Consider the following 53,499-nt stretch of genomic DNA (forward strand, 5'->3'; position numbering starts at 1 on the left):
AAAGAATTGGCCGGTGTATTAGTCGAAGTGACTAATACACCGGCAATCGGAACTTAGTTCTGACCGTAGAGCGTCTTGAATTGCGACTCCATTTGTTTGACAGCTGACGGTACATCACCTTGGAGAGAGATGATGGAATCAGCAGTCGAAACCATGGTGTCCCACATGCCGTTCGGCAGATAAACACGATCGAAATACGGTTCGAGAGGGATCTTGTTCGGCTCTACGAAGGTCTCGTAGCTTTCCTGTAGCGGGCCGAGATCTGACTTGGCGTTCGTCAGACCAGGAATGCCGCCAATCGCCGATGCGAGCTTTGCAGCATTCTCCGGTTCTGCGATGAAAGCGAGGTAGTCAAGTGCCTGATCCTTGTGCGGCGATGTCTTGGAAACGCCATATGCGTAGGCTTCACCACCGAGGAGGTACTTTGAACCGTTGTCATTTGGCACCGGCATATATCCGAGATGGGCCTCAGGATTGTATGTAAGTGCAGTTCCAACAACGTTGTTCTGAACGAACACGAACGCTGTCTCACCTTGTCCGAGAGCTCGAGCAATGTCGTCCATCGGTGCTGATGAATAGTCTGGATTGAAATAGCCAGCGTCAGCCCACTTCTTTATGTGCTCGAGCAGCACTGTATAGGGCTCTGAGGGGAATTCCCCGCTCTTGAGTGCTTCGCGGTTTTCTTCACTGTAAAATCCAGACGCCATGAAGTCTGCAATATTGCCTGCGAAGTAGTCATCTTTTCCGGATGCTGAAATCGGGATTACACCCAGATCCTTAATTGCAGCGAGAGCCGCGTCGAACTGCTCCCATGTTTCGATTGACTTAGGATCAATTCCTGCCTTATCCAGGACATCCTTATTGTAGACAATGCCCGCAACGTCGGTATTTGCCGGCAGCGCATAGAAATGTCCCTCTGAATCGCGCATGGCGTCATCAAGTGCTGGATTGAAATTGGCTGCCCAAGGCTGATCGTCAAGTGGTACGAGGAAATCGCTATATCTCTGCAGAGACCAGCCGTGGGTCGACCAGATGTCTGGTGGATCATTGCTCGCTAGCCGTACCTTAAGGTCAGCCTCATAGCTACTCGTCGTTGGCACGAGCTCAATTGATACGCCTTCGTGAGAAGCCTCGTACTCGTCGGTGATCTCCTGTAAGACTTCGAGAATGGGAACGTTCAGGCCGAGATTCGTTTGGAATTCAATTGTCCCCTCAGGCGTTGCGCCTGTCGAACCACTTTCGGAGCTTTGCCCTCCACCGCCATTTCCTCCACCGGTACACGCTGTAAGCGCAAGGCAAGTGCCTAATGTAGAAGCTAATAGTAGACTTCGATGTCTCATTGTATTTCCTTTGTTAAGCATTCTCGAATTATCAATCCAAGAACATGATGATTTTTTCGGTAGATCGACCGTGCCCTGAGAACGTTAGGTGCAGAGATTCCCACTCTTTGAGTTAGACGCCTTTAATTCTTCAGGGAAGAATATTGATCCAAGGTTTAAGAAGTTTCGATTCTTTTATGTTCATCCTTTCTTGGTTAGGAAACGCCTCGAGAGATTAGTTGGCAGAACGTACGAGAATGGTATTTTGATCTGCTGCATCGTAGAGAATTTCCAGGCAGGTCTAAGATGCTTGCTTCTTCATTCCAATCACGAATCGAAAGCCGCAAGGAATCGTAATCGAGACATTCGGTTTTGGTACGCATTTAAAGTGGCTTCTACTGAGCGCTCTGAACTCTGAGTAGAACCGTCTGCATAGGGTTCAAATCGGGGAAGCGAATGCCAGCGTGAGTAAGAACTGCGCCGGGTAACATTAATCCTCGTTCCCACCACGGCACTGACCCGTGGCCATCTCCAATAGCTGAGCCGATGCCTTCAGGCAGGAGTTCTCGCAATGCGTAGGTCACGTCTTCGACAAGGCCAGGCAAGCGCAGCGGAGGTGTGGGCCGCTGCGCTGAAGTCCGTACTCGGGTTAAAGCAAAGACTGCGTCAGCGCCGTCCTGAGCAACTACGCCGTGAACCCAGTAGCCTGAGTCAGGATGATCGGCATGGACAACCCGACCCGAATGCAGTAATGGTCGAAGCTGCTTGTGCAACGTCACCCACTTTGCTAGCTCCTCAAGTTCGGTCGGGTCGGCGTTCGGTAGATCCCATTCAATTCCCATGTGAGAGAACATGGCGTTCGATGCGCGCAGAGGCAGATTGAGCGTTCGACCGGTTTGGTGCGAAACGGTCGATGCAACATGTGAGCCAACCAATTCTGGCGGCAATAGTAAGGAAGTGCCGGCCTCGATTTGCAAGCGTTCGATTGGATCCGTGCAGTCTGATCCCCAAATCCGAACGGTGTGTTCCAATACACCTAGATCTATACGTCCGCCGCCTCCTGCACAGGATTCAATTTCGAGCGTGGGATGGATCTTGGTCAACTCGTCCATCAAGCGGTAGGTAGCCAGTGTCCGTTCATGGTAAGCGGGTTTGCCGGTGCGAGGTGAAACAGCCTCGTAGACGTCACGGTTAAAGTCCCACTTAATGTAGTCGATCGTTGTTGAATCGAGTACGGCAAGTATCTGTGACTTTACATATTCGTAAGCTTCCGGATTTGTCAGATCGATGACCTGCTGCTGGCGGGCTTCTCTTGGCTGGTGAGTGCGCGGCGAAAGGATCCAGTCCGGATGAGCACGTGCTACGTCGGAGTCAGGGCTGATCATTTCAGGCTCGAACCACAGTCCGAATTGCATGCCAGCATCGTGGACCGCGTCTGCCAGCGGTGCCAAACCGTCAGGCCACACCTCCTCGGAAACGGTCCAGTCACCGAGGCTGGTCGTGTCATCGCGCCTGCCGGAAAACCACCCGTCGTCGAGGACGAAACGTTCAGCTCCAACTTTTGCTGCTTCTGCGACCAATTCAAGTAGGTGTGGCAAGTTTTGATTGAAGTACACGGCTTCCCACGCGTTGAGCGTAACAGGGCGCGGCGTAGTCGGGTGTGCGGAGCGGTCTCGGACAAATTTATGGAAACGAGATGCTGCTTGATCGAGGCCTTCACCCCAGGTGCCGAAGAGCCAAGGAGTAGTGTAACTTTCCCCATGTGCCAAGCTAACTTCGCCTGGGTAAAGTAACTCGCCCCCCATGAGTCCTTGATAACCTTGCGTATCGCGCTCAGCGATCGTCCGTGTGTTTCCGGACCATGCGACGTGGATATAGTGGACGAGTCCGCGTTGCCAAGAAGTGGCTTTCTGGCACGTCCCGTGAATGCTGGAAACTGTGTGCGCTCGTGCCACACGAATCTCGCGCTGATGTGAACCGATAGTGAATTCGTGTATGTCGGTATCACGCTCGCGCAAGTGATGGCCACTTTGATCGATAACATACGTTTCCGTAGCCGGAGTGGGGAGTGCAAGAAGTAGAGAGTCTAGGTTATAACCGTCCTCGCCAGCATTCGTTAGAATCGCACGCGTTCGGAGTAGGCCTTCATCGGTAATTTCGAGTTCGATACTCAAATCGATGTTTGCCTCGTCATCGTGTGCATAGGCGATCATTGACGAAGGTGTTTGGTCAATCGTGTGGGTCACAAAAGAAGAAAATTGGGATAGCCCGTTTCGTGATCCAACCAAGCCGGGTGTTCCGAGCCAGCCGTCACTTTGTTGCGGAATTAAAGAAAAGAGTGGTGGAGTGTCGGCCATTCCTGACACGACAGCAGAGTACTGAGAGTCAGAGAAGTCGGCAGCGCTCTCGCTGGAGAGAGCGGGTAGGGTAGCTCCCCAGTAAAGGACTTGAGGAAGTGCCTTGTCTGATGTGCGAATAAAGACTGATGTTCCCCCGTTGATGAGGTGAAGTGTTGACGGTAGGTGCGTCACGTGAATCCCTCCATCGAGTTAGTGTGAAGTTGGGCGGCATCGCCCACTAACTTTCGATGTGAAAAATAGTAGCGTGAATGTACAGTGAATACAAGACAATGACGCATATATTTCGAGGAGACTGTCACAGTGGCTCGTTTATTCGACGACTCATCACTGGCAACCGCTGCGCATATCCTGACGAAAGGCCCTGTTGCGCGAGCCGACATTGCACGCAGCCTTGAGCTGTCGCCGGCAACGCTGACGCGGCTGGTGCGCCCCCTCGTCTCGCGTTCACTGGTGCACGAAACCTCGTCGGGTATGTCACCTACCGGTATGGGTCGGCCCACCCAACTCCTTGAAGTTCCTGCCGATAAGCAGACCTTTGTCGGAATCAACCTGACTGGTTCCGACATTCACGTTGTGCACACCAATACCCATGCCGAGATCCTGGATGCTCTGACTCAGCCGATTCCCTCGACCGATGTGTCCGAGTGTGCTGCTGAAATTCGCCACCTGATCAACACTGTGGCCCCCGGCGCAACTGCAGCAGCGATTTCGCTGGGCGGGCAGGTGGACGGAACGGTTGTGCGGTCCAGCCGTTTCCTCGGATGGGACAATATTGACCTGGCCCGTGAGCTCGACCTGGCAATTCCACTGACAGTCATCAACGACGTGTCAGGCCTGACGATGCTGGAACTGTGGTTCGGTCTGGGTCGGGAATGCGAGGACTTCCTCATCGTCACGGTTGGCGCCGGAATCGGACACGGTATGGTGCACGGCCTGCGAGCTGTGCGTTCGCCGCTGCGGGGCCTGGGTATGACGGCTCATATCCCCTTGGCCGGAGCGCATGGAGTATGTCAGTACGGTCATATCGGGTGCGCCAACGGCGCCTTGACGGTTCCCGCAGTGATATCTCGGGCGCGCTCGGGTCGCGCCATTGTCGACGATGACGGCCGCCCCGCCTCGGCTGACGAACTCATCGCTTTGGCTCAAGACGGTGACCAGGCCAGCCAGCGTGCCATCAGGGAATTTGCCACGAACCTTGCGGTCTATGTGCAGACAGTGGCATCAGCCGCCCTCGTGCGTGATGTTGTTCTGGACGGGGAAGGTGTGTGCCTGCTGGAGACACCGTGGGCGGACAATTTCCAGCGTGAACTGACGTCATTTTCCCGGCCCGATGACCCGCACATCCGCGTCCATCAGCGCTCCGGCAGTTTTGACCGTTGGGCGCAGGGCGCTGCCACCGCAGCGATCGTGCAGTGGCTGGTTGACTCTACGCTCGCACAGTAAAATCTGCGCGGCCCGCAGCCGCACACACCAGGTCAATATTGTCGCTGTCCACCGTTCGCACCCAGTGCGCCGCCTCGTCGGTACGCCGTCCGTGCTGCTTATGCCGCTCCACCAGGCGTCGCACCAGCTCGGTGCGATCAGTGTCGATGAAAACAAGCTCATCGAGCAGGCCGCGAACGTCACGCCATCTCGGCAGATCCACGCCCAGATAGTTCCCCTCCGTCAACGCGATCCCCCGAGGGGCAATTGCGACGCTCGCAGCAATCGGCTCATGCATGTCGCGGCGATATTCGGGGGCGAAAACGGTTCCTTCGGCACGCCGAACACGGCGCAGGATTTCACAATACCCATCAACATCAAAGGTGTCGGGAGCGCCCTTGCGGTCAGCCCGACCCAACGCGTGCAGCACTGCATTCGACAGGTGGAAACCATCCATCGGAACAATTCCCGCGACCTCGATGCCGCGCTCATCCAACCCTCGTGCCACCAGGGCACACACCGTGGACTTACCAGTGCCGGGCGGGCCGGTTATTCCCAGCAGGCGCAGGCGGGGGTGAGCGGCGATGCGGTCAACGATCTGGCGAGCAACTGATTCAGACGCGCTTGGTGTCATTGTCCTGACTGCGCTGGATCACCGGCAATGTTGACCAGGGGAAATTGATCCACTTATCAGTCTCACGCCACATGTAGTCCGGTTCGATCACGGAGCGAGGCTTCTTATAGATCACCGCGCTGCGGGCCTCTGCCTTGACAGTGGTATGACCATCCAGTGACAGACCGTGAGCGTTGATCATGTCCATCACCATCTTCAGGGTGCTGCCGGAATCGGCAACATCGTCGACCACCAGGACGCGTTTGCCGTCCATCGCCGAAACATCCATCAAGGGGGGCAACAATTGCGGTTCAGTCAGAGTCTGACCCACCCCGGTGTAGAACTCGACATTCATCGTGCCCATCGCCTTGACGCCGATGGCGTAGGAAATCGCACCGGCGGGCAGCAGTCCTCCGCGTGCAATCGCGACAATCAGCTCCGGCATCCAGCCTGAATCCACAATGCTCTGGGTGAGTGCGCGCGAGGCGTCACCGAACCCCTGCCACGTGAGGGTTTCGCGATCTGGCTGCAGGTCAGCTGGTCGTCCGTCGGTAGTGGTGGCTCCGTCATCGAAAGGAAGTGTCACGAATAATCCTTCTAGTCGCCCATTCCGGTTCCGACGTGGCGTGCAGCAGTGATCCACGGGTGATCCAGAGGAACAGTCTTGAGCGTGCCGGCCACGTCCTTCAACGGCACCGGCACAGCCGCCTGTCCCTGTGCTGCCACGGTGATGCCGTATTTTTTCTTGGCCACGAGATCTGCGCCAGCCCCGCCGAGCAACGTGCCAAGCATGCGGTCTTCAGCATTCGGCGTGCCGCCGCGCTGCACGTAACCCAGCACCGTCACGCGGGACTCCAGGCCGGTGGCCGCTTCAAGTTCTTCGGCCAGTTTGAATGCGTTGCCGCGATGCGCCAGTTCCAGGGACTGCTTATGCATCTTGGCTGCCGACTTTGCTTCCGGGCTGTCTGCAGCAGACAGCAGTGCTTCAGCAGCTTCGAGGTCAGCGGTGTCCTGAGTGTCACGGGCGCCCTCGGCAATTGCGACGACCGAGAACGAATGCCCGGCCTCGGCACGTTTGCGAATCGATGCGGCGATGGAGTCAATGGAATAGGCGATTTCGGGGATCAGGATGATGTCGGCGCCGCCGGCGATGCCGGCTCCCAGTGCCAGCCACCCTGCTTTGTGACCCATAATTTCCACCACGATGATGCGGTGGTGGGAGTGAGCCGTTGAATGCAGACGATCAATCGCGTCGGTCGCGATACCCAGTGCAGTGGAGAATCCGAAACTTGTGTCGGTGTGCGCGATGTCGTTGTCAATGGTCTTGGGCAGGTGAATGACATTCAGACCTGCTTTGGCCAGCCGGTTCGCATTCTTCGCAGTTCCGCCACCGCCGATGAACACGACACAGTCCAGTTTGTTCTTCTCGCAGTTCGCCAGGATCGTGTCCGTCATGTCAACGGTTTTGCCATTGACGTTCATCTTGTGCGGCTTGTCGCGCGAAGTTCCAAGGATCGTGCCGCCGACGGTCAGGATCCCGGAGAGGAAGCGTGAATCGATGGGAATGGTGCGGTTTTCCGCCATGCCGCGGATGCCGTCGCGGAAGCCGATCAGTTCCATTCCGTAATGCCCGATGGCCGCTTTGCCGAACCCGCGGATTGCTGCGTTAAGCCCAGGGCTGTCGCCCCCTGCGGTAAGGATTCCCACGCGCTGTAATTTCTTCGCCATGATCCGCTTCCTTCCTGTGCGCCGATCGGCAGTGATTCCCATGGTAGTGGACGATGTTGCGCCAGGAGTAATGACGAGGATGATTTAACGTCGTGAAGATCGGCGTGTCAGTGAGCGCAGTTCGCGCAGGTAGCGCCCCGGTGGGGTACGAGGGTGGCCGAGGTGTTCCCACTGCCAGATCAAGGCGACATCAAAGTGTGGTGAACATGACGCGCATGATGACACGCGCCTGGGTACGGAATATAAATACCTGCGTGCTCCGCAGCGCGGACAGGTTCCGATCCACGGCGCCTCAGGAGCAGGTAAGGCCGCAGACAAGCGCGCCTCGGGTCGCGCCCCCAGGTTGCGAGCCGCCTTCTTCCACACATCGTCGTGATGGTGGCTGGCGCCTGCCAGAGCGTGAGCCACTTCGTGAGCGATGACGTCTCGAATTTCATCTGGGGGATACAGTGTCATCAACGGCCGAGAAAACGACAGGGTATGCGCCGTGTGGTTGCACTGTCCAGCACGACGGCGTGCATGGTCGAACTGAACGGTCCAACCATGCACGCCGTGCGAAGTGAGCAGGGTTTGTGCTTCTTTAAGCACCCAGCTCAGATCATCAGTCACCTGGACAGGTTACTTCTGATCTTTGGGCATCGCCTCATTCAGAGCGTTCGAATCGTCGTTGAGCTTTTTCTGCCACTCGTCAACGGTCTTCTTGCCCGAGGCAATTGAGTCGATCGTTGAGTACAGGTCATCCTTGATACTGACACCTTCAACGCTTGCATTCTGGCTGAAGGAGGTGCCGGGAATAATCTTGACGCCTTCCTGGTCGAAAGCACCATACAACTCAGCGAGTTCTGGTTCGAGCTTGTCGGTAATGCCCTTGATGGGCTGAGCTTGACCAATCTTGGCGAAGATTTCGGCAGCCTTGTCGGAGTACATGAATGCCATGAAACGCTTAGCTTCTTCAGGGTTCTTTGCCTGAGTTGGCGTCCACAGTGCGTCCATCAGTACCGTCAGGTAGCGCTCGTCGGGAGTAAAACCGGGAGCGGGTGAGAGCGCCCACTTGAAGTTTTCAGTCTTCGGGGCGTCCTTCATTTCGTTGCGGATCCAAGTTCCGTTGGGCATGAACACTGCATCACCATTGAGAACCGTCTGCTGATTCTTCTTTGAGTCCTGCACGTTTGCGTATCCCAGTGTGTCCGGGTGCAGGTAATCGGGGCTGACGATCTTGCCGATCGTGTCGAGGACTTTGCGGGCCTCGTCCGACTTCCACACGTCCTTCTTATAGAACATCACGTCCTGGAAGAGCTGTTCGCCGCCAGCGTCTGCGAGCAAGGCACCCACGAGCGAATCGAAGTAGCCTGAGGTTGCGTAGGTGAAGACCGAGATACCTTTTTCCTTGGACTTCTTGCCTAGTTCGAACATTTCATCCCATGTTTGCGGAACTTCCCAGCCGTTCTCTTCCAGCAGGGTCTTGTTGTAGACCAATCCGGCAGGTGAGTAGAACGTCGGCAGCAGGAAGGTACGATCGTCGCCATTTGGGTTCGTGTAGGGTCCGATGATGCCGTCGATCAGCTTTTCGCCAACGGTGACTTCCTCGCCGGGAATTTGCATCGACAGGACATCGGTGACATCGGCAATTGCGTTGTCACCGAGCATGGTTTCAACGAGCCCGGCCTTTGCATTCAGGCCACGCTGGACCAAGTCCGGGTACCTGCCCGCTTTCATGCCAGGCATGATTTCGTCTTCGATTTCCGTTGACGTCACAAGGTTGACTTCCACGTCAGGGAACAGTTCCTTGTAGGCTGCCACGACCTCCTGGTAGGGTTCAGGGCCGTTTCCGCCATCGAAGAACGCCAGGTTCAACGTCGATTTGCCGTCTGATGCGCTTTGAGATCCGCCGGCGCCGCATGCGCCTAGCGTTGCCGTCAACGCAAGGCAGGTTCCCGCGCACAACAAAGTGCGTTTGGTGTGATGTTTCACGATTACCTCTTTCTAGTTAGCGGTATTGATGGTTGTAGAAAGCGAGCATGCCGAGGACGCCAGCCAGTCCGATTAGCTGGATGCCGAGGCTACCCCAGCTGGTTGTACGTTGACCGATGACGACCAGTGCAACGAAGAATATGAAGATCAAAGCGGCACCGATCATGCCGATAATTCGTAGTGCGCGGTCGCTCATCCCTTGATACCTCCAGCATTGGTGACGTTGAGTAGACGCTTTTGAACCAGTGAATAGAAAATGATCACTGGAACGATCACGATGACCATGCCTGCGTACAGGCGGCCGTAATTGGTGGCTGCCCGTTGCGTTGCCATCAGGTTGAGCAGACCGACCTGGACGGTGCGGCTGGATGAATCGGTCATCAGCGTCATTGAAATGATGTAGTCATTCCAGAAGCTCAGGAAGTTGAAGAGCATTGCCATGGATATGGCTGGTGTCGCCATGGGGAAGAAAATGCGAACCATGACGGTGAACTGGTTGGCGCCATCAAGCAAGGCAGCTTCTTCGTAATCTTCAGGGATGCGCGCGAAGAAGTCCTGGAGCAGGAACACTGTGAAGGGCAGTGAAGTTGAGGCGTACACAATGGCAAGTACCACGAGGTTGTTAATGAACAGGCCGTTGGGGAACCACTGGTATACCGATGAGTCGAATCCGACCAGCATCAGGAAGATTGGGACGATAATATAGTTCACGTTAATGAACAGTCCGCCTTGGATGGCCATCTGCAAGATCCTGCGGCCAGGGAAGTCGAATCGTGCCAGTACGTAAGCGCAAGGCAGCGCGATAGCGACAACTAGCACCATTGCCAGAGCAGTGACGAACAGAGAATTCAAGAAAAAGTCGCCGATTCTGGCGTCGGTGAAGGCGTCGACGTAGTTCTGTAGGTAAAGGCTGCGAGGTAGGGACCACGGGTTTCCGTAAAACTCGTCTCTCTGCTTGAAGGAGGCAAGGAAAACCCAGATCGTCGGGATGATGATCGTCAGGGAAACCAAGACGAGAATGACTTGGTTGAAGATGCGATGCGGAGTCCACCTGTCGGCAACACTTCCTGAGGCTTTGCGCATCTTCTTGACAGAAGGCTTCTTTGGAGAAACTGAAACTGTTGGTGTCATTTTTCTTCCCTCACAGCTCAATTGGTTCGCGTTTGGTCGCGCGGCTGACGATCAATGACAAGATGAAGCTAAACAGGAAGATCACTACTCCGATCGCCATGCCGTAACCGTATGAGGAGTTTGTATAGGCCTGGTCGTACATGTATCCCAGAATGACTTGGGATGCGTTATCTGGACCGCCGTCAGTCATTGCCTTAACAAGGACGAAACTCAGATTGACCGACCCTAGGATGAAGAAAATCAATGTCGTTCGGATGTTGCTCCAGATCAGTGGCACCGTCACGCTCACCAGGGTGCGGATCTGGCCGGCTCCGTCCAATGATGCTGCCTCGTACAGGCTCTTATCGATGCCAGTCATGGACGCCATATACATCACCATGTAGTAGCCAAAGGACTGCCATACCATTGCGAATGCGATTGAGAAAATGACGATCTTGTGGTCGCCGAGCCAGACTTGCTTAAGCCAGTCAAGACGCAGGATGTGCAAGGTACCGTTTACTAGGCCAGTATCAGCCTGGTCGTAAATGACGGAGAACATTGCTGCGATGACAACTGCCGATAGAATCGACGGAATATACATCACGAAGCGGAGCAGATTTGCTCCGAGAATCTTCGTTTGAATCAGCATTGCAGCAAAGATCACGGCAACGGGCATCGTGATACATGTCACGACAACAAGTAGTAGAAGGGTGTTTTGTAGCGAGTGGACGAAATTCATGTCACCCAACAAAATCTTGAAGTTGTTCAGCCCAACGAATTCGGGAACACCAGAAAAACCGCTCCATTTGTAGAGTGACATTCTGAAAATGTTGATCGTCGGAACGACGATGAAGACAGTGAACAGGATGGCCGTCGGGAGTGCGCACGCAATACCGAAGATGCTTCGATTGCGCTGAAGCTCGGCTGACCTGCGCTTTCGCCTATTTGTCGTTGACATAGTTGATCCTCTTTGAGTTGAAAGAAAGGATGTGAGGGTGCTCCGCCAAATAGCGTGACAACATCGGCATCCTCAATTCGTCAGAATCCAAGTCTCCGGGTCATTGACATTTACTGTCAGCTGGCCGGAAAAGAACCTCATAACAATCTACATCAGAAAGGGTGCCAAACTATCACAAGTTAGTGAGTGTTATGTAACATTTAATCGCTGCTGTCAGATACAAAGAAAAGGACTTTCCATCATGCATGCGGGTGACGCACTGAATTATCTGTCCAATGTTCGACCATCATTCCGTCAGCTCCGCTGGCAGGAGATGGAAATGTACGCCTTCATCCACTTCGGCATGAACACGATGACAGACCGCGAATGGGGCGAGGGGCACGAAGATCCTGCACTCTTCACCCCCGGCAACGTTGACACCGATCAGTGGATGCGCGCCCTCAAGGACGCCGGAATGACAGGCGTGATCCTCACCTGCAAACACCACGACGGTTTCTGCCTATGGCCCAGCGCCTACACTGACCACAGCGTCGCCTCCAGCCCCTACCAGGGTGACATCGTCGCACAAGCCAGCGAATCAGCCCGCCGCTTCGGCCTCAAATTCGGCGTCTACCTGTCCCCGTGGGATCGCACCGAAGCCACCTACGGGCAAGGCGTCGCCTACGACGACTTCTTCATCAACCAGCTCACCGAGCTGCTCACCAACTACGGCCCGATCTTCTCCGTCTGGTTCGACGGCGCCAACGGTGAAGGAGAGAACGGCAAGGTCCAGTACTACGACTGGGAACGATATTTCACCCTGATCCGCGCCCTGCAGCCCGAAGCAGTCATCAACATCTGCGGACCCGATGTGCGCTGGTGCGGGAACGAGGCCGGCGTTGCCAGGCCGGCAGAATGGAGCGTCCTTCCAGCAGAACTCCAGTCCGCCGAACGCACACAGGAACACTCTCAAAAAGCAGATGACGGCACATTCTCACGCGAAGTGAAATCCACCGACGAGGACCTCGGATCGCGAGCCGCCCTCGCCAATTACGACGGGCCGCTCGTGTGGTACCCGGCCGAAGTGGACACGTCGATCCGAACCGGATGGTTCCACCACGCCGCCGAAGATGAGCACGTGCGCACCCCTGATGAACTGTTCGCCATCTGGCGCGGCAGCGTCGGCGGGAACTGCTCGCTGCTGCTCAACGTGCCACCCACCCGCAAGGGCGTCCTGGCCCAACCCGACATCGATTCGTTGAAGGGGCTGGGAGATTTGGTGCGCGACTTCTACGCGCGCCGCATCAGCACCGTCACCGTGGACGCGTCCACGTCAACCGTGCCTGACACGCTCACCGCCCAGGCGGGCACCCCGTTCGATGACTCGTACGACCCCCTCATTCCCGCCCTGCTGACCGCCCCGTACTGGCAGCCGGACGAGGGAGACTCAGCGCCCACGCTGACCATCAGCTTCGACCGGTCCACGACTGTTAGCGCCGTCATTATCCGTGAAGCCATCGCTGAAGGCCAGCGCATCGATCGAGTCTCGGTGCGTGGAACCCGGCCAGATGGCTCCATCGTCGATCTAGGCGGCGCGAACTCAGTGGGCTACCAGCGCATCATTTCGTTCGATCCGGTCGAACTGGCCAGCATCACAGTGTCGGTCGAGCAGTCACGCGGATCAGTGCGCCTGGCGCACGTATGGCCAGTCAGTGCCTGAGCAGGGAGTAGATCCTCTTGGCTGAAACTTTCCGCGGAGTGCCCAGCTGCTGAGCGAACAGTGAGACGCGCAGCTCTTCGAGCAACCAGCGCGCCTCGCTGATCGTGCGCGCCCGCTTCGCATTGAACGGATGCTCATCCAATGCGTGTTGCGCCTGCTCAATGGCGTCTTCAACATCACCGATCACGTGCGCATTCTGCGCGTCCTGATCGAGCATGGGTCGCCCTCGCGCCGCACGGTCAAGGCGCACGGCACCGGCACGCACATACCTGGCCAGGTGAGGCAGAACCTCAAACGGTGTGGCTGAAATGAAACCGGGGAAGACCAGCGCCTCAGTCGTATCACGCACCTCCTGGCGAACTTCATTCAGTGACGCGTGCTGATGAGTACGCACACTGTCCGCCACCTCGCTGGAAGCCTCAAGCGTGCGGATCACATGCTGAAGGATCTCGTAAACACGGTCTTCATGCCGGTCGCGGGCCTGCGCAACCAGGCTGTCGAAACGGGTGCGGCTGCGGATCGCTGCCGGCCCGTCATCACCGGAAAGCTGGTCCACCAGGCTCAACGCGGAGGCCCACTGCGCGTCAGAAACCAGCGCCTGCGTCGACTCATACGGGGAGGCAGCCAGCATCATTGCCTGCCGGCCACTCCACCGGGTCGTTACCCGCGCAGTCGCCAGCTGAACTTCGCGCACCAATAGCCTCGCCACCCCCACGCGGTGCAGACGGTTCGCCTCATCGGGATTCGCCACGATCTGCAGACGCACCTCATCTTTGTCAGAAACAAGCGCCGGGAAACCGCGCAATGCCACCTGCGTCGCATCTGGCTCCACCGACCAGGGCACATCGTCGGGAAACTCCGTGACAGGTTCCGGTGTCAGCGCAGGCGAGGGTGCAGCCGCCCGTGCAAACGCTTCGGCCACAGCCCCGCGAACAGCGGTGCGCACGGCATCGTCGGCTGTGCGTGCCAACGTGCGCTGCAGGTACGTCAATGACGGACCCGAACCCAGCTCACGACCATCCTGATCCACTACTCGCAGCGTCATCACAACATGGGAGGGAACATTCTCACGCGCATGAGCCAGATCCTTTGCACCCAGGTCAACGCCACGAATCTGACGCACCGCATCAGCGAACACCTCCTCAAAAGGCGGACGCCTGGCGGGATCGGGATCAATGCCGGCCGAGCGCTTCACGACCGGGGCATGGTCTGGCTCTGGCTGCAACTGCGCAGATGCCGTCCTGTTGCGCCTGACTGATCCGCTGGTCGCCCCCCACTCGGCCAGGCGATCCATCGCGGCGTTCAGGGAACGAGGATCCTCAGGCTCGTCCACTTCAACGCTCACGACTTCATCGTCCCCGCCGATGCGTGAACGAATCCATTGAGCCACATCCACTCCCACTTCCGGAGCCGGAGCCAGCAGACGCCGTTTCGCTTTAGGCAGTGCACGGATCGTCTCAATCACCAGTTCGTCCAGCAACCCAGGCACCAGCCAGTCCATGCCGCGTCCCGTCACGCGCGGAAGCTCTTCTACACGAATCGTCGCCGTCACGCCGTCACGGGCGGCACCGGGGTGAAACTCGTAGGACAGGGGAAACTCCAGGTCGCCCTCGTTCCACGTGTCAGGAAATGCGTCGGCATCCGTTCCCGAGCCGCGCGGCAACAGCAGCTGTGGCGGGTACGTCAGCAGGTCAGGCTTCGAGCGGCGCTTTTTGGCCCACCACCGGTCAAAGTGGCGGGCAGAGATGATGCCCTCAGGCAGCAGGTCGTCAAAGAAATTGACGAGGGAGTCTTCGCCTGCAACGAGTCCGCTCGTGCGTGAACGCTGCTCCACCTCATGAGCCTGCTCCAGCAGGTCACGATTCTGTGCCATGAAACGGTGGTGCTCACGCCATTCGCCACGCACCAGCGCATGGCGGATAAACATTTCGCGCGCCAACTGGCGTGCAGTCAGCGGCTCAACCTCTTCCACGCTGACGGGGGAGTCCTCCTCAACGGTCGTTTCTCCCAGGGCGTCCGACAGTGCGTCAGCGAACACGCTTGGCCCCTCATGGCCGCGCAGACCCTGCGCAATACCAGCCAGTGTTCCCGGACGCGCTACTCGGGAACGGCGTGGGCCACCCTCGTCCATCGTGATGTCGAGCCTGCCGAGCAGGACCGTACGGTCAGCTTCCAGCGTCAACCCGTACAGCATGGTTTTCTGGTGGATCATCGCAGCGCCCTTGCCTGATGACCAGTATGGTTCGGAATAGACGCGGGTGAGCAGAGGGCCGGCCAGAGGCTCGATCCACTCGGGTTTGATGCGCGCCACCGTGCGGGCGAACAGGCGCGAAGTTTCGACCAGCTCCGCCGTCATCACCCATTCGGGGTGGCTGCGGGTCAGGCCGGAGCCGGGCCAGATGGTGAATCGTGTGCCGCGAGTGCCCGCATACTCCTTCTTCGCCGGATCCCAGTTGCCCAGGTTTGACAGTAAGCCAACCAGAAGCGAGCGGTGGATTTCGTCAGCATCAGGTGAGGACGTTGAACGCGTGTAGGCAACGGCTGCGCGCGCAGCGGCGTTTGCGATTCCGCCACTGTTGGCAGCAAACGCCACTTCTTTCGGGCTGGGAATGCCGATGCGGTGAGTATCCAGGCCGAGGGGGCGCGCCATGTCCCGCAACTGCCCGACCACGTCACGCCATTCACGAAAACGCAGATAGTGCAGAAACTCTGCGCGGCACATGCGGCGGAAAGCGGAGCCGGACAGGTCACGTGACTGCACGTTGAGGTAGCGCCAGATGTTCAGGTAGGTGATGAAATCTGAATGCGGATCCACGAAGCGCGCATGCGCCTGGTCGGCAGCCTGCTGAAAGTCCAGAGGGCGCTCGCGGACATCCTGGATCGACAGGGCCGCCACGATGACAAGGACATCGGAGCCGCATCCGTTACGGTCACCTTCAATGAGAATGCGGCCCAGCCGCGGATCGATCGGCAAATGCGCCAGGGAGCGGCCGATCGCCGTCAGCCCGTGGTCAGCGGTCAGTGCCCCGATTTCCACCAGAAGCTGCAGGCCATCCCGAACGGCACGCTGCGCGGGAGGGTCGATGAACGGGAAGCGCTGCACGTCACCCAACCCCAGTGACACCATCTGCAAGATGACGCTGGCAAGTGAGGTACGCAGAATCTCCGGCTCGGTGTACTCGGGGCGCGCGTCGAAGTCATCCTCGGAATACAGCCTGATCGCCACGCCGTTGGCGACGCGACCACAGCGTCCTGCCCGCTGGTTCGCTGAAGCCTGCGAGATCGGTTCGATGGGCAGGCGCTGCACCTTCGTGCGGTTCGAGTAGCGGGAAATGCGCGCCAGACCCGGGTCGATGACGTATCGGATCCCCGGCACAGTCAGTGACGTTTCGGCAACGTTCGTGGCCAGGACAATTCTGCGACGCGAATGACGTTCAAAGATTCGGTGCTGTTCGGCCGATGTGAGCCGCGCATACAGCGGCAGGATGTCAATGTCAGAAATGCTTCCTAGATGGTCAGCCAGCGCCTGCTGCGTGTCACGAATGTCGCGCTCACCGGGCAGGAACACCAAAATGTCGCCGGGGCCTTCCGTACGCAGCTCGTCGACAGCGCGGCAGATACCTTCATCCTGGTCGATGTGGTCACCCTCGTCGTCAAAAAGCGGTTCGTAGCGTATGTCGACCGGGTAGGTACGTCCGGTCACCTCGATGACAGGTGCGGGGTCCTCCGGTGTACCGAAGTGACGGGCAAAGCGCTGCGAATCGATCGTGGCGGAGGTGATGATGACCTTCAGATCAGGGCGCGCAGGAAGCAGGCGGGAGAGGTACCCCAGGATGAAATCGATGTTGAGGGAACGCTCATGAGCTTCGTCGATAATCAGAGTGTCGTAACGGCGCAGCAGTGGATCCGACTGGATCTCAGCCAGCAAAATGCCGTCCGTCATGAGTTTCACCAGCGTCGTCGGGCCGACCTCGTCAGTGAAACGAACCTGGTAGCCCACAACCTGGCCGGCTTCGCGCCCCACTTTCTGCCCCAGTTCGTGGGCGATACGTTCAGCAACAGTGTGTGCGGCGAGGCGTCGGGGCTGAGTGTGTCCGATCATGCCGGTCACACCGCGCCCCAGCTGCAGACAGATCTTCGGGAGCTGGGTCGTCTTGCCTGAGCCGGTTTCCCCGGCCACCACGACAACCTGGTGATCCCGAATCGCAGCGGCGATCTCGTCGCGCCTGTCGCTTACCGGCAAATCCGGGTATGTGATCACCGGAATGGCGGCGACGCGCTGCGCAAGCTGTTCAGGTGTGAACGGCTTGAACGCTGAATGTTTACGTGGTCGTCGGGGCACCGGCCCAGTCTATGTCGATTAGCCTTTGACTGCTCCAGCCATTGCGAATGAGCCGCCCGAGACTTTCTGGGAGATGGCATACAGTGCCAGCACGGGGGCTGCATACATCAGTGAGAATGCTGCAAGTTTCCCGTAGGCAACGGTGCCGTATGCTCCGAAAAAGTTGAAGATTGCGACGGCTGCGGGCTGCTTGGCTGAATCGAATATCAGCACGAAGGGAACGAAGAAGTTCCCCCATGTCATGGTGAACACGAAGATGAACACAACGACCAGTCCGGGACGCATGAGCGGCAGAACGATTCGCCACAACGTGCCCATCGCAGATGATCCGTCAACCCAGGCTGCCTCCTCCAGTGACACAGGCACAGCGTCCATGAAGTTCTTTAGCATCCACACGGCCATCGGCAGTGACGTTGCCGCCATGAACAAGATGATGGCACCGTGAGAATCCAGCAGATCCATCCGGACGAACAGTGAATACACCGGCACCATCATTGCGGTGATCGGCAGGCAGGTGCCGAACAGGATGGTGTACATGAGGGAGCGCTTGAATCGCGACTTGTAGCGTGACAGCGGGTATGCGGCAAGCGCTCCGGCGGCCACGGTCAGCAGTGCCGTGCCCAGTGACAGGATCATGGAATTGAGCAGCGGACGGAACGTGAGATCCCAGTCGGCTACTTCAGAAAAATGCTCCATTGTCACTGACGACGGGATGGAGAGTGACACTCCTGGAGATGGATGCACTGCGGACACCAGCAGCCAGGCCAGAGGCACCAGGAACGCGATGCTGACGACCAGCAGGGCGACCGACGCCCACAGTTTTGTTGAGGATTGTTTCGGTTGTGCAACAGAGGGCGCCATGTCAGTCCACCTCCGGTTTGAGGACCTTGATGTAGACCAGCGCAAACAGGGCACCGAGGATCAGGGTCACGGTGGCGATTGCGGTGCCGTATCCGACCTGGGAGAACTTGAATGCGCGCTGGAACGCCAGAACAGGAAGAGTTGATGACTGGGTCCCGGGCCCGCCACCTGTCATGACCCAGATCAGTGTGAAGACACCTAGAGTCTGCAACGTGGTGAGCAGAAGGTTGGTTGAAATCGATCCCTTGATAATCGGTATTGTCACGTGGATCAGTCTCTGCCATCCGCCTGCCCCGTCGATCATGGCGGCTTCCTGCACATCAGCTGGCACGTTCGAAAGAGCTGCCGCATACACCATCATGGAAAAAGCTGTTCCGCGCCAGATGTTGGCGATGATGACCGACAGCATCGGGAAGCCAATGAGCCACGAGGGGCCATGGAGGCCGATCATCTCCAGGAAGGAGTTGAGCATTCCGTCTTTCTGGAAGAATGCGTACAAGGCAAACGCGGCGACAATTTCAGGCAGAACCCACGCGATAATGACAATGGTGCCCACACATGTCGCCACCCATCTGGGGACGCGTCGCATCAGCAGTGCAAGCGACATGCCCAGGACGTTCTGGCCGATAACTGCGGAGGCAAGGACGAATACGACTGTCAGCAGCACTGACTTCCAGAATTCAGGCGCGCCCAGAAGAGCCTTGTAGTTATCCAGTCCCACGAACTGTGGCTCAGCCGCGCGAATTCCCGTCATGGCTTGGTTTGTCAGGGATCCGTACAGTGAATAGGCGATTGGTCCGGCCAGAAAAACTGCCATCAGCAGCAGTGCCGGTGCCAGCGCGCCGAACTCGGCGAGACGCCGGGCAGTCGATCGGGTTTGTCCCAACGATGCGCCTGCCCGGACAGTCTCACGTTCTAAATGACCAGTACTCATTGAGCTGCCTGTGTGTTTTCTTCTCCGACGATGCCGATCAATGTTTGGTCGTACTGCTCAGCAGCTTGCTCCGGAGTGGCTTCGCCGGTGACCATCGACTCGGTTGCCACTTGGATATTCGAAGAAATCTGGGAGTAGTCCGGTGTTGCCGGCCTGAAATGCGTGTACTGCACCAGACCGGAGAAGAACTCGAAAGACTCGTTGTAGTTCAAATACTCTGGGTCTTCCTGAACATCCCGGCGCACGGCAATTTGAGACTCGGTGGTGTCATAGAGCTTGGAGTTTTCCATATTTGTGGCGATGGAAATGAAGTCGAACGCTGCCTGCGGGTTGGCGGTCGACGCGCCGATGGACAAGAGCCATCCACCCGACATGGACGTGAATCCTGGTTTCTGACCATTCTGAGTCGGCATCTTCGCAAAGCCGATCTTATCGGCCCACTCGTCCCACTCTTGTTCGCCTTCGATCCAGCTTCCCGGTACCCACGAACCGTCCATGACGATACCAACCTTGCCTGCGGGTAGGAGCTCATGCGATGTCTTGTCTCCAACGGAAGATTCTAACGCAATATCGAGTGGCAATCCGAGTTCTTCGTCAGTCACTGTCTTATAGAATCCCAGAGCATCGCGGAATCCTTTCGACCCGGTGATCCATTTTTGGGACTCTTCGTCATACAGCGTGTCATCTGTGCCGTACAGCAGCATTTCAAAGCCCTGCATGGTTGATGCTTCACCAGCAGCTTTGCCGCCGTAAATCGCCAGCGGAATGGCGTCAGTTTTTTGTTTAATCGTCCTAGCCGCGTCAAGAATCTCATTCCAGTTCTTCGGCTGCCAGTCCTCGGGTAATCCGGCTTCTTTGAAGACGTCCTTGTGGAAGTAGAGTGCGCGTGTATCTGTTCCCAAGGAGACTCCATACGTCTTTCCGTCGGTTGCGACACCGGCCTGTTGCGCGGATTTGTCGAACTGATCCCAGTCCTCCCACTGATCGAGGAACTCATCCATCGGGTACAGGTACCCCGCTTCAGCGTCCGGCATGACCTGGAATGTGTCCTCATAGATGACATCAGGTGCGGTCGAAGGCGAGCCGTTCATCAACGCGAGCTTGGTGAAGTACTGATCTTGATCAGCCTCAATAGGCTGCATGTTGACAGTAATGCCCTCATGGGACGCTTCAAATTCGGTCTTCGCTTTTTCCAGCATGTTTTCAAGCTGGTGGAAGGCAGCAGTCTTCTGATACGCGATGGTCAGTGTGTTGGGATCGCCATTTCCAGCTGAACCACTTTGTCCAGATTGACTTCCACCGGAACATGCAGCCATCCCCAACAGCGCTGCACTGCACAGGATTGCGGTTGCCGCATACTTCTTTCTCATTTTCTACTCCTAGTTAGTTGCGATGCATACGAACTGTCACCAGTTCGAATGGCTTGAGATCAACGTCGAAGCCGCTTTCATCGGCGCGAAGGTCAGCCTCGTCCTCGCACTCGCGCTCCAGTCCATCCACCAGGTGAATTGACGCGAGGTGGGGAATATCGACACTGAATCGCGCCGTGGTGCGCCCGCCTCTTGTTTCATGGAAGCGAACGATCACGTCACCGGATTCGTCATCAGCCAGCTTGACTGCCTCAATCAGGGCATGCCCGCTGTCCAGTGTCACCAGTGCCGGCACGTCATGGTCGCCTCGCACTTCGCGCACCGGCAGGTTCATGCGCTGTCCTTGCGCGATCGCATCGTCAATCTCAGCTCCGACGGTCAGGGAGGTGCGCAGGACGTGGTGGCCCTGATCGGCATCCGGATCCGGAGCCATCGGCGCGCGCAGCAGTGACTCACCGATCTGTACGAACGGCCTGCCCTCGTCGCTGCGCATGCGTACGAACGAGTGCCCATAGGTGCGGTCGTTGGCCACGGCCACGCCGAAATCATCTTCTGCCACGCGCACCCACCGCAGTCCCACAGTTTCAAAGCGCGCGTGCTCCCACGACGTGTTCTCGTGAATGGGGCGCGTGATATGTCCGCACTGAATTTCGGATTGGGCGGTTGTGGTCAACACGTCCACCGGCAACTCCAGTTTGAGCATCCGCCGGCGCTCATGCCACTCGACTTCAGTCGTGAAATCAACCGTCGCAGAATCGGGCGCGATGCGCATCGTCTGAACGAACGTCGACGTGCCCCAGGACCGCTCACACGTCACGACGGCAGCACCGTCTTCTTCACGCACATCCAGAGCGTCCACCGAGTCAATCGGGTTCGGGTGGCGACGGTAATCACCGTCGATATTCCACGCATCCCAGTCCACCGGAATGTCGCGGTACGCGTTGAGTCTGCCGAGCACCTGTCCTGCCGGCACAACCTCACGATTACGGCGCGCATCCACCAACGAGTCAATCAAACCGTCCCGCGTGACATGTACGTTCAGCACGCCGTTCGAGATCTGCCAGCCGTCGTCGCCCTCGTCAATGGTGATGGACGAGGGAGCCTGCGCGCTGACATGTGCGATCACTCCGGCACCCACGCCACGCTGCTCGGCGGACGAGGCGTTCGCGGTGAGCGGGGTCTCACCGTTGCCGGCAACAATGCTGAGCGCGTCATTGATCAGGGTGTTGAGGCGCTCCATGAGGCGCTCGAAGGTTTCTTCAGCTTCGCGGTGGACCCACGCGATTGAGGATCCGGGCAGGATGTCATGGAATTGCAGCAGGAGGACTTCCTGCCAGATCTCGTGCAGCTCATCGTAGGGGTAGTCGGCACCGGTGCGCACCGCTGCCTGCGTCCACCAGTATTCGGCCTCGCGCAGCAGATGCTCGCAGCGTCGGTTCCCACGCTTGGTGCGCGCCTGCGAGGTGAGCACGCCGCGATGGTTCTCCAGGTACAGTTCGCCCACCCACGTCGGCGCATCGGGATATTCGGTCTGCGCGTCGGCAAAAAAGTCGGTCGGTGAGGCGATGCGCACGCGCGGGGAGCCTTCCAGGTCTTTTTGCCTGTGCGCGTTGGCCAGCATTTCCCTGGTCGGGCCGCCGCCACCGTCACCGTAGCCGAACGGCACCAGCGTCCTGGATGCTCCGCCGCTGTCGCGGAATGTGCTTTCAGCGTGATGCAGGTCGGTCGGGCTGAGCGTCGAGTTGTAGGTGTCAACGGGTGGAAAGTGCGTGAAGATACGCGACCCGTCGATTCCTTCCCACCACAGTGTGTGATGCGGGAACGTGTTCGTCTCATTCCACGACAGCTTCTGCGTGAGCATCCATTTCATACCCATGTGCCGTGCGATGGTCGGCAGTGCTGCCGAGTATCCGAAGGAGTCCGGCAGCCACACGTGTTCGGGCATGACGCCGAATTCGCGCTGGAAGAATCGCTGGCCTTCCAGGAACTGTCGAACCATTGCCTCCCCGCCGATCATGTACGGGTCGGATTCGATCCACTGGCCTCCGACGACTACCCACCTGCCTTCGGCAACGCGCTGACGCAGGCGCTCGAACACGTCAGGGTGCTCGTCACGCAGCCACTGATACTGCTGGGCTGAGGAGGCGGCGAACATGACGTCGGGGTCGACGTCCATCAGGTGCAGGACATTCGACCACGTGCGCGCTACTTTGCGTCGCGTCTCTCGCAGCGGCCACAGCCATGCCGAATCGATATGCGCATGTCCGATCGCGTATGCGGTGGTCGCTGACGCGGAGGCCGGAGCGCTCAAAACATCGCTGAGCATCTGCCTCGCCTCGTGTGCGCTGCCCGAAAGATCGTCATAGTCGAGGGCGTCCAACGCGCGGTCAAGTCCGCGGATGATCTGTTCGCGCCTGGGTGAGTCGACGACGGTCACGAGGTCGTTCAGCACGGTCAGGTCAGCCTGGAGTGCTTCAACCGTGGTGTCGATGGCGCGCAGTTCGCACGTAGTCATTGTGTAGATCGACTCTGTGCCGGCTGTTTCTTTCGAGCCCATCGTCGGTGGTGTCACCCAGTCACCTTCGATGACATTCGGGTTGGCGGCCGCTTCGATGTAGAGCTCGAATTCTTCACCGGGCGCTGCCTCGATCGGAATGTAACGGTTGAGTGGTTCGAGCGCCTTAATCATCGTGCCGTCTGGCCGATATGCTGCGCCTTCTGCCTGGAAACCGGGGCCGGCGTCGGAAAATCCCAGGTCAACGATGATTTCGTGGCGGCGCTGGTCGGATGCAGGGTCCCATTCCTGCGGTACGCGCCCGCTGACGTGGAACCATGTCGTGCCCCAGGGGTGCGACCATGCGTAGGGCAGGCTGATGTCGGAGTATTCCTGTGTGACTGCCTCGTCGAAGGGGACGGGTTCGTCGGGCACTTCCCATGCGGTAAGGGTCAGATCTGCTCGTTCGATCGTGACACCCGGGGTGAGCCAGTCGCGCAGTACGCGTGACACCTGGCGGCGGGTGCGTGAACTTTCATCGAACATGAGGCTCCTTTGGCTCGAATTGTGATGTGTTCCTCTCTATTATCCATCATTATTGATGTATTTGAAGAGGGAATGGATCATGAATCATCCTCAAACGTAAAATGTATGCATAATGAGGCGTGCTACGATGCTGCTGTGACCGCCATCTCACCTGAGCGTCGACAGACGCCGCCGTGGCGTTTCGCCATCGGCATGTTTGGCACATCGATTCCGATCAATGTCATCAAAGGGTCGATGCTGTATTTCTACGTGTCGGTCCTCGGTATGGATGCTGCCATCTACGCCGCCGTCTACACGGTCTACGGGATTATTGACGCCATCGATAACCCGATCTTCGGCTATTTCTCCGACCGCACGCGCTCCCGTTGGGGCAGGCGCCGTCCCTACCTCATCGTCGGCGCACTGGTGCTGCTGATCGGCATGATCGCACTGTTCTGGGTGCCTGACGCCGTCGTCGCGGCGAAGACAACATCGCTGGTCGCCTGGTTCGCCACGTTCGCCATCTTGTCCGAAGCGGCCGATTCCATGATCAACGCGGCCTACGGGTCGCTGCTGCCGGAACTGTTCCCGCAGGAAAAGCGACGCGCCCTCGCCAATTCGCTGCGACAGGGATTCCAGTTGGTCGCCATGATCTTCTCCCTCGGCCTTACCCCACTGCTGGCCCGCAACATCCTGGGATGTGACGTCAGGGATGCAGCGTGTGCTGATCCGACCGTGGGATACGAGCGCCTCGCCGTCATCTACGGTGTTATCGCCGCTGCAGTCATCATCTTCATGGCGCTGGGGATCCACGAACGCCACGGCGACGTCGAAGAAAAACGCCCGACGTTCCTGCGATCCATCCGCGACATCGTCACCAACCGCTACTTCTGGACGATCGGCGTGGTCTCAGCACTGTATGGCGCGTCGATGGCGATGCTCATGGGTGGTCTGCAGTTCTACGTGGACTACGCGCTGGGTGGCGGCGCGTTGGAAGCCACCATCATGCAAGGTGTCGTCATCTTCACGTCACTGGGATCACTCGCCATCTGGACCTCGATCGTGCGCAGACGCGGCGCGGCGTGGACATGGCGCCTGGCCCTGCCGGTATGCGCACTGACCTTTGTGCCACTGTTCTTTGCCCACAACCTCATCACCGGCATCCTGTGCGGAATCTGCGTGGCGTTCGGCTGGTCCGGTATGCTCGCCACCAACGACCTGATCTTCGCCCGCGTTCTTGACGAGGATGCCCGCAAGACTGGCATCCATCGCGAAGGGATCTTCCTGTCGGCATTCGGCGTGCTCGGCCGTCTCAATGCGATCCCGACCTCCATTGCGTTGCTGTCGCTGGGCTGGTTCTTCGGATATCGTTCCGGGGAGGTGCCCGGCCCTGACCCGGCGATGGCGTGGCGCGTCTACATGGCCATCTATCCGCTGGTAATCATGCTGATCGGCACGCTGATCTCGCGCTTCATTCGCCTTCCGGAAGCCGACGAAGCATGAGTGCCGAGCGTCGCATCGTCATTACCGCTGATGACTTTGGCATGAACCCCGCGTCCTCGCGCATCGTGTGCGACCTTGTCGCCAGCGGCCGTGTCAGTGCCGTGACCGCCCTCGCCAATTCTGACGACCTGCCCGCGCAGCTGAACATGCTGCGAGACGCCGGACTGAGCAGCGTCGGCCTGCATCACGAAGCAACCGGAGGTGAGATCGCCGATGAGCTGCGCGAACAGCATTCGCGCTTGACTGACTGCGGGATGGACGTCATACGGCTTGATTCGCATTGCGGCGCACTGTATACGCCCGAGGCGCTCCCCGCCGCGCTCGAATTCTGCACCCACTTTTCGTTGGCTTTCCGCATGCCGCGCACCTTCCCCACACAGTTTTTTGCCGAGGGCGACTCGCCCATGCGTGCCCTTCATGCGCAAGCCGTGGCAGCAGCAGACCGCCTGGGAGTGGCTCTGCCGGACGTGATGCTCACCAATACGACGCCGTATCAAGACCTCGCCAGCTACGAGCAGCTGCGGGACAGTTATATTGCGATGCTGGATGATGTGCCTGTCGGAGTCAGTGAAGTGTTTGTGCATCCCGGTGTTGATGATGCCAAGCGGCAGTGGGAGGCGCGGCTCGTCGTTGACTCACAATGGCTGGAAGCACTGGAGGAGCGCGATATTCGCGTGGTCGATCGCTGGTAGCTGGTAACGGGTAGTGGTGGGGTCGTGACGCCGGTCGACAATGTGACGTACATCACTTAAATCAGGATGGTTGTTGGCTGTGTGTGGAACGCAGATGCCAGTGGGTGCTGCCACAATAGAACACATGTTCGACGAAGTAAGTGTTCTGCAGCTCGCGCAGGACGATGCCATAGCTCGCATCGATGCCCTGCGTGAGGCGGATACGCGCTGGAAACAGGCCGAAGCTGATCGTGCCCGCCTTGTCGTCGACGCTGTCCTGGCTGTCAGCCGCGCAGCTCCTGCAGATGAAGAGCGTGTCATTCGCAGTGGCGCGGGTACACCCCTGATTGCCGAGTTCGCTCACCTGGAGGTGGCAGCTGCTCTGGGGTGCTCCCCGCACGTGGCGCTGAACCTTATTTCAGACCTGCTTGACCTGCGTTTCCGCATGCCGCGCCTGTGGCAGCGCATACTGGATCTGGACGTGCCCGTGTGGAAAGCGCGCGCTATCACGATGCGCACCACCAGTTTGTCGCTGGACGTGTGCAAGGAAGTTGATCGCCGAATCGGTGACATCGGCACGTGGAGCAAAGAGCGCACCATCCGGCACATCAACGAGCTGATTGCCGAGGTTGACACCGAACGCATCGAACGATGCTTCGACTTGAAGAAGTCGCACCGCCGAGTCGCCTTCGACCGTGAGAGCTCGACGGATCTGGTGTATCTCGATGCCACCTTGAGCGTGACCGACGCGCAGCTTCTGGAAGGAACGGTCAACGCTTTGGCGCGCACGCTCGTGAGCGAACACCCCGACGAATCTCTGGACGAGCGCAAGTCCCGCGCCCTGGGAATTCTGGCGACGCCCGCCTATGCGCTTGCGCGCCTGGAAGGCGCCACTGGTAAGGCGCTTGATCGCACCCGCCCGCCTGCCACGCTTCACCTGCATATCAACGCTGCGTCGCCGCGACTGGTACACGGTGACAGGTGCGGCACGATCCCGGCGCAGGCTCTTTCCGACCTGCTGGCTCACTGCCACGTCACAGTGCGTCCCGTCCTTGACCTCAACAGCAACCGTGCGGTCGACCGACATGACCCACCGCCCTTGATGCGCCATGCGATGCATATTCGCGAGCCCGTCGAAGTCTTCCCGTACTCCACGATGCGCTCCTCGGCATGCGACCTTGACCATACCGTTCCGTATGATCCGCACGGACCACAGGGCCAGACCCACCTCGGCAATCTCGGTCCGCTCTCACGTACCGTGCACCGCGCCAAGACGCATTCACGCTGGCACCTGACTCAGCACCGACCGGGAATATACGAGTGGACATCTCCGCTGGGGTACCGCTACAGCGTCACCCACGGCAAGAGTCGATACCGCGGACACCGCCGACCTCAGCGCGAATAGGCCTGCCGACTATCGACGAATCGGAACGTGCGTGCGTGACCACTCAAGCGACAGATCCACAAGCGTTTGAGCATCTTCACCTGCGCCGAAATGCGAGCCGTGAATGACCTGGACGGAACTTCCCAGCGGCAGCTCCGGCATGACTTCCTCAGTCATTTCCACCAGGCCGATCTCCTCATCGTCGGCATCGTGAATGATCAGAACCGGCATGGTCAGGTGATCCACTGTCGCTTTCGTGTCGACCAGCGACAGATCCACCAGAGTCTGCCTGGAAATCGTGAAGTTCTGGCGAGGGCCGGGTGAATCGTCAGGGATGGTTGTAACGCCGTGACGCTCCAGTTCATCAAGCTGCTCGGAAGAAAAAATAGCCTGCCAGTCATACGACACGGGACCCAGTACCGCCCCGGACAGCACCATAGTTGTCGCTGCAGGTGGAGCAGCGTTCATGGCGACGGTGGCGCCGTAGGAGTGCGCGTGGATCAGTTGGCGATGGAAACCCTGGTCAGCCAGCCAGCCTGATGCGGCACGCAGATCCTCCGCGTGAGAGTCAAGAGTGATGATGTCATCGTCAGACAGCCCATGTCCCGAATAGTCAAATGCCAGCGTCGCATACCCCGCCGTGCGGTAGTGCCCGGCGAGGCGATCGAAGTGCCCGCCGGAGTGACGATCGGACAGGAACGAGTGAGAAAACAGCACGGCACAGTCAGTGCTGTCCACAGGGTTGACGAACGAACCCGACAGGCTGAGCCCGCGGGGTGTTTCAATCAAGACCTCACTCATACCTTCCAACCTAGCTATTTTTGTCAGTTCTGTGGCAAAAGCGTGAGACAATTCGCCATAAGGAAAATACACTGGGTGTCGACGCGAGAGGAGATCGTCAATGGGAATGAAAATTGGACTCGCCCTCGGCCTGGGAGTGGGGTACGTCCTCGGAACACGAGCCGGACGTGAACGCTACGAGAAAATCAAAGCCGCAGCGCACAAGCTTCGTGAACAGCCCTTCGTGTCGCGTCCCCTCGACAATGCCGGCCAGCGGGTATCCGAAGCGGTGCGCACCGGCGGCGAACGTGTAACCGACAAAGTTGCCGATGCTGTGAAGGAACGCCTTTTCGGCACACCGACCAGCACCTACGAATATGTCGACGTCGAGGTGGAAGAAGAATAATTCCGGACGCCCGAACGTCCTCTTTCGACGACGCTCGTGGACAACGCGGCGGTGGGAGTGCCACTGTAGTCACCGTGACGTCTGAACACACTCCGACCCGCGAACAGATACGCCGGTGGCGCAGGTACCTGGCTGAAGAGCGCATGGAACAGGCGACCTACCGCCATCTCGCCGCTCGCCGAAAAGACGGCGACAGCCAGGTGCTGAACGCACTGGCAGACGCGGAAGAACGTCACGAAAAACACTGGCTCGACCTGCTTGGCCCTCATGCCTACCCTGAACCCAGGCCTTCGTTTCGCGCCCGGGCACGCGCATTCCTCGCACGCATGTTCGGAACAATCTTCGTTCTCGCGATGGCTCAACGATCCGAACAACGCACGGCGTACGACCGGGACGACGACGCGACCGCGCAGATGGCAGCCGACGAACACATCCACGGCGAAGTGATCCGAGGCCTGACCGCACGATCGCGCCAGTCTCTGGCCGGCACGTTCCGCGCGGCAGTGTTCGGTGCCAACGACGGCCTCGTGTCCAATCTGGCGTTGATCCTGGGCATTGCGGCAACCGGCGTGAGCTCCAGGATTGTCCTCGTCACCGGCATCTCCGGCCTGCTCGCCGGTGCCCTGTCAATGGCAGCAGGGGAATGGGTCAGCGTGTCCAGTCAGCGTGAACTGCTCGACGCATCCCGGCCCGACTCGCAGGCCCACCAGTCAGTGCCCGCCCTCGACGTGGATGCGAACGAACTGGCGCTGGTGTTCCGTGCTCGCGGCGAAACGCCTGAAGATGCAGCCGAACACGCGCACCGCGTCTTCCAGCAACTCGCCGCCCATCCATCAGGTCAATCCGGACCGATCGCTGTGCGCACAGCGCTGAGTGGCAACGATTCTGGCGGTGCCGGTGAAGAAGTGGGGACGCCGTGGCGCGCCGCAATCAGCTCCTTCATCTTCTTTGCCGCTGGCGCGTTCATCCCGCTGATTCCGTATATTTTCGCAGCCGATGGCCTGCTCGCTGTCATTATTGCCGCCGCGCTGGTGGGAATTGCGCTGCTGATGACCGGCGGAATGGTGGGCGTGCTTTCAGGTCAGGACCCCATGCCTCGCGCATTCAGACAGTTGGCAATCGGATTTGGAGCAGCCGCCGTGACATACGCTCTGGGCTGGTTGTTCGGTACAACAGCACTTTAAAATCGACGATGTGACTTCTGTGCTCCATTCGCTCAACGATGCGCTTCCCGACATTTTTCGCGCCATCGACCTGATCGGCGTGGTGCTCAACGGCGTTCTGGGTGGCCGCCTGGCACGCATGAAAAGGTTCGACATCGTCGGATTCGGCGTCCTCGCCGTGATGTCTGCGCTGGCCGGCGGTATTCTGCGTGACGTCATGCTGCAGGTTGGCCCGCCGGCAGCACTCACCGATCCGTTCTACCTGGCAGCGGCGCTGGTCGGAGCCATCATCGCCTACATGTTCACGTTTGATTCACGGCGCTGGCAGATCGCCCTCGCCTTTGCTGACGGGACGGTACTGGGCTGCTGGGCAGCAACCGGAGCCGCGAAAACACTCGAAGCAGGGTTCGGCATCATGCCGGCACTGATCCTCGGGATGACCACCGCAATCGGCGGCGGCATGATCCGGGACATCGCAGCGGGAAACACGCCGATGGTGTTCGGAGGAAACAACCTGTACGCCACGCCTGCACTGGTGTCCTCCGCGATCATGGTGGCCTTCTGGAACTGGCACCTCGACACCATCGGAATGGCGACCGCAATCATAGTCGGGTCAGCATTCACATTCCTTGCTTTCCAGCGCTCCTGGCAGCTGCCGCGCAACTCGGAATGGTCACTTGCACACCTGTGGGGCCGTAACCGCGTGGAAACCGCCGCTGTGACCGCTGAAGCTGCAGCTCAGGCAGCGACCGACGCGCTCAACCAGATCCGTGAAGAACTCGATAAGGAGCAATAATGTGCGGACGGTTCGTCCTGTTCGGTAACGACGACGACATGCAGGACCTCTTCGAACTCGACCAGCTGCTGGGGCTTACCGTTCCGTCCTACAACATTGCGCCCACTCAGCCAATCCGCGTCATCATGGAGCACTACGCCGACCGCCTTGTCCGCGTGATGACCGATGCGACATGGGGGCTTGTGCCAAGTTGGGCCAAACCCGGTTTTCGCCCCATGATCAACGCACGTGCTGAAACAGTCACGGAAAAACCTTCCTTCCGCGGGCCCGTCCGGCACCACCGCTGCCTCGTTCCCGCGAACGGATACTACGAATGGCAAGGCAAGCAGCCCTGGTTTCTGTCCGCCGACGAGGGCGACCCCCTCATGGCCTTTGCAGGCATCTGTGACAGCTGGACATGCGCGATCCTGACACGCAGCGCGCCGGACGCCCTCGGCACTATTCATGACCGCACGCCGCTGATCGTGCCCAAGGAATTGTGGGGCGCGTGGCTCGACCCGCACCTAGACCGTCCGGATGAGGTGCGCTCACTGATTGGCGCTGTTCCCGAGCCGCACCTGTTGCCGCGCCGCGTGGGCCGGGAAGTCGGGTCGGTGAAGAATAACGACCCGTCGCTGATCTCACCACTTGAGCGCGCATGACAGCGCACGAACGGAAAGTGTGAGAATCATGACTATGACTGAAACCAGAAAACCGCGCCGGTTCAAAACGCGCCACCTGTCAATGATTGCTCTTGGCTCAGCGATCGGTGCTGGGTTCTTTCTGGGGACCGGGCAGGCCATCGCATCGGCCGGACCGGCCGTTCTTGTGTCGTACCTGATTGCAGCGCTCATCGCGATCACTGTGATGTACTCGCTGGCGGAACTGTCCGCCGCGCTGCCGTCGACCGGGTCGTTCTCCACATATGCTGAAGCCGGCATCGGACGGTGGGCCGGGTTCACGGTCGGCTGGATGTACTGGTTCATGCTGATCATGGTGCTCGGCATGGAAATCACCGGTGCCGCACAGATCTTCGTGCAGTGGTTCCCGGCAGTGCCGCAGTGGGTCGTCGCCCTCGTCATTGTGGTGGTGTTGGGCGGCGTGAACCTGCTGGCAGCCGGTGACTTCGGTGAGGTCGAAGCGTGGCTGGCCGGAATCAAAGTCGCAGCCATCATTATGTTCCTGCTGATCGGCGTCGGTTTGCTGATCGGCTTCATTCCCGGCAAGACCGCCCCGGTGATGGAAACCGTCCTTGGCAACGGTGGGTTCGCACCGTTGGGCATGGCGGGCATCGCAACCGGCCTGCTCGCCATCATCACATCGTTCGGCGGCATTGAAATCGTGACGATTGCGGCTGCCGAAGCGGAAGACCCTCAGCGCGCCATGAGCAAGGCGATTCGCTCAGTACTGTGGCGCATCCTGGTGTTCTACGTCGGATCAGTGATTCTGCTGATCTGCCTGCTGCCGTGGAACTCGCCTGACATGGTGCTCAACCCGTTCGCAACGGTGCTGAACATGGCGGGTATCCCAGCTGTCGGCCGCATCATGGAAATCATCGTGTTCGTGGCCCTCGTCAGCGCTTTCTCAGCCAACGTCTACTCGTCGTCGCGCATGGCCTACTCACTGTGTGCCCGAGGTATGGGCTCACCGTGGCTGCTGGGCGGGTCGGCAACCGCATCGGATTCGCCGGACGCCCTCGCCCATGTCGTGACCGGCGATTCGAAACGTGATCTTGAGGCTGTCATGGCGGAAGAAACTGCAGTCGGTGATATTGCACGAGGGCGAACCCCGCGCCGAGCCGTCAGCCTGTCAGTCATCCTCGCCCTGGTGTCAGTCGGTCTGAACTGGTGGTTGCCGGAAGCGATCCTGGGGATCCTGATCAACGCGATCGGCATGGTGCTGCTCATTGCGTGGGTCTTCATCATCATTTCGCAGATTCGTCTGCGTCCGCTTCTGCGCGAAAATCATGATCTGCCGATCCGCATGCCCGGCTGGCCGTGGACGGGGTATCTGGCTCTGGCTGGCCTGGCTGTGATGGGTGTGCTGATGGCTCTGAGCCCCTCTGCGCGCCCGCAGTTAATCTCGATGCTCGGCTTGATGCTGATCATCATGGGGATCTACTGGATCCGCGAAAAGCTGGCGCGGCGCTAGCCCTGTGGATAAGTCGGGCAGATGCCGACGTGATGCTCATAATGAGTAGGTGCGTGGGCGAATCAGCATCGGCGATTTCATCATCGCGCTGGCAGTCATTGTGCTGCTGGCGTGGGTGTTGTGGCTGTTCATACCCGCCCCACGAGTCGAAGCTCCCGCCGGTCCCGCCGGTGACCAGCTGCGCGCACTGATCGTACGCAGTGACGAGGGCGCCCCTGACTACAACCGGGACCAGTTTGGTCAGAAGTGGGCCGATGAGGACCACAACGGGTGCGACACTCGTAACGACATTCTGGCCCGTGACCTCGCGCGACCCACATTTAAGCCGCATACCCGAGACTGTGTGGTGCTCAGTGGAACGCTGGCGGAGCCCTACACGGGCAAGGTCATCGAATTCCAGCGCGGCCAGGACACGTCGACACTGGTGCAGATCGATCATGTCGTGGCGCTTGCCGACGCATGGAGATCGGGAGCCTGGCAATGGGACACAGCCCGCAGGCAGGCCTTCGCCAACGACCCGGACAACCTGCTGGCAGTTGACGGACAGGCCAACCAGGACAAGGTGGCTGCTTCAGCTGATCAGTGGCTGCCACCTGACCGCAGTTTCCGCTGCGAATACGTGACGCGGCAGATCGCGGTGAAAGCCAAGTGGAAACTCACGGTGACCAGAGCGGAACACGATGCAATGGCACATGCGCTCGCACACTGTTAGCCAGTATTGTTGTGCGTATGGGTAAAGCAAGCCGTCGTAAAAAAGTACAACCCGGACGCAGCACGTACCGTCCGCCGATCCGCTTCGTGGAACGACCCTTTGAAGGGCTCTCATGCGAAAGCGACCTGGTTGCCATGAGGGAAATCATTCCATGTGCACGCATGAACGCCCGCACGAAGGACGGCGTTGAATTCGACATCGTCTCACTGCTGCCAGACGGGCAGGGAGCCATGGTGCGCGGCGACGGGCGAATCATGGTGGGCATGCAGACACGCTTCCATTCCGGCGACCTGTCTCACGATGTGGGTGGCGCGTTGCAAGCCGCCCTCGACGCGAAAGACGAAGGTATCGTTGCCTTTGACGTGCGTGACCCCGCACCCAGGCTGCAGGAACTGCTGGAAAGCGCCGAGCCAATGGAACTGTGCGACGATTTCTCATTCTGGTTCGACCCGACCGAAGAAATGTCCGAGGACATCCGCTCCACGATGGAGCAGACACGCAACGAACTGATCCCCACGCAGGAAGTCCCGGGAGCGCCCGGCATGTATTGGTGCGAAATGAACCGCAACTTCGTGCGCTACGTGACCGACGAGGACGAAAACAAGCTCTTTACCGCGCTGGCACGTATGCAGGTGGCCGGAGATGCCCACGTGGGGGAGGGTTCCCGCTTTGTTGGCGCCTTCCGCGCCTGCGGGCTGGCCATCCCCGTGTTCGAGCTGGCAGAAGGAGTCAGCTCTGATGACGTGTCCAAGCCTGCGCAGAACTTCATCAGCAAGCTTGAGGACGCGCTCAATGCGACCGAAGCTCTGACACATGATGAGCGTCGAGCCAAACAGGGGCTCGTGTCCCGGCAGGTCACCATTCGCTAGCCCTGCAAGGAGAGGCAAAGTCGGAGTAAAGTTGTGGGCGTGAACGATTCGGGACCCCAACGCGTTGCCGCGATCATCTGGGCGCACGACGATGCTCATGACATTGCCTCCACAGTCCGATCCTGCCGCGCCATTCCCGCAGTCGATTTGCTCATAGTCGTCGATGACGGCTCCACTGACGAAACAGGCGCGCACGCGCGAATGGCAGGTGCCGTCGTTGTTCGACACTCAGTGCCGCGTGGACGCGCATCCGCGATGGAGACAGGCGTGAAAGTCGCAGCGATGCGTGACCGCGCCGACTGGCCACCACGCCTCCTGCTCTTCCTCTCATCCGACCTGGGCGAATCAGCCGTCGAAGCCGCCGTGCTGGTCGAAGCAGTGATGACCGGGATGGCGGACTGTGCCTGCGCCAGTGAGAAATCCAGTCGCCGCCTGCCCGCCGCACGGATAGCGCGTCGAGCCATCCGGCGCGCAACAGGGTGGGCACCTGAATCGCCCATGTCCGAAAATCGCTGCATCACGCGCGAAGCGCTGACAGCCATCATGCCTTTCGCCAACGGGTACGGGCTGGAACCCGCCATGACCATCGACCTGCTGATGCAGGGGTTCACCATGGTGGAGCTGCCGTGCGCATTCGTCCACTTGGGTGGAGATCGCACCCTCGGTGAACTCAACAAACCACAGCAGCTGATCGATACGCTGGTGGCGCTGACTGAACGCGGGCCACGCGTGCTGACGCGTTCGCCTTTGAGGCGCTCCGAGAGCCGCGCGTTTAAGCTGGGTGACCCGTATCCGCATCGGGCTGACGAGACCCCAGGGCGTGCATCCGACGCAGACGAAGAGAATTAGTCACCACGCACACCGATGACAACGCCATCGCGCCGGCTGCGATCATCGGGTTGAGCAGTCCTGCGACAGCCAGCGGAATGGCAGCCACGTTATAGCCGAACGCCCACACCAGGTTCTGCCGGATGACGCGCAGTGTCCGCCGTGACAGGTCGATTGCGGTGGCGGCTGCGCGCAGATCCGAGGACACCAGCGTGATGTCAGCAACCTGGATCGCCACATCCGTTCCGGATCCCATCGCCATACCCAGCCCGCGATGTCCCGCCTGAGCGAGCGCCGCAGCGTCATTGACGCCATCACCCACCATCGCCACAACGCGTCCCTCATCCTGCAGGCGCTTCACGACATCGCGCTTGTCATCCGGCAACACATCAGCGATCACATGGGAAATGCCGACCTGGTCGGCTACCACGTCAGCAGCACCCTGATTGTCGCCGGTCAGCAGGATCGGCTCAATATCCAGGCCACGCAGCAGGCTGATTGCCTCAGCAGAGGAGTCCTTAACCTGGTCGCGCAATACGATCACACCATGCACCTGCGCCCCGGTCAGTGGTGCGTCCAGCTGGCGGCCCATACTCGGTGCAGACGGCTCGGCAGTCTCACTGGTGCGCGAGCGCACACGCGCCTGGTACCCGGCAGCTTCCACAACGTGCACCAACTCATCGTCACCGTGGTCGCGGGTGAGCAGAATCGACGCGCTTTCGGTCGCCAGGTTGACGTGCGCCTCGACTCCATCAAGTTTGCCCAGCTTGCGTTCCACACGATTCACACACGACGCGCACGTCATGCCGCCCACCGCCATGTCGACACGGACCGGGCTCTCAGCGTCGCTTTCGTCGGCGCGGATTGTCGAGGGCGACTCATCCCACCCTGGAACGCTGGCCACCACGATGGGCGTTGCGCAACGAGATCGGGCAGTGTGCACGATGTCCTCGGGAATACTGATACCCAGCCCCGTGAACCACTCGGGCCTGCCAACCAGAGCCAAACCGCCGTCGATCAGAGCTGAGACACCCATGCCGGAATGGTTGACGAAGCGGCGAGTCGCAACGGGCGTGAGTGAGCGGGATTGTGTGGCGCGCACAATTGAGCGCGCCATCGGGTGTTCAGAGCGTGCCTCGATACCGGCTGCGAGGGCGAGCGTGACGTCGGGATCGCTTGACTCGACGTGTTCGACGGCCAGGTTGCCGGTTGTGACCGTGCCGGTCTTGTCCAGCACAATTGTGTCAATCTTGCGGGTTTCTTCGAGGATTTCAGCTGAGCGGATCACGATGCCCAGCTGGGAGGCGCGCCCTGAGCCGACCAGCAGGGCGGTGGGTGTGGCCAGTCCCAGCGCACACGGGCAAGCCACCACGAGCACGGCAACGGCGGCGGTGGCCGCGGCCTGAACGTCACCGGAGAAGATGAGCCAGCCGATCAGTGTTGTCGCGGAAATCGCAAGCACGACCGGCACGAAAACCGAACTGATCGTGTCGGCCAGGCGCTGGATCGGTGCCTTCGTGGCCTGAGCTTCGCTGACCATGCGGCCGATCTTGGCCAACGCGGTGTCGGATCCAACTCGGCGGGCTTCCACTTCCAGAGCGCCCCACGTGTTGATCGTGGCACCTGCGACATCGTCACCGGGAGCAACATCGCGCGGAACGGACTCACCGGTCAGCATCGACGTGTCAATGGCGGATTCGCCTGAGATGATGCGTCCATCGGTTGCGATGGATTCGCCGGGACGAACCTCGAAAATGTCTCCGACCTGCAGGTCGGTGCTGTCGACGTCCTCGCGCGTCCCGTCAGGCAGAATGCGGTGCGCTGTGGTGGTGCCCATTGAGAGCAGTGAGCGCAGCGCGTCGCCGGCCCGATGCTTGGTGCGCGCCTCCGCATAGCGCCCGATCAGCAGGAACAGGACGATCACGCAGGCGCCCTCGAAATAGAGCATCGCGGATTCGCCGCCCCACAGCAGTGCCCACAGGCTCCACGCAGTTGAAGCGGTCACGCCCAGGGAGACCAGTGTGTCCATTGTTGTGGTGCCGTGGCGCAGACCCTGAATGGCTGAGCGGTGGAAAGGCCACGCGCCCCATGTGACGACAGGTAGTGACAGGATGGCCACCATCCATTGCCAGCCCGGAAAATGCAGGCTGTGGAACATCGAAACGGTGGCAACGACCAGTGTGGGCGGCGCGGTGACGATGAGGCGGCGCCTGAGGTCTTGTGCGCGATCCAGCGCGCTGTGCATATAGCTCCTTAGAAGTCTCGCTTGATTTCAGTCAGTGTGTATCCGGCCTCGCTGATGGCGTCTTTGAGGGCGTCGTCGTCTACGCCGGTCTGCGTGTGAACGGTGATCAGTGAGGTCTTGTTGGCCTTGAGAATGACCTCCACGTTGGATACGCCTTCGACCTCTTTGAGTTCTTCGGTGACGGATGCGACGCAGTGGGAACAGGTCATGCCGTCGACATAGAGTTCAACAGTTCGATCGAGTGCCATGATGAGTCCTTTCAGGATTTGACGAGCCGTGCGATTGCGTTGATCGCTTCGGTGATTTTTTCTTCGCCAGCTTCGTGAGAGTGCTTGGCGGCGTCGAGAACACAGTGGCCCAGGTGGTCGTGAACGAGGCCGAGGGCGACTGAATCAAGGGCGCTTTGAATGGCAGATATCTGCGTGAGTACGTCAATGCAGTAGTCCTGCTCCTCGACCATGCGCTGGACGCCGCGCACCTGACCTTCGATACGGCGAAGCCGGGTGAGGTACTGCTGGGTTGATGCTGAGTATCCGCGCATTGAGGTCTCCTCTCAGGTCTACCAGCACGACAATACCCCTAGGGGGTATTAGTGTCAAGGGGTGCGCCGATAGTAAAACGCGCGCCACGACCACTGACGGTCACGGCGCGCGTGAAGGAAAAAGGTTACAGCTCAGGCTGCGCGACCTTGAGCGACTGCTGGTCGCGCTGGTGAGCCAGAGCAATCAGATCACTGAAGGTCTCCTCGCCGCCGACCTGGCGGGCAAAATCAGCATCCTGAGCGGCGATCGCCACATCCGTGATCGGGTTGGCCACCAACGCAGCCAGCACGGACGGAGCGGCAGTGATCGCACCGATACCGGCCTCAACCAGGCGCAACACCTGATCGGAGTTCTTGAAGGAAGCGGCCAGCACATCCGCATGCAGGTGATGGGTGCGCAGGATCTGATGGATTTCGGTTGCTACACGCACACCGTTGATACCGAAGTTATCCATCCTGTTCACATACGGCGCAACATAGCGCGCACCGGCCTGAGCAGCCATGAAGCCCTGCAGGGTGGAGTGGACGCCCGTTGCCGTGACCGGGATACCTTCCGAGGCCAGCATGTTGATCGCGGCGAAACCTTCATGGGTGACCGGAATCTTGACATGCAGGTGCTTGCCGAACTCCGCACGCAGCGCGCGCCCCTCGGCCACCATGGATTCGCGATCATGGGACACGACCTGCACGTGCAGTTGCGAGCCTTCCGGCAAAACCGAGTGGATTTTACGGAGAACCTCCAGCGGGTCGCCTCCCTCGTTCGCCAGAATGGTGGGGTTCGTAGTCACGCCGTCGATGGGAAGGTAATCGAGAGTCTCACGAATGAGGTCAATATTGGCGTGATCGATCAGAATGAGCATGATTCTCCTTGAATTCGTAGCCTGACCCCATTGTACGATTCGGCAGGCATCAATAAATGGGACGTGCCAGACTACACATATGGGTCGCAGCGAAGACAGGTGGTATCCACTCAAACGTGTGCCGCAGTCTTATCCGCCGACCTACGTGCGCATGAAACTTGTGCCGATGATTCCGGCCATTGCTCTGGCAGCCGGTGCCGACTTGCTCTCCGATGCGCGCTTCGTGCCGAAGGATGCACAGAAAGTGCTGAGGGTCGCCTCCGAGCGCATGGGGTCGGAAATACTTGAACGCTTCCAGCGGATCTTCTTCGATGAACCGGGCCTGGACACGCTTTTGGTGCGGGCAGGAGCCGCTGCTGCGCGCCGCGTGGCCGACGCTGGCCGACTGTATCTGAAGGCGCGGATCGCCACGCACACCGACTGTGATGGGCGTGCGCGCGCCATGTTGCCATTGGTTCCGCGACGCGGATATGAAGCGTTGATGGTGATCGCACTGACTGTTGGCACAGCGACCGGGTATTTTCGTGGCGGAGCGGTTCACACCGCGGTGATCCTCGATAGTGACGACGGTACGCCGACCGTTCCGCCCGGCCACCCCACACCGCAACTGCGCAGAACGCAGCCACCCTCGTCACTGGGTGACATCGCCGCTGACATCGACGACATGTACTACTGCGGGTCAATGGGGCAGATGGTCAAGGTGGTGCGCGTGGGCGAGGGCGACGCGCGACGCTGGATCGTGGCCATCCCCGGCACCATGCACCTTGACCCGACATCGACTCCGAACCCTGCCGACACGGAATCGAATATCCGCGAAGTCCTCTTCCTGCCTTCAGCCGTGCGGATCGGAGCGGTCAAGGCGGTGCATGAAGCGATGCGACGCAGCGGTGTGGACCAGGATGACTGGCCGGCCGAACGCGTCTTGATCTGCGGCCACTCTCAGGGCGGCATGGTGGCAGCAGCCCTGGCGTCGATGGACCCGGATGAGGCGGGTATGCGCGTGAGCGGCGTGATGACGATGGGATCACCATGCCGGCGCATCAAAATTCGCCCCGATGTGACGATGGTGTCGATTGCTCACGACCAGGACGTGATTCCAGCCCTGGACGGCACACCCGCACTGACCCCCGACCAGCGGGTGACGATCCACCGAAACCTGGTGCGGCCGCGTCAGTCGCCGCTGTACTACGCGCATTCATCGACGATCTACACCGACACGGTGCGTCTGCTGGAGCGGCGAGCCAGCGTCGTCCGACACGGATACCCCTCGGAATGCGTGGACCGCCTGCAGGAATTCCTGCCGCGCGAGGGGGAATCCGTGCACACCACATTCCATGAGGTGTGGCAGGACGTACTCGAAACCGTCGAAGAGCCGACGTGGGACCAGTACGTCGTGCTCGACGCACCCGAATCTGACCTGGTGGGCAGTGACTGGCAGTGGCAGCCCAACCCATTGATCGACTTTTCAGCGTTGAGGAGGACACATGCGCAGGCGTAAGGGAAAAGGCTCACCCACCCCCGTCAATAAGGGGCATGGACGAGGGCGACGCGGCCGTCTGCCACAGATCGACAACCCTGTGCTGATCAGTGTGCTCACCGCCGGAGCGCGGGGGGTCAGCGCCGCGCTGGATGTTCTTAAACCGCCGAAACGGGCGGGTCGCGGGCACCGCGTGCAGCAGTGGCTGACTGAGCGCATGCCGGACATGATGGGAGCGCACCTGTCGTTGGATGTGCGTGTGCACGAAGGGTTCGGCCGTTCACCTCTGATTGACATGCGCATCGTGTGTGATGACGACAGTGAAGATCAGGCGCGCCAACAGCTCGAGGATGCGGTGCGGTGCGCATGGGACAACCCGGAGCTGGCTCCCGTGGCGGTGCGCGCCTGCGTCACGGATTCAGCAGGCGAAGTGCGATGCGACGTCACCAGTGTTGGATTCAGCGAGGAAACCGCGACACCCTCGGCACTGTACGCGCGTTTCGGCGCACCCGACGCTGACCCGGCCTGGCGGCCGTAAACCGTGGACGGACTACTCCCAGCCCGCCATCTTTTCGGACTGGCCAATGTAGGTGGCGGGGGTCAGGTCCAGGAGGCGCTGTTCGACCTCACTCGGCAATCCCAGGCCGGCGATGAATGTGCGCATTTCGTCGGCGCCGACTGTGTGCCCGCGGGTGAGCTCCTTGAGGCGCTCATACGGGTTGGTCATGCCGGTTGCGCCCGCAATGGAAGCAGCGCGCATCGCCTGCTGGACGGCTTCACCCAGCACAGCCCAGTTCTGATCCAGGTCAGCAGCCATGCGCTCACGGTTGATGTCCAGTCCGGCCAGGCCGCGCACCAGATTATCCAGTGCCAGCAGCGAATGTCCGAAAGCGACACCGATATTGCGCTGCGTGGTTGAATCCGTCAGGTCGCGCTGCATGCGCGATGTCACCAGTGTGGCCGCCAACGTGTCGAAGAGCGCGCACGAAATCTCCAGGTTCGCTTCGGCGTTTTCAAAGCGGATCGGGTTGACCTTGTGGGGCATGGTGGACGAGCCGGTAGACCCCTGGGCAGCAAGGTTCTGGTGGAAGTAGCCCATCGAAATGTACGACCAGCAATCCGTCGCCAGGTTGTGCGCGATGCGGTTGAAACGGGCGACGTCCGAGTACAGCTCGGCCTGCCAGTCGTGCGATTCGATCTGCGTGGTCAGCGGGTTCCATGTCAAGCCGAGGAACTCGACGAATCCCTGAGCGAGCGCCGGCCAGTCGGCACCGGGAACGGCCACCATGTGTGCCGCCCACGTGCCGGTCGCACCATTGATCTTCCCGAGGTATTCGGCTTTCTCAATGCGGTCGATCTGACGGTTCAGGCGGTGAATGAAGACCGCCATTTCCTTGCCCATTGTCACGGGAGTGGCGGGCTGACCGTGGGTGTGTGCCAGCATCGGCGCGTCGGCACCGTCGCGCGCAATGGCACGCAGTGACTCAATGAGCTGGCGGGCTGCCGGTAGCCACGTGTGTGTGACAGCCGCGGCGACAGTCAGCGCGTACGCGAGGTTGTTGATGTCTTCGGAGGTGCAGAAAATGTGGACCACTTCGTGCAGGTCCGGCAGACAGGTGGAATCTCCCAGCTCGTCTGGCGCCTGATCCAAGTGCTCTTTGATCAGGTATTCGACCGCTTTGACATCGTGGCGCGTTTCAGCTTCGATGCGGGCGAGACGATGAATGTCTTCCGGCCCAAAATCGACGGCCAGGCGGCGCAGATAGGCGCGTTCCGCATCGGTCAGTGTGGGAGCGCCGGGCAGAACCTCGTGGTCCATCAGGTAGATGAGCCATTCAACTTCCACATGGACGCGCGCACGGTTCAACGCTGCCTCAGACAGCGTGTTTGCCAGAGGGGCGACGGCTGCGCGGTAGCGCCCATCCAGAGGGGACAGGGGTGTGTCCACTGCAAGGTCGGTATAGCCGGATTCCGGATTGAAAAGAGTTGACCACGTATCGCTCATGGCCTTATTCTACGCAATCGCACCGAATCGACGTATTGCCCGCAATTCACACGTTTAATCGTTGCAAGAACAGTAGAATCAGTAGGCTAGTTCTGAACGATTGTTCACAGACAATGGGGTGGAGGAAGATGAGTAACGAGGCAGTGCACCTGGTGTTCATGGGAGTTGCCGGATGCGGAAAGACCACTGCAGCTCAGCAGATGGCCGACTTCCTGAAATGGCCAGCAGCCGAGGCGGATGATTTCCACCCCCAGGCGAATATCGACAAGATGAGTGCGGGCACACCGCTCACCGATGAGGACCGTTGGCCGTGGCTGCGTTCGATACGCGACTGGATGAGCGATCACGCCAGAAATGGCCAATCAACGATCGTCACCTGCTCCGCGTTGAAACGCAGCTATCGTGACCTGCTGCGCGAATCGCAAGGACGCGTCTTTTTCGTGCATCTGACAGTGCCGGAAGATGTCATCCGAGAGCGCATGGCGACCCGTGACCACTTCATGAAGCCCAATATGCTGCCTTCACAGTTTGCCACGCTCGAAGACCTCGAAAGTGACGAGGACGGCGTAGTGATCTCCGCCCTTGGAGATATCGACGAGACTTTCAATGCCACAGTGAATGCCCTGCGCGAGCAGGGTCTGATTGATTAAGGGGCCAAACCGATGAATCAGATTCTCATCCCCATGGCAGGAGCCGCGGACGGTGTGCAACACACGGACAGTGTGGCGCAGCTGCTGGTAGCGGCACTGGCCGGTATCGCCACGATCATCGTGCTGATCGTCTGGCGCAAAATGCACCCATTCCTCGCGCTGACACTCGGATCCGCTGTCCTCGCATTGATTGCAGGCATCCCGCTGACCGACACGTTCACCGCATTTACCAAGGGCGTCGGATCCACCGTCGGTGGCGTGGGCGTCCTGATCGCATTCGGCGCCATCATCGGCAAGCTCCTGATCGACTCAGGCGGCGCTGACCAGATCGTTGACACTGTCCTTGAAAAGACAGCTCCGCACCGCTTGCCGTGGGCTATGGCACTGGTCGCCTTCGTCGTCGGTATCCCGCTGTTCTTTGAAGTCGGCATCGTGCTGCTGATCCCAGTGGTCATGCTCGTTGCGCGCCGCGCCAAACTGCCGGTCGTAGCGGTCGGGATTCCTGCACTGGCTGGCTTGTCGGCACTGCACGGACTCGTGCCTCCGCACCCCGGGCCACTCATCGCGATTGACGCACTGAATGCGAATATCGGCATCACACTCGGCCTGGGCCTCCTCGTCGCTGTGCCCACAGTCATCATTTCCGGCCCGCTGGCGGCGAAGGTGATGGTCAAGTGGGTGCCGCGCGAAGCCGCCAGTGTCCTGGGCGATGCCTCTGAAACCGAAAAGCGCGAAGGGCACCGCCCATCATTCGGTGTGGCAATCTCCGTAGTTTTGATGCCCGTGATCTTGATGCTGCTGCGCACCGTGGTCGAAATGGTGATGATGGGGCACGAGGACTCCATCATCTTCAAACTGCTGACATTCGTCGGTGAACCGATCGTGGCGCTGCTGCTGACCGTGCTGTATGCGATTGTCGTTCTGGGGCGCATGAGCGGCCGCACCACACAGGAAGTCACCAACATCGTGGGCTCCTCGCTGGCCCCGGTCGCATCCATCCTCCTCATTGTCGGTGCCGGCGGCGGTTTCAAGGAAACGCTGGTCGAATCCGGTATTGCCGAGATCATCGCCCAGTGGATTGAGCAGATGGGAATGCCGATCCTGATCGCAGGCTGGCTGGTGGCAGTGGCCGTGCGTCTGGCCACGGGTTCGGCCACAGTTGCCACGATCACCGCTGGCGGCATCATGGCACCTATGGCAGCCGACATTTCACCCGTTGCCGCTGCACTGCTGGTGCTCGCCATCGGCGCCGGATCCGTGTTCCTCTCACACGTCAACGACGCTGGGTTCTGGCTGGTCAAGGAATACTTCGGCATGACGGTGGGTGAGACGTTCAAAACGTGGTCGCTGATGGAAACGATCCTGTCGGTGGTCGCGTTGCTGTGCGTCATCGTTATCGCCATCCCACTGGGAGCCTTCTAGGAGACGACTACCTCACATCATCACGTAGCCTGATGCTGTTCTTTTCCCTCGAGACCGAAGGGGGCCATAATGAGTGAAATGACGTATCAGGCTATCGCGATGATTGTGTATTTCGTCGCCATGATTATGCTCGGCCTGCTGGCCTACAACCGGACGAGCAATCTTGACGACTACATGCTGGGTGGCAGGTCGCTGTCCCCAGGTGTGGCAGCGTTGTCGGCCGGCGCATCCGACATGTCGGGCTGGCTGCTGATGGGTTTGCCCGGCGCAATCTACGCGACAGGTCTGATCAACGGCTGGATCGCGGTTGGCCTGACGATCGGCGCATGGCTGAACTGGAAGTACACAGCTCCTCGGCTCAGGTCATACAGTCAGGTTTCCTCCAACTCGATCACTGTGCCGTCGTTCGTGTCCTCGCGCCTCAAAGACCCTCACAATGTGATCCGCATCGTCGCCGGCCTGGTCATCATGGTGTTCTTCACCTTCTACGTGTCATCAGGCATGGTAGCCGGCGGCTCGTTTTTTGAATCATCCTTCGGTATGGATTACCGCCTGGGCATGACACTGGTGGCCGGGATCGTCGTGCTCTACACCCTGGTGGGCGGCTTCCTTGCAGTATCGTGGACGGACGTTGTCCAGGGCCTCATGATGGTGGGTGCGCTCATTTTGGTGCCGACCGTGGCGATTATTCACGTCGGCGGCTTCAGCCCGATGGTGCAGACCATCAAGCGCGTGGATCCCACCATTTTGCATCCATCGGGCGGGACGCTGAGCGCGACGGCCGTGATAGGCATTATCTCCGCACTGGCATGGGGGTTGGGCTACTTCGGTCAACCCCACATCATCGTGCGTTTCATGGCGCTGCGCTCAGCCGCGCAAGCAAAGGCTGCGCGTCGCATCGGCATCGGCTGGATGGCTCTGGCAGTCATCGGCGCAGGTATGACTGCTCTGGCAGGCGTCGCCTACTACCAGCACGACGAATCACAGCTGCCGAATCCCGAATCCGTCTTCATCACGCTGGGACAGCTGATGTTCCACCCCCTGATCGCCGGGTTCATGCTGGCCGCCATTCTGGCGGCAATCATGTCAACGATTTCATCGCAGCTGCTGGTCACATCCTCGGCAATCGTGGAGGATATCTACAAAGCATTGTCCAAACGAGACCTGTCGGAAACCAACGGCGTACTACTGGGACGCCTGGCCGTGGCCGCCGTGTCCGTACTGGCAGCGGTGCTGGCGTGGAGTCCCTCGGACACGATCCTCGGCCTGGTGGCCTTCGCGTGGGCAGGTTTCGGTGCATCATTCGGACCGATCGTGATTCTGTGCCTGTACTGGCGCAAACTCACCTGGCAAGGCGCATGCGCCGGCATCATCGTCGGAGCCGTGACCGTGGCCGTGTGGGGCAACCTGTCAGGCGGCATCTTCGACCTGTACGAAATCGTCCCCGGATTCGTGTTCAACCTTCTGGTCAGCGTCGCAGTGTCGATGGCAACCTATCGGCGCAACGATGAGATCGACGCCGAGTTTGATGCCGCTCTGGACGGATTGACGGCTTAACCCACCCAGTGCCGCGCGATCGCGAGGGTTTCAGGCACGTAGGAGCGCCCGAACAGCTCGCAGTGTACGACGAGCATATGTAGCTGATGCAGTGAAATGCGTTCGCGCCAGCCGTCAGCAAGGGGCGATTCCTCGTCGTAAGCCGCCCAGATCCGCTCCACGAAGGGCGCGCCGAATACGGCAAGTGCCGCCAGGTCTTCCTCCGCATGACCGCCCTGGGCAGCCGGGTCGATCAGCGTCGCACCGTTCGGGGTCCACATCACGTTGCCCGACCACAGGTCCCCGTGCGTGCGGGCCGCAGGCGTTGTGACCAGTCGCGGTTGGTCATGGTCGAGGGAACCGCTCTCAAGCCTGGTGCACAAAGCTTCGAGTGTGGCGCGCTCATCTGCGGTGAAGGCTTGAGCTTTCAGGTACGGGCGGATTCTATATTCGGCGTAAAACTCGCCCCATGACGTGGGTGCTTCGACTTTGGACAGGAGCGGCAGGGGCGTCAGACCCATCCACCCCTGAGCGTCCTCTTTGGCCGGTGGCGGCGCACCCAGATTCGGTGCGCCGGCCGCATGTGTGTGGGCCAGTGCGCGACCAAAATCCTCGGCAGCCTGCCTGGTTGGCCGCGTCGTTTCCAGCTCGGGTTCCTCCAGCCATGTCGTGCCGTAATCGCTCACCGGCACAACGGGCGCAGCCTGGGGTGGCGTGTCAGCCAGCCACTTGAGACCGGCCACCTCGTACAGGATCCTGCCTGGTCGCTGATCACTCTTGCGAAAAGTACCCATATCCTTACCGTACAATCAGAACGAGACTCTGTTCATCTGTTTTTCGAGGAGCGCACTGTGGCGCAACAGCACCCACAGCTATGCCGCCAGGAGTGGCTCGACCTCACCGGTCAGTGGCTCTTCGCATACGATGATGAGGATCGCGGCCTGAGCGAGCATTGAGAGCGCCCTCGTGACAATCCGGCTGAGATCTTCGATCGCACAATCACCGTTCCGTACCCGCCCGAATCTGAAGCCTCCGGCATCAATGACCCGTCATTTCACCCGATCTGCTGGTACTACCGAGCGCTGACGGACGCTGAGATCAGCGCGGTGCGCGGGTCCGGGCAGCGTGTGATCCTCAACTGTGGAGCAGTCGACTACCAGGCACACATGTGGGTCGACGGCAGCGTTGTGCTCATCGAGTTTGCGGATCTCGTAAGGTTCCCGCACGAAGGCTTGGACCACGCGGTTGCCTTCGATGTTTTCCTTCACCATCGAATTGAGACGAGCCAGGGATTCACGCATCGACAGGAAGAGGGGGCGTGCATGTTTGGCCAGCTGGCGGGCACAATAGGCCAGGAACGGGGTGATGGCTAGCAGGGCCAGCGCGAGGCGCCATTCGATCGTGAACATGACGGCCAGTGAGCCGATGAACAGGCACACGCAGTCGACCACGTTGTAGGTCACCCACGACAGGAAGTGCCGGATTGCGTCGGTGTCTGCGGTCAGGCGGTTCATGATGTCGCCGGTGCGCGTGTGGTTGAAGTACGTGAAATCCAGCGAATGCAGTTTTTCGTACTGGTCGGACACCAGGCGGTAAATCGAGTTCTGTCCGAAGCGTTCCATCAGCATCTGGTAGCCGTAGCGGGCGCAGGTGCGTACAAGCGTCGCACCCACCATCGCGCCGCACAGGGGCAGGAGCTGATCGAGGTGGCGGTCAACGATGACGAGATCCACGATCATTCCCGCAAGGATCGGGACCAGCATGATCAGGATCTTGTCGACGACGAACAGCACCAGTGCGGCAAAGACGCGCGGAACGTCGGGGCGGCAGTAGGGCACAATCCACCTGAGGTTCGAAGCCTTGGTGTTGGATGTGGGATCGACGTACATCCGGTCATCTCCCGAAGAAAAGTCATGCGCGTGGGGTGATCACACTGTATTCAATCACTCGGTCAAGTGCGAATGGTGGAGCGGAGAGGTTTTCCACAGGTTCGCGCGCCTCCCCTCGCCAATCCACAGGCGGCCGCACGGCATGCGCGCGAGGCGATGAGGCTGGCTACCGTGACACCGTCATTGATGTGAAGGAGGCAGCATATGAGCGGCGAAATCGACGCGGTACTGAGGAGCTTGTGGAGCGTGAGCGAGGACATGGATGGGCTTGTCGCAACCCTCAGCGCCATCGAATGCCCCAGTTGGCAAGGACCCACTGCGGACCTGGCGCGCCGGGAATTCAACGCCGTTGTGACGGATGCGATGTGGGCGCAGCAGGTTGTGGGCGATGCGGCACGCAACTCCGTATTGATGTGTCCGGTTGGGGGATAGGAGGAACGCGTGAGTGAGCAGAGCGTAGACCCAGGTTTCTATGACTCCGTTGTCACCACCAGCGCACACACCAGTGTTGACACAGATGAGCTGATCGGAGCGGCACTCGGCGTGATGATGGCGAAAGAGACGGCGCAGAACTGTTATGCGAGTCTGATGGTTATTCAGCTCATGGCGTCCTCGGCCGTCATGCTGGGGTTCGATCCCGGCCGCCTCATCGGCGCGGTGGAGGATGCGATGACTGCTGTGAGTGCGCTCGTTGTGCGTCTGGAATCTTTGAGTAACCGCCTGACCGCAGCGGCAATGAAGTATCTCAGTGCAGAAGGTGATGCCCAGCGTTTTGTCACCGCACGCATGCTGCTGATGGACGGGCGAGTGTCGTGGACACCGCTTTCGCCACTGACAACAGGGCTGACAGCGGGGCAAGTCTACGGGTATGCGAATGAATTCAGCGGCAAGATGCGCAGCGACCCTACCTTGGGATACCGTGTCGAATTCGACATGGCGACGTTGGGGACGACAGTGAATTCCCTGTCCACCAGAAGGGATCTGTACGGTTTCCGTCCCGATGCCGGTCAGCAGGCATGGTGGGGCAGTCCGCGCACTCAAACCGTTGACGCCGCACGCGTTGCCAGTCAGCTCTTCTTCACGGTCGGGCAGCGCGCGACGGGACCGCTGGCAGGCCTGCAAATCACCACCTCGCAAATCAGTGACGCGGGAGGATCGGGGCGCCCCCAGCGATCCTCGCAGATCCGTGTCGTTGATCCGAGCATCCCGAAAAAAGGTGTGGCTGCATTGGCGGGTATGCCGCCGCTGTGGTTGACGGCGCGAAGTGCGGTGAATGCGTCGAGTCGAGCCAGCGGCGTGAGCGTATCCAACAGGTATGCGCCAACTCCCCGCCTACCCCGCACCGTACCGACGCCTCGCAGTGGTAGTGAACTGTTGGGCCGCGTCAGTCAGCTTGAAAGCGGCAGCGACACGTTCGGCCAGCTTGAGATCCTCAAACATGAAACGCCGCAGCCCGACGGGTCGACAAAGCGATCATGGTCAGTCGTCGTGCGCGGTACGCAAAAGTGGACACCCGGGCAGACCAACCCGCAGGACATGCTCAGCAACTTGCAGGCGGTCGGCCATGATAATAACGATCTGAGTGCTGCAACCCTTGAAGCGATGGACATGGCGGGGATCGCACCCGACGAGCCCGTCGAATTCGTCGGACACTCCCAGTCGGGTATCACAAATACGCAGCTCATTGCCGACCCGGACACGACGCGCAAGTACACCGTCGTCTCCAGTCTGACCGCCGGGTCTCCGACAGGAAATTACGTCATGCCCGAGGGCGTCCACACCCTGTTCATGGAGAATACGCGCGACATCGTCCCGCCTCTTGACGGCTCCCCAAACATGGATGTCAACGATGCGGTGACTGTTTCCTTTGACGGCGACCTGGTCGGACCGCTGGACGGGGAGGGGCTGGACATCACGCCGCACGGCCTGGAACCGTATACCAAAGCCTTCGACGCCTTGAATGATCCGTCAGCGTATGCGGCGCCCCCGGAAGTGCGCGAATGGTCCAGGCATCGCGAACAGTCACTGCGCCTGAGCGATCAGACTGTGACAACCTCGCAGCTGTTCAACACTCGCCGCATCTTTGCAGATGAATAGCTACGACTCTGACCTGCGTGGCAGCGCGGCGACAACAAGAGCGGAAATAACAGCCGTAATCAGACCCGCACCCACTGCCGGCCAGAAGCCTCCAACCGTGAAACCAAGATTCGCCTGCTCACTGAGCCACCCTGTCAGCATGAACATCAACGCGTTTGTGACCAGTGCGAACAAGCCGAAGGTGAGGATATACAGCGGGAACGTGACAACCTTGACCAGCGGGCGAACCAGTGAGTTCACCGCCGTGAAAATCAAAGCCACCAGAATCATCGTGCCCAGAGATTTCCACACCGACGCTTCGGGAGCAAAACTCACGGAGCTGATGATCAGGGTGGACACCCAGATTCCGACCAGATTGGCAAGGGAACGTACAAGAAACCTCATAGGTACATCGTCTCATGATGCCTGCCGCCAGGCCACCGCTAAGGCGCCACCATGAGGGAAGCTCCTACAGCCACCATGACGACCAGTTCGGCCAGCCCGATGTATTTCACGGCGATCGTGGTGCGCTGATGCTTCCACGGCATGAAAGTCGCCCTCGTGAATGCGAGCGCGAAGGCACAGGGTACGAGCCAATGAAGCTGCCCGGCCTCAGCTGCCCACGCAGTCCCGACGACAGTCAGAGCATGCCAGATCACTGAGGCGACAATCCAAGTGGGGTTTCCGCGCTCGCGGATCAGGCAGCGCACATGCAGAACGGACCCGACCAGCACTCCGGCCAACGCTGCCCACGCGCACCAGGCCTGAGGCCACAGCTCGCCGCCTTGCCAGGGGAACCAGTGTGTGCGCCGGAAAGCGGTCGAGATATCCACCGCAACAGGACACATGAACACAGAAGCAAATACCTGCGACAGTCGCGCGAGTATGGACCGTTGGCGCCGCCGCAGACTCTGCACCAGCGCGATCGCGATGAGGGGTGCGAAAATCGGTGCCCACGACAGCAGTTTCGGGGCGCACAGGACCGACGCTCCGCCCAGGAGGACGGTGCTTACGGCCCACGTGCCTGTGGCCGCTGCGAAACGCTGACGCTTGGGGGAGCGGATCCACCAGCTTCCCGCAGAAAACAACATGAACGCCACCATCCACGCAGCCAGAACCAGCAGGTGAAGAGGGCGCCAGCCTCCGCGCGTGGCACCGACCAGGAAAGGCAGCAGCGCCATCATCCACGAGCCATGCTGGTCAGGCAGCCAGCCGGTGCGCATGAGTGCGCGCACGCGCGAAGAAGAACGCGGGCGTCGGATGCGCGGATGGTCAGTCGGGCGGCTCGTCATGACGATCAGTGTACGGAAGTGGCGCACGTGGTCGCCATATGGACACTTCGGCCAAAAGGTGAGATGCCGAATCATCTGTGGCATGCGGTGGAGCACTGTACATCTATGTCCCATGAACACAATAATGAGAGCACTACCAACGTGCTCGACTCCCAGCAGGATCACTCATCGGCACGTCCGAATCCGGAGGACCGATCGGCTCGCCGCGCAGCGACCGTTTTCCCGCTCATCATCATTATCGCCTTCATCATGGGGCTGCTGATTCCCGGGCCAGCGGCGCGCCTGGCAGGAGGCGTCAACATTGCGCTCGCCGTCATCATGTTCGGCATGGGCCTGACGCTGACGGCATCCGATTTTGTCCTGGTCGTCAAGCGTCCGCTCCCCATCATCGTCGGTGTGATTGCACAGTTCGTCATCATGCCCACACTCGCCGTCGTCTTGACGAAGGTATTCAGCCTTCCGCCCGAACTTGCCGTGGGCGTCATCCTGGTGGGATGCGCGCCGGGCGGCACTGCGTCGAACGTGATTTCCTATCTGGCCAAAGGTGATGTTGCATTGTCCGTCGCCATGACATCCGTGTCGACTCTGCTTGCCCCGATCATGACTCCGCTGCTCACGCAGTGGCTGGCCGGCCAATACCTGCCTGTTGACGCGTGGTCGATGGCGAAGACGATTGTGCAGATCGTCCTTGTGCCGATTCTGGCCGGCCTGATTATTCGACGCCTGGCAGAAAGCTCCGTGCAGAAAGTGCTGCCGTTCCTGCCGTGGGTGTCTGTCCTCGGTATCTCATACGTGCTGATCGCTGTTGTCGGTAAGTCAGCTGATCGCATTGTGCATGCTGGCCTGTTCGTCCTCCTCGTCGTGATGCTGCATAACGTCCTCGGACACGTGCTGGGATACTTCGCAGGGCGGGCCACCGGAGGCGGAGAGCGTGTTGCCCGCACCACCTGCATTGAGGTGGGCATGCAAAATTCCGGTCTGGCCGCAGGCCTCGCTTCCCAGTTCTTCACTCCCGAATCCGCTTTGCCGGCAGCCGTCTTCTCCGTATGGCACAATCTGTCCGGCGGAATCCTCGCCGCTTTCTTCCGCCGCCGCAGCCTTGGCGACGTAGACTAAACAAGCATCGACGAGGGTGACCCCACCCGGAAAGGACACGTCATGACAGCTCAACCGTGGACACCCGACTATGACTGGGGTTATGGCCGGGAAAATGAAAACCAGCTGCTCAACATGCTTGTCCGCATTACCGTCACGGACGGTGATGAGACGGTGTGCGCCGACCTGCGGCGCGCATTGAGAGAGGGATTCGCGCGCAAAACTCCCGCTCAGGGCGTGCCCGAGGGGTTCGGTGCCTACGGAGGCGGAGCCTCCATGCTGCGTTTCGGTGCAGGAAGCGCTGACGAGCCTGTTCAGATCGCGATCTGTTCAGGTGGTCAGGATGCGATCGATTCGGTCGAAATGTGCACCGACGCGATCTGGGCGATGATTGAAAGGTTTGCGGACGTGATCGACGTGCAGTGGGAGTACCTGCCGCATACGCGCTCTGACGTCTAGGTTTCGTCCGGGACGATCAGGTTGAGCGCATTCCTGAATGACTGCGCCCGCACCAGAACGTAGATGGAAACCGTCAGGATCACACCTGCCACGCCAAAACAGATCGGCAGAGCGTAGGGCAGTCGGGCGGGGTCAATGAACCCTGTCAATACGATGAGGACTGTGGCGATGACACACCCCGTTGCTCCACTGACTGTCATCGTGCTGAAAGAAGGGGTGAAGCGGTCGCGCTGCTCACGAACATGCGCACGAGCCTCGGCATCAGCGATCCAGCGGGTCCGTTTCCACTCTGAGAACTCACGGCGATGCGGATCTGCAATGAACAGGTATGCCGCAACGGCGAAGCACACAATCACGGCCGCACCGCCGATGCTCAACGCGAGTGTCACGGTCACGGCACCGTCCTGGCCTGCGAGCAGTTCAAGCACGATGATCGGGATGAATGCGATGACACACAGAGCTGACGCCAGGGCAATGCGCTGGCCTCGTTCGCGGCGATAGTCCAGCACACGCTGGGCACACTGCAGATCCACCACGGTGAATTCTTCGGGAACCACGTCGCGTTTCGGTGTCGAGGGTGACAGCGCTTCAAGCCCGAATGAGGCTGCGAGCTCATCTGGCGTGCCGAACTGGCTGATCACAGTTGACAGTGCGGAATCCTCGTCAACGCCGGAGTCAACCAGTGCCTGTACCCGTTCGCTCATCTGATCGTGGATCTGTGTGCGCGTAGCCTGGACCTGAGGGTTGTGCCTGTCGGCAACCTGATCAAAAACATAGTCAAGATACTGGGTGATGCCGTCCATAACACTCCGATCAGTGAACAGAAGATCTGAAAGCTCCATTGTGCCACGCCGCGGTGCTCACTCACCTCCACGTGCCAGAGGCTTCCTCCTCTGTTTCGTTGATGCCTCGTCGCGGAACAAAGCGCCGACTTGATTGAAATACGTGCTGGCTACCTGCGTTGCACATACCCCTAGATCTTCCCTGCTTTGGTGCACATTCCC

At 59.7% G+C, this 53,499-nt stretch carries 48 protein-coding genes; 22 read left to right on the plus strand and 26 right to left on the minus strand.

What is annotated here, in order from left to right:
* Positions 1 to 53 precede the first annotated feature (53 nt).
* Together HMPREF2975_RS02060 and HMPREF2975_RS02065 are read right to left on the minus strand one after the other, a co-directional pair.
* Entirely contained in the window at positions 54 to 1,340 is a 1,287-nt protein-coding gene (locus HMPREF2975_RS02060; protein WP_074026222.1) for an ABC transporter substrate-binding protein, read from the minus strand.
* 374 nt (positions 1,341 to 1,714) lie between these two features.
* Positions 1,715 to 3,850 (minus strand): alpha-galactosidase, encoded by a 2,136-nt coding sequence (locus tag HMPREF2975_RS02065; protein WP_058237522.1) that lies wholly within the window; start codon positions 3,848 to 3,850, stop codon positions 1,715 to 1,717.
* Positions 3,851 to 3,979: 129 nt separating this feature from the next.
* Between HMPREF2975_RS02065 and HMPREF2975_RS02070 the strand changes: the two genes are divergently transcribed.
* Positions 3,980 to 5,122 (plus strand): ROK family protein, encoded by a 1,143-nt coding sequence (locus HMPREF2975_RS02070; protein WP_227469120.1) that lies wholly within the window; start codon positions 3,980 to 3,982, stop codon positions 5,120 to 5,122.
* Here the strand turns inward: HMPREF2975_RS02070 and HMPREF2975_RS02075 are convergent.
* The 8 genes from HMPREF2975_RS02075 to HMPREF2975_RS02110 all read right to left on the minus strand — a co-directional run bounded on the left by HMPREF2975_RS02075 (position 5,106) and on the right by HMPREF2975_RS02110 (position 11,481).
* A complete protein-coding gene (locus tag HMPREF2975_RS02075) occupies positions 5,106 to 5,735 on the minus strand; it encodes a nucleoside/nucleotide kinase family protein (protein WP_070725459.1) in 630 nt (209 codons plus the stop codon). The two genes, HMPREF2975_RS02070 and HMPREF2975_RS02075, sit on opposite strands and share 17 nt — an antisense overlap.
* Positions 5,716 to 6,300, minus strand: a complete 585-nt coding sequence (locus HMPREF2975_RS02080; protein WP_058237520.1) for a phosphoribosyltransferase — start codon at positions 6,298 to 6,300, stop codon at positions 5,716 to 5,718. The genes HMPREF2975_RS02075 and HMPREF2975_RS02080 overlap by 20 nt, the downstream gene beginning before the upstream one ends.
* Before the next feature lie 11 nt (positions 6,301 to 6,311).
* Positions 6,312 to 7,442, minus strand: a complete 1,131-nt coding sequence (locus HMPREF2975_RS02085; RefSeq protein WP_070725521.1) for a 6-phosphofructokinase — start codon at positions 7,440 to 7,442, stop codon at positions 6,312 to 6,314.
* Between the two features lie 84 nt (positions 7,443 to 7,526).
* A complete protein-coding gene (locus HMPREF2975_RS02090) occupies positions 7,527 to 8,051 on the minus strand; it encodes a SprT-like domain-containing protein (RefSeq protein ID WP_227469123.1) in 525 nt (174 codons plus the stop codon).
* Positions 8,052 to 8,060: 9 nt separating this feature from the next.
* Positions 8,061 to 9,413 (minus strand): carbohydrate ABC transporter substrate-binding protein, encoded by a 1,353-nt coding sequence (locus tag HMPREF2975_RS02095; protein ID WP_070725461.1) that lies wholly within the window; start codon positions 9,411 to 9,413, stop codon positions 8,061 to 8,063.
* Positions 9,414 to 9,429: 16 nt separating this feature from the next.
* Positions 9,430 to 9,609, minus strand: a complete 180-nt coding sequence (locus HMPREF2975_RS02100; RefSeq protein WP_058237517.1) for a DUF6903 family protein — start codon at positions 9,607 to 9,609, stop codon at positions 9,430 to 9,432.
* A complete protein-coding gene (locus tag HMPREF2975_RS02105) occupies positions 9,606 to 10,544 on the minus strand; it encodes a carbohydrate ABC transporter permease (protein WP_227469124.1) in 939 nt (312 codons plus the stop codon). The genes HMPREF2975_RS02100 and HMPREF2975_RS02105 overlap by 4 nt, the downstream gene beginning before the upstream one ends.
* Before the next feature lie 10 nt (positions 10,545 to 10,554).
* Positions 10,555 to 11,481, minus strand: a complete 927-nt coding sequence (locus HMPREF2975_RS02110) for a carbohydrate ABC transporter permease (RefSeq protein ID WP_083314351.1) — start codon at positions 11,479 to 11,481, stop codon at positions 10,555 to 10,557.
* A 241-nt stretch (positions 11,482 to 11,722) separates the two neighbouring features.
* Here HMPREF2975_RS02110 and HMPREF2975_RS02115 point away from each other — a divergent pair, with 241 nt between their 5' ends.
* Complete coding sequence (locus HMPREF2975_RS02115; RefSeq protein ID WP_070725463.1) at positions 11,723 to 13,180, plus strand: alpha-L-fucosidase; 1,458 nt, start codon at positions 11,723 to 11,725, stop codon at positions 13,178 to 13,180.
* On the opposite strand, the gene hrpA is transcribed toward HMPREF2975_RS02115, so the two are convergent.
* The 5 genes from hrpA to HMPREF2975_RS02140 are packed head-to-tail and all read right to left on the minus strand — an operon-like array spanning position 13,170 to position 23,727.
* Positions 13,170 to 17,522 (minus strand): ATP-dependent RNA helicase HrpA, encoded by a 4,353-nt coding sequence (gene hrpA / locus HMPREF2975_RS02120; RefSeq protein WP_083314352.1) that lies wholly within the window; start codon positions 17,520 to 17,522, stop codon positions 13,170 to 13,172. The two genes, HMPREF2975_RS02115 and hrpA, sit on opposite strands and share 11 nt — an antisense overlap.
* A gap of 18 nt (positions 17,523 to 17,540) precedes the next feature.
* On the minus strand, positions 17,541 to 18,383 hold the full coding sequence (locus tag HMPREF2975_RS02125; RefSeq protein WP_070725466.1) for a carbohydrate ABC transporter permease: 843 nt from the start codon (positions 18,381 to 18,383) through the stop codon (positions 17,541 to 17,543).
* Between the two features lies 1 nt (position 18,384).
* Positions 18,385 to 19,317, minus strand: coding sequence for a carbohydrate ABC transporter permease (locus HMPREF2975_RS02130; RefSeq protein WP_070725468.1), 933 nt, complete (start codon positions 19,315 to 19,317; stop codon positions 18,385 to 18,387).
* On the minus strand, positions 19,314 to 20,687 hold the full coding sequence (locus HMPREF2975_RS02135) for an extracellular solute-binding protein (protein ID WP_070725470.1): 1,374 nt from the start codon (positions 20,685 to 20,687) through the stop codon (positions 19,314 to 19,316). The genes HMPREF2975_RS02130 and HMPREF2975_RS02135 overlap by 4 nt, the downstream gene beginning before the upstream one ends.
* A 13-nt stretch (positions 20,688 to 20,700) precedes the next feature.
* Positions 20,701 to 23,727, minus strand: coding sequence for an alpha-mannosidase (locus HMPREF2975_RS02140; RefSeq protein ID WP_070725472.1), 3,027 nt, complete (start codon positions 23,725 to 23,727; stop codon positions 20,701 to 20,703).
* A 105-nt stretch (positions 23,728 to 23,832) separates the two neighbouring features.
* Here HMPREF2975_RS02140 and HMPREF2975_RS02145 point away from each other — a divergent pair, with 105 nt between their 5' ends.
* From HMPREF2975_RS02145 to HMPREF2975_RS02155, 3 genes are all read left to right on the plus strand, one after another.
* Positions 23,833 to 25,209 (plus strand): MFS transporter, encoded by a 1,377-nt coding sequence (locus HMPREF2975_RS02145; protein WP_083314356.1) that lies wholly within the window; start codon positions 23,833 to 23,835, stop codon positions 25,207 to 25,209.
* Positions 25,206 to 25,901 (plus strand): ChbG/HpnK family deacetylase, encoded by a 696-nt coding sequence (locus HMPREF2975_RS02150; RefSeq protein WP_070725475.1) that lies wholly within the window; start codon positions 25,206 to 25,208, stop codon positions 25,899 to 25,901. Before HMPREF2975_RS02145 ends, HMPREF2975_RS02150 begins: the two co-directional genes overlap by 4 nt.
* A 124-nt stretch (positions 25,902 to 26,025) precedes the next feature.
* The gene (locus HMPREF2975_RS02155) at positions 26,026 to 27,285 is read left to right on the plus strand and encodes a hypothetical protein (RefSeq protein ID WP_141757251.1); all 1,260 of its coding nucleotides are present in this window, start codon (positions 26,026 to 26,028) and stop codon (positions 27,283 to 27,285) included.
* A 9-nt stretch (positions 27,286 to 27,294) separates the two neighbouring features.
* On the opposite strand, the gene HMPREF2975_RS02160 is transcribed toward HMPREF2975_RS02155, so the two are convergent.
* On the minus strand, positions 27,295 to 28,065 hold the full coding sequence (locus HMPREF2975_RS02160) for an alpha/beta hydrolase (RefSeq protein ID WP_058237510.1): 771 nt from the start codon (positions 28,063 to 28,065) through the stop codon (positions 27,295 to 27,297).
* Between the two features lie 100 nt (positions 28,066 to 28,165).
* On the opposite strand from HMPREF2975_RS02160, the gene HMPREF2975_RS02165 reads away from it, so the two are divergent.
* The 8 genes from HMPREF2975_RS02165 to HMPREF2975_RS02200 all read left to right on the plus strand — a co-directional run bounded on the left by HMPREF2975_RS02165 (position 28,166) and on the right by HMPREF2975_RS02200 (position 34,969).
* Positions 28,166 to 28,450, plus strand: a complete 285-nt coding sequence (locus tag HMPREF2975_RS02165; RefSeq protein ID WP_058237509.1) for a YtxH domain-containing protein — start codon at positions 28,166 to 28,168, stop codon at positions 28,448 to 28,450.
* A gap of 143 nt (positions 28,451 to 28,593) precedes the next feature.
* A complete protein-coding gene (locus tag HMPREF2975_RS02170; protein ID WP_083314357.1) occupies positions 28,594 to 29,634 on the plus strand; it encodes a VIT1/CCC1 transporter family protein in 1,041 nt (346 codons plus the stop codon).
* 19 nt (positions 29,635 to 29,653) lie between these two features.
* On the plus strand, positions 29,654 to 30,409 hold the full coding sequence (locus HMPREF2975_RS02175; protein ID WP_070725480.1) for a trimeric intracellular cation channel family protein: 756 nt from the start codon (positions 29,654 to 29,656) through the stop codon (positions 30,407 to 30,409).
* Positions 30,409 to 31,050 (plus strand): SOS response-associated peptidase, encoded by a 642-nt coding sequence (locus HMPREF2975_RS02180; RefSeq protein ID WP_070725482.1) that lies wholly within the window; start codon positions 30,409 to 30,411, stop codon positions 31,048 to 31,050. Before HMPREF2975_RS02175 ends, HMPREF2975_RS02180 begins: the two co-directional genes overlap by 1 nt.
* A 34-nt stretch (positions 31,051 to 31,084) precedes the next feature.
* A complete protein-coding gene (locus HMPREF2975_RS02185) occupies positions 31,085 to 32,539 on the plus strand; it encodes an amino acid permease (RefSeq protein WP_227469126.1) in 1,455 nt (484 codons plus the stop codon).
* Positions 32,540 to 32,588: 49 nt separating this feature from the next.
* Positions 32,589 to 33,251 carry an HNH endonuclease family protein gene (locus HMPREF2975_RS02190; protein ID WP_070725485.1) on the plus strand — a complete coding sequence of 221 codons (663 nt, stop codon included), beginning with the start codon at positions 32,589 to 32,591 and terminating at the stop codon, positions 33,249 to 33,251.
* A gap of 17 nt (positions 33,252 to 33,268) precedes the next feature.
* Complete coding sequence (locus tag HMPREF2975_RS02195; RefSeq protein ID WP_070725487.1) at positions 33,269 to 34,120, plus strand: DUF5926 family protein; 852 nt, start codon at positions 33,269 to 33,271, stop codon at positions 34,118 to 34,120.
* A 39-nt stretch (positions 34,121 to 34,159) separates the two neighbouring features.
* Positions 34,160 to 34,969, plus strand: coding sequence for a glycosyltransferase family 2 protein (locus HMPREF2975_RS02200; RefSeq protein ID WP_227469128.1), 810 nt, complete (start codon positions 34,160 to 34,162; stop codon positions 34,967 to 34,969).
* Here HMPREF2975_RS02200 and HMPREF2975_RS02205 read toward each other — a convergent pair.
* The 4 genes from HMPREF2975_RS02205 to HMPREF2975_RS02220 all read right to left on the minus strand — a co-directional run bounded on the left by HMPREF2975_RS02205 (position 34,893) and on the right by HMPREF2975_RS02220 (position 38,594).
* A complete protein-coding gene (locus HMPREF2975_RS02205; RefSeq protein WP_070725491.1) occupies positions 34,893 to 37,193 on the minus strand; it encodes a heavy metal translocating P-type ATPase in 2,301 nt (766 codons plus the stop codon). The genes HMPREF2975_RS02200 and HMPREF2975_RS02205 overlap by 77 nt on opposite strands.
* An 8-nt stretch (positions 37,194 to 37,201) precedes the next feature.
* Positions 37,202 to 37,441: a heavy-metal-associated domain-containing protein gene (locus HMPREF2975_RS02210; RefSeq protein WP_070725493.1), complete on the minus strand. Its 240-nt coding sequence runs from the start codon at positions 37,439 to 37,441 to the stop codon at positions 37,202 to 37,204.
* A gap of 11 nt (positions 37,442 to 37,452) precedes the next feature.
* Positions 37,453 to 37,734, minus strand: coding sequence for a metal-sensitive transcriptional regulator (locus HMPREF2975_RS02215; protein WP_058237500.1), 282 nt, complete (start codon positions 37,732 to 37,734; stop codon positions 37,453 to 37,455).
* A gap of 125 nt (positions 37,735 to 37,859) precedes the next feature.
* On the minus strand, positions 37,860 to 38,594 hold the full coding sequence (locus HMPREF2975_RS02220) for a transaldolase family protein (RefSeq protein ID WP_058237499.1): 735 nt from the start codon (positions 38,592 to 38,594) through the stop codon (positions 37,860 to 37,862).
* A 79-nt stretch (positions 38,595 to 38,673) separates the two neighbouring features.
* Between HMPREF2975_RS02220 and HMPREF2975_RS02225 the strand changes: the two genes are divergently transcribed.
* Together HMPREF2975_RS02225 and HMPREF2975_RS02230 are read left to right on the plus strand one after the other, a co-directional pair.
* Positions 38,674 to 40,092, plus strand: coding sequence for an alpha/beta hydrolase family protein (locus tag HMPREF2975_RS02225; RefSeq protein WP_070725494.1), 1,419 nt, complete (start codon positions 38,674 to 38,676; stop codon positions 40,090 to 40,092).
* Positions 40,079 to 40,609 (plus strand): hypothetical protein, encoded by a 531-nt coding sequence (locus tag HMPREF2975_RS02230; protein WP_058237497.1) that lies wholly within the window; start codon positions 40,079 to 40,081, stop codon positions 40,607 to 40,609. Before HMPREF2975_RS02225 ends, HMPREF2975_RS02230 begins: the two co-directional genes overlap by 14 nt.
* 12 nt (positions 40,610 to 40,621) lie before the next feature.
* On the opposite strand, the gene purB is transcribed toward HMPREF2975_RS02230, so the two are convergent.
* Complete coding sequence (gene purB / locus HMPREF2975_RS02235; RefSeq protein ID WP_070725496.1) at positions 40,622 to 42,076, minus strand: adenylosuccinate lyase; 1,455 nt, start codon at positions 42,074 to 42,076, stop codon at positions 40,622 to 40,624.
* A gap of 128 nt (positions 42,077 to 42,204) precedes the next feature.
* Between purB and HMPREF2975_RS02240 the strand changes: the two genes are divergently transcribed.
* From HMPREF2975_RS02240 to putP, 3 genes are all read left to right on the plus strand, one after another.
* The gene (locus HMPREF2975_RS02240; protein WP_058237495.1) at positions 42,205 to 42,726 is read left to right on the plus strand and encodes a gluconokinase; all 522 of its coding nucleotides are present in this window, start codon (positions 42,205 to 42,207) and stop codon (positions 42,724 to 42,726) included.
* A gap of 12 nt (positions 42,727 to 42,738) precedes the next feature.
* A complete protein-coding gene (locus HMPREF2975_RS02245) occupies positions 42,739 to 44,148 on the plus strand; it encodes a GntP family permease (protein ID WP_070725497.1) in 1,410 nt (469 codons plus the stop codon).
* Positions 44,149 to 44,217: 69 nt separating this feature from the next.
* On the plus strand, positions 44,218 to 45,705 hold the full coding sequence (gene putP / locus HMPREF2975_RS02250; RefSeq protein WP_070725499.1) for a sodium/proline symporter PutP: 1,488 nt from the start codon (positions 44,218 to 44,220) through the stop codon (positions 45,703 to 45,705).
* On the opposite strand, the gene HMPREF2975_RS02255 is transcribed toward putP, so the two are convergent.
* Together HMPREF2975_RS02255 and HMPREF2975_RS02260 are read right to left on the minus strand one after the other, a co-directional pair.
* Positions 45,702 to 46,478: a fructosamine kinase family protein gene (locus tag HMPREF2975_RS02255; protein WP_070725501.1), complete on the minus strand. Its 777-nt coding sequence runs from the start codon at positions 46,476 to 46,478 to the stop codon at positions 45,702 to 45,704. The genes putP and HMPREF2975_RS02255 overlap by 4 nt on opposite strands.
* 255 nt (positions 46,479 to 46,733) lie before the next feature.
* A complete protein-coding gene (locus HMPREF2975_RS02260; protein WP_070725503.1) occupies positions 46,734 to 47,573 on the minus strand; it encodes an ABC transporter ATP-binding protein in 840 nt (279 codons plus the stop codon).
* A 204-nt stretch (positions 47,574 to 47,777) separates the two neighbouring features.
* On the opposite strand from HMPREF2975_RS02260, the gene HMPREF2975_RS02265 reads away from it, so the two are divergent.
* Positions 47,778 to 48,005 carry a hypothetical protein gene (locus HMPREF2975_RS02265; protein ID WP_058237490.1) on the plus strand — a complete coding sequence of 76 codons (228 nt, stop codon included), beginning with the start codon at positions 47,778 to 47,780 and terminating at the stop codon, positions 48,003 to 48,005.
* A gap of 9 nt (positions 48,006 to 48,014) precedes the next feature.
* Entirely contained in the window at positions 48,015 to 49,670 is a 1,656-nt protein-coding gene (locus HMPREF2975_RS02270; protein ID WP_070725505.1) for a hypothetical protein, read from the plus strand.
* On the opposite strand, the gene HMPREF2975_RS02275 is transcribed toward HMPREF2975_RS02270, so the two are convergent.
* Together HMPREF2975_RS02275 and HMPREF2975_RS02280 are read right to left on the minus strand one after the other, a co-directional pair.
* On the minus strand, positions 49,671 to 50,054 hold the full coding sequence (locus HMPREF2975_RS02275; protein WP_058237488.1) for a phage holin family protein: 384 nt from the start codon (positions 50,052 to 50,054) through the stop codon (positions 49,671 to 49,673).
* A 38-nt stretch (positions 50,055 to 50,092) separates the two neighbouring features.
* Positions 50,093 to 50,968 (minus strand): YwiC-like family protein, encoded by an 876-nt coding sequence (locus tag HMPREF2975_RS02280; protein WP_058237487.1) that lies wholly within the window; start codon positions 50,966 to 50,968, stop codon positions 50,093 to 50,095.
* 78 nt (positions 50,969 to 51,046) lie between these two features.
* Here HMPREF2975_RS02280 and HMPREF2975_RS02285 point away from each other — a divergent pair, with 78 nt between their 5' ends.
* Both HMPREF2975_RS02285 and HMPREF2975_RS02290 read left to right on the plus strand, forming a co-directional pair.
* Positions 51,047 to 52,057, plus strand: a complete 1,011-nt coding sequence (locus HMPREF2975_RS02285; protein WP_070725508.1) for a bile acid:sodium symporter family protein — start codon at positions 51,047 to 51,049, stop codon at positions 52,055 to 52,057.
* Between the two features lie 42 nt (positions 52,058 to 52,099).
* Positions 52,100 to 52,495 carry a hypothetical protein gene (locus HMPREF2975_RS02290; RefSeq protein WP_058237485.1) on the plus strand — a complete coding sequence of 132 codons (396 nt, stop codon included), beginning with the start codon at positions 52,100 to 52,102 and terminating at the stop codon, positions 52,493 to 52,495.
* On the opposite strand, the gene HMPREF2975_RS02295 is transcribed toward HMPREF2975_RS02290, so the two are convergent.
* Positions 52,492 to 53,298, minus strand: a complete 807-nt coding sequence (locus tag HMPREF2975_RS02295; RefSeq protein WP_141757252.1) for a hypothetical protein — start codon at positions 53,296 to 53,298, stop codon at positions 52,492 to 52,494. The genes HMPREF2975_RS02290 and HMPREF2975_RS02295 overlap by 4 nt on opposite strands.
* Positions 53,299 to 53,499 lie beyond the last annotated feature (201 nt).

It is taken from the genome of Actinomyces sp. HMSC065F12, from assembly GCF_001814535.1.
GTDB classification, from domain to species: Bacteria; Actinomycetota; Actinomycetes; order Actinomycetales; family Actinomycetaceae; genus Pauljensenia; species Pauljensenia radingae_A.

Coding starts and splice junctions, on each gene's coding strand:
- HMPREF2975_RS02145 (WP_083314356.1), top strand. CDS start 23,833: ATGCATAATGAGGCGTGCTACGATGCTGCTGTGACCGCCATCTCACCT.
- HMPREF2975_RS02210 (WP_070725493.1), bottom strand. CDS start 37,441: ATGGCACTCGATCGAACTGTTGAACTCTATGTCGACGGCATGACCTGT.
- HMPREF2975_RS02075 (WP_070725459.1), bottom strand. CDS start 5,735: ATGACACCAAGCGCGTCTGAATCAGTTGCTCGCCAGATCGTTGACCGC.
- HMPREF2975_RS02100 (WP_058237517.1), bottom strand. CDS start 9,609: ATGAGCGACCGCGCACTACGAATTATCGGCATGATCGGTGCCGCTTTG.
- HMPREF2975_RS02130 (WP_070725468.1), bottom strand. CDS start 19,317: ATGAGTACTGGTCATTTAGAACGTGAGACTGTCCGGGCAGGCGCATCG.
- HMPREF2975_RS02240 (WP_058237495.1), top strand. CDS start 42,205: ATGAGTAACGAGGCAGTGCACCTGGTGTTCATGGGAGTTGCCGGATGC.
- HMPREF2975_RS02150 (WP_070725475.1), top strand. CDS start 25,206: ATGAGTGCCGAGCGTCGCATCGTCATTACCGCTGATGACTTTGGCATG.
- HMPREF2975_RS02215 (WP_058237500.1), bottom strand. CDS start 37,734: ATGCGCGGATACTCAGCATCAACCCAGCAGTACCTCACCCGGCTTCGC.
- HMPREF2975_RS02170 (WP_083314357.1), top strand. CDS start 28,594: ATGGAACAGGCGACCTACCGCCATCTCGCCGCTCGCCGAAAAGACGGC.
- purB (WP_070725496.1), bottom strand. CDS start 42,076: ATGAGCGATACGTGGTCAACTCTTTTCAATCCGGAATCCGGCTATACC.
- HMPREF2975_RS02230 (WP_058237497.1), top strand. CDS start 40,079: ATGCGCAGGCGTAAGGGAAAAGGCTCACCCACCCCCGTCAATAAGGGG.
- HMPREF2975_RS02060 (WP_074026222.1), bottom strand. CDS start 1,340: ATGAGACATCGAAGTCTACTATTAGCTTCTACATTAGGCACTTGCCTT.
- HMPREF2975_RS02140 (WP_070725472.1), bottom strand. CDS start 23,727: ATGTTCGATGAAAGTTCACGCACCCGCCGCCAGGTGTCACGCGTACTG.
- HMPREF2975_RS02260 (WP_070725503.1), bottom strand. CDS start 47,573: ATGTACGTCGATCCCACATCCAACACCAAGGCTTCGAACCTCAGGTGG.
- HMPREF2975_RS02275 (WP_058237488.1), bottom strand. CDS start 50,054: ATGAGGTTTCTTGTACGTTCCCTTGCCAATCTGGTCGGAATCTGGGTG.
- HMPREF2975_RS02125 (WP_070725466.1), bottom strand. CDS start 18,383: ATGGCGCCCTCTGTTGCACAACCGAAACAATCCTCAACAAAACTGTGG.
- HMPREF2975_RS02165 (WP_058237509.1), top strand. CDS start 28,166: ATGGGAATGAAAATTGGACTCGCCCTCGGCCTGGGAGTGGGGTACGTC.
- HMPREF2975_RS02225 (WP_070725494.1), top strand. CDS start 38,674: ATGGGTCGCAGCGAAGACAGGTGGTATCCACTCAAACGTGTGCCGCAG.
- HMPREF2975_RS02180 (WP_070725482.1), top strand. CDS start 30,409: ATGTGCGGACGGTTCGTCCTGTTCGGTAACGACGACGACATGCAGGAC.
- HMPREF2975_RS02195 (WP_070725487.1), top strand. CDS start 33,269: ATGGGTAAAGCAAGCCGTCGTAAAAAAGTACAACCCGGACGCAGCACG.
- HMPREF2975_RS02115 (WP_070725463.1), top strand. CDS start 11,723: ATGCATGCGGGTGACGCACTGAATTATCTGTCCAATGTTCGACCATCA.
- HMPREF2975_RS02285 (WP_070725508.1), top strand. CDS start 51,047: ATGTCCCATGAACACAATAATGAGAGCACTACCAACGTGCTCGACTCC.
- putP (WP_070725499.1), top strand. CDS start 44,218: ATGAGTGAAATGACGTATCAGGCTATCGCGATGATTGTGTATTTCGTC.
- HMPREF2975_RS02185 (WP_227469126.1), top strand. CDS start 31,085: ATGACTGAAACCAGAAAACCGCGCCGGTTCAAAACGCGCCACCTGTCA.
- HMPREF2975_RS02290 (WP_058237485.1), top strand. CDS start 52,100: ATGACAGCTCAACCGTGGACACCCGACTATGACTGGGGTTATGGCCGG.
- HMPREF2975_RS02295 (WP_141757252.1), bottom strand. CDS start 53,298: ATGGACGGCATCACCCAGTATCTTGACTATGTTTTTGATCAGGTTGCC.
- HMPREF2975_RS02085 (WP_070725521.1), bottom strand. CDS start 7,442: ATGGCGAAGAAATTACAGCGCGTGGGAATCCTTACCGCAGGGGGCGAC.
- HMPREF2975_RS02205 (WP_070725491.1), bottom strand. CDS start 37,193: ATGCACAGCGCGCTGGATCGCGCACAAGACCTCAGGCGCCGCCTCATC.
- HMPREF2975_RS02135 (WP_070725470.1), bottom strand. CDS start 20,687: ATGAGAAAGAAGTATGCGGCAACCGCAATCCTGTGCAGTGCAGCGCTG.
- HMPREF2975_RS02255 (WP_070725501.1), bottom strand. CDS start 46,478: ATGGGTACTTTTCGCAAGAGTGATCAGCGACCAGGCAGGATCCTGTAC.
- HMPREF2975_RS02220 (WP_058237499.1), bottom strand. CDS start 38,594: ATGCTCATTCTGATCGATCACGCCAATATTGACCTCATTCGTGAGACT.
- HMPREF2975_RS02160 (WP_058237510.1), bottom strand. CDS start 28,065: ATGAGTGAGGTCTTGATTGAAACACCCCGCGGGCTCAGCCTGTCGGGT.
- HMPREF2975_RS02265 (WP_058237490.1), top strand. CDS start 47,778: ATGAGCGGCGAAATCGACGCGGTACTGAGGAGCTTGTGGAGCGTGAGC.
- HMPREF2975_RS02105 (WP_227469124.1), bottom strand. CDS start 10,544: ATGACACCAACAGTTTCAGTTTCTCCAAAGAAGCCTTCTGTCAAGAAG.
- HMPREF2975_RS02245 (WP_070725497.1), top strand. CDS start 42,739: ATGAATCAGATTCTCATCCCCATGGCAGGAGCCGCGGACGGTGTGCAA.
- HMPREF2975_RS02155 (WP_141757251.1), top strand. CDS start 26,026: ATGTTCGACGAAGTAAGTGTTCTGCAGCTCGCGCAGGACGATGCCATA.
- HMPREF2975_RS02110 (WP_083314351.1), bottom strand. CDS start 11,481: ATGTCAACGACAAATAGGCGAAAGCGCAGGTCAGCCGAGCTTCAGCGC.